47 protein-coding genes (1 of these 47 running past the window's edge) are annotated in these 57671 nt (G+C 74.2%); 17 read left to right on the forward strand and 30 right to left on the reverse strand.

Annotation, left to right across the window (positions count from 1 at the left end):
- Both EUS26_RS13915 and EUS26_RS13920 read right to left on the reverse strand, forming a co-directional pair.
- Nucleotides 1-199 (reverse strand): hypothetical protein (locus EUS26_RS13915; RefSeq protein ID WP_130014432.1); only part of this gene is annotated, 199 nt, incomplete at its 3' end.
- A 188-nt stretch (nt 200-387) separates the two neighbouring features.
- Nucleotides 388-582: a hypothetical protein gene (locus EUS26_RS13920; protein WP_130014433.1), complete on the reverse strand. Its 195-nt coding sequence runs from the start codon at nt 580-582 to the stop codon at nt 388-390.
- A gap of 134 nt (nt 583-716) precedes the next feature.
- On the opposite strand from EUS26_RS13920, the gene EUS26_RS13925 reads away from it, so the two are divergent.
- Nucleotides 717-2090, forward strand: coding sequence for an amidase (locus EUS26_RS13925; protein ID WP_130014434.1), 1374 nt, complete (start codon nt 717-719; stop codon nt 2088-2090).
- A gap of 67 nt (nt 2091-2157) precedes the next feature.
- On the opposite strand, the gene EUS26_RS13930 is transcribed toward EUS26_RS13925, so the two are convergent.
- Genes EUS26_RS13930 through EUS26_RS13955 form a run of 6 tightly spaced genes read right to left on the reverse strand, consistent with a single transcriptional unit; the run spans nt 2158 to nt 9844 of the window.
- Nucleotides 2158-4533 (reverse strand): glycosyltransferase, encoded by a 2376-nt coding sequence (locus EUS26_RS13930; protein WP_130014435.1) that lies wholly within the window; start codon nt 4531-4533, stop codon nt 2158-2160.
- Entirely contained in the window at nt 4530-5441 is a 912-nt protein-coding gene (locus EUS26_RS13935) for a WcbI family polysaccharide biosynthesis putative acetyltransferase (RefSeq protein ID WP_130014436.1), read from the reverse strand. The genes EUS26_RS13930 and EUS26_RS13935 overlap by 4 nt, the downstream gene beginning before the upstream one ends.
- Nucleotides 5438-6556, reverse strand: coding sequence for a glycosyltransferase family protein (locus EUS26_RS17015; protein WP_165368632.1), 1119 nt, complete (start codon nt 6554-6556; stop codon nt 5438-5440). The genes EUS26_RS13935 and EUS26_RS17015 overlap by 4 nt, the downstream gene beginning before the upstream one ends.
- Nucleotides 6553-7458 (reverse strand): glycosyltransferase family 2 protein, encoded by a 906-nt coding sequence (locus EUS26_RS13945; protein ID WP_130014437.1) that lies wholly within the window; start codon nt 7456-7458, stop codon nt 6553-6555. Before EUS26_RS13945 ends, EUS26_RS17015 begins: the two co-directional genes overlap by 4 nt.
- Entirely contained in the window at nt 7455-8600 is a 1146-nt protein-coding gene (locus EUS26_RS13950) for a glycosyltransferase (RefSeq protein WP_130014438.1), read from the reverse strand. The genes EUS26_RS13945 and EUS26_RS13950 overlap by 4 nt, the downstream gene beginning before the upstream one ends.
- Entirely contained in the window at nt 8597-9844 is a 1248-nt protein-coding gene (locus EUS26_RS13955) for a glycosyltransferase (protein WP_130014439.1), read from the reverse strand. The genes EUS26_RS13950 and EUS26_RS13955 overlap by 4 nt, the downstream gene beginning before the upstream one ends.
- A 284-nt stretch (nt 9845-10128) precedes the next feature.
- On the opposite strand from EUS26_RS13955, the gene EUS26_RS13960 reads away from it, so the two are divergent.
- A complete protein-coding gene (locus EUS26_RS13960; protein ID WP_130014440.1) occupies nt 10129-11391 on the forward strand; it encodes an FAD-dependent oxidoreductase in 1263 nt (420 codons plus the stop codon).
- A 494-nt stretch (nt 11392-11885) separates the two neighbouring features.
- On the opposite strand, the gene EUS26_RS13965 is transcribed toward EUS26_RS13960, so the two are convergent.
- The 8 genes from EUS26_RS13965 to EUS26_RS14000 form a co-directional block, all read right to left on the reverse strand.
- Nucleotides 11886-13724 (reverse strand): glycoside hydrolase family 3 protein, encoded by a 1839-nt coding sequence (locus EUS26_RS13965; protein WP_130014441.1) that lies wholly within the window; start codon nt 13722-13724, stop codon nt 11886-11888.
- On the reverse strand, nt 13721-15277 hold the full coding sequence (locus EUS26_RS13970) for a glucoamylase family protein (protein ID WP_130014442.1): 1557 nt from the start codon (nt 15275-15277) through the stop codon (nt 13721-13723). The genes EUS26_RS13965 and EUS26_RS13970 overlap by 4 nt, the downstream gene beginning before the upstream one ends.
- Before the next feature lie 47 nt (nt 15278-15324).
- On the reverse strand, nt 15325-16146 hold the full coding sequence (locus EUS26_RS13975) for a carbohydrate ABC transporter permease (protein WP_130014443.1): 822 nt from the start codon (nt 16144-16146) through the stop codon (nt 15325-15327).
- Between the two features lie 3 nt (nt 16147-16149).
- On the reverse strand, nt 16150-17109 hold the full coding sequence (locus EUS26_RS13980) for a carbohydrate ABC transporter permease (protein WP_130014444.1): 960 nt from the start codon (nt 17107-17109) through the stop codon (nt 16150-16152).
- Between the two features lie 3 nt (nt 17110-17112).
- The gene (locus EUS26_RS13985) at nt 17113-18405 is read right to left on the reverse strand and encodes an extracellular solute-binding protein (protein WP_130014445.1); all 1293 of its coding nucleotides are present in this window, start codon (nt 18403-18405) and stop codon (nt 17113-17115) included.
- Between the two features lie 80 nt (nt 18406-18485).
- Nucleotides 18486-19493 (reverse strand): LacI family DNA-binding transcriptional regulator, encoded by a 1008-nt coding sequence (locus EUS26_RS13990; protein WP_130014446.1) that lies wholly within the window; start codon nt 19491-19493, stop codon nt 18486-18488.
- Between the two features lie 55 nt (nt 19494-19548).
- The gene (locus EUS26_RS13995; RefSeq protein ID WP_130014447.1) at nt 19549-21000 is read right to left on the reverse strand and encodes a sulfatase family protein; all 1452 of its coding nucleotides are present in this window, start codon (nt 20998-21000) and stop codon (nt 19549-19551) included.
- Nucleotides 21001-21058: 58 nt separating this feature from the next.
- A complete protein-coding gene (locus EUS26_RS14000) occupies nt 21059-22591 on the reverse strand; it encodes a long-chain-fatty-acid--CoA ligase (RefSeq protein ID WP_130014448.1) in 1533 nt (510 codons plus the stop codon).
- A gap of 329 nt (nt 22592-22920) precedes the next feature.
- On the opposite strand from EUS26_RS14000, the gene EUS26_RS14005 reads away from it, so the two are divergent.
- Entirely contained in the window at nt 22921-23352 is a 432-nt protein-coding gene (locus EUS26_RS14005) for a hypothetical protein (protein WP_130014449.1), read from the forward strand.
- A 68-nt stretch (nt 23353-23420) separates the two neighbouring features.
- The gene (locus EUS26_RS14010; protein WP_130014450.1) at nt 23421-23927 is read left to right on the forward strand and encodes a hypothetical protein; all 507 of its coding nucleotides are present in this window, start codon (nt 23421-23423) and stop codon (nt 23925-23927) included.
- A gap of 23 nt (nt 23928-23950) precedes the next feature.
- Here the strand turns inward: EUS26_RS14010 and EUS26_RS14015 are convergent, their stop codons facing one another.
- From EUS26_RS14015 to EUS26_RS14030, 4 genes are all read right to left on the reverse strand, one after another.
- Complete coding sequence (locus tag EUS26_RS14015; protein ID WP_130014451.1) at nt 23951-25471, reverse strand: ATP-dependent DNA ligase; 1521 nt, start codon at nt 25469-25471, stop codon at nt 23951-23953.
- 415 nt (nt 25472-25886) lie between these two features.
- Nucleotides 25887-26783 (reverse strand): 5-oxoprolinase subunit C family protein, encoded by an 897-nt coding sequence (locus EUS26_RS14020; protein WP_130014452.1) that lies wholly within the window; start codon nt 26781-26783, stop codon nt 25887-25889.
- Nucleotides 26783-27511 (reverse strand): 5-oxoprolinase subunit B family protein, encoded by a 729-nt coding sequence (locus tag EUS26_RS14025; RefSeq protein ID WP_130014453.1) that lies wholly within the window; start codon nt 27509-27511, stop codon nt 26783-26785. The genes EUS26_RS14020 and EUS26_RS14025 overlap by 1 nt, the downstream gene beginning before the upstream one ends.
- A gap of 7 nt (nt 27512-27518) precedes the next feature.
- Nucleotides 27519-28277 carry a LamB/YcsF family protein gene (locus EUS26_RS14030; protein WP_202865157.1) on the reverse strand — a complete coding sequence of 253 codons (759 nt, stop codon included), beginning with the start codon at nt 28275-28277 and terminating at the stop codon, nt 27519-27521.
- A 131-nt stretch (nt 28278-28408) separates the two neighbouring features.
- Between EUS26_RS14030 and EUS26_RS14035 the strand changes: the two genes are divergently transcribed.
- From EUS26_RS14035 to EUS26_RS14060, 6 genes are all read left to right on the forward strand, one after another.
- Nucleotides 28409-29836 carry a sensor histidine kinase gene (locus EUS26_RS14035; RefSeq protein ID WP_130014455.1) on the forward strand — a complete coding sequence of 476 codons (1428 nt, stop codon included), beginning with the start codon at nt 28409-28411 and terminating at the stop codon, nt 29834-29836.
- Entirely contained in the window at nt 29833-30537 is a 705-nt protein-coding gene (locus EUS26_RS14040; RefSeq protein ID WP_130014456.1) for a response regulator transcription factor, read from the forward strand. Before EUS26_RS14035 ends, EUS26_RS14040 begins: the two co-directional genes overlap by 4 nt.
- On the forward strand, nt 30534-31304 hold the full coding sequence (locus tag EUS26_RS14045; protein WP_130014457.1) for a DUF4097 family beta strand repeat-containing protein: 771 nt from the start codon (nt 30534-30536) through the stop codon (nt 31302-31304). Before EUS26_RS14040 ends, EUS26_RS14045 begins: the two co-directional genes overlap by 4 nt.
- Nucleotides 31305-31462: 158 nt before the next feature.
- On the forward strand, nt 31463-33202 hold the full coding sequence (locus EUS26_RS14050; protein ID WP_130014458.1) for a carbon starvation CstA family protein: 1740 nt from the start codon (nt 31463-31465) through the stop codon (nt 33200-33202).
- 19 nt (nt 33203-33221) lie between these two features.
- Nucleotides 33222-33506, forward strand: coding sequence for a cory-CC-star protein (locus EUS26_RS14055; protein ID WP_130014459.1), 285 nt, complete (start codon nt 33222-33224; stop codon nt 33504-33506).
- A 13-nt stretch (nt 33507-33519) separates the two neighbouring features.
- Nucleotides 33520-34539, forward strand: a complete 1020-nt coding sequence (locus EUS26_RS14060) for an ArsA family ATPase (protein WP_130014460.1) — start codon at nt 33520-33522, stop codon at nt 34537-34539.
- 93 nt (nt 34540-34632) lie between these two features.
- On the opposite strand, the gene EUS26_RS14065 is transcribed toward EUS26_RS14060, so the two are convergent.
- Complete coding sequence (locus tag EUS26_RS14065) at nt 34633-38328, reverse strand: cell wall-binding repeat-containing protein (protein ID WP_130014461.1); 3696 nt, start codon at nt 38326-38328, stop codon at nt 34633-34635.
- 236 nt (nt 38329-38564) lie between these two features.
- On the opposite strand from EUS26_RS14065, the gene EUS26_RS14070 reads away from it, so the two are divergent.
- Nucleotides 38565-40301 (forward strand): ABC transporter ATP-binding protein, encoded by a 1737-nt coding sequence (locus EUS26_RS14070; protein ID WP_130014479.1) that lies wholly within the window; start codon nt 38565-38567, stop codon nt 40299-40301.
- Entirely contained in the window at nt 40298-42271 is a 1974-nt protein-coding gene (locus EUS26_RS14075; RefSeq protein ID WP_130014462.1) for an ABC transporter ATP-binding protein, read from the forward strand. Before EUS26_RS14070 ends, EUS26_RS14075 begins: the two co-directional genes overlap by 4 nt.
- A 212-nt stretch (nt 42272-42483) precedes the next feature.
- Here EUS26_RS14075 and EUS26_RS14080 read toward each other — a convergent pair whose 3' ends face one another.
- From EUS26_RS14080 to EUS26_RS14090, 3 genes are read right to left on the reverse strand one after another with little or no spacing between them, the layout of a single operon-like run.
- Nucleotides 42484-43650, reverse strand: a complete 1167-nt coding sequence (locus EUS26_RS14080) for an ABC transporter permease (RefSeq protein ID WP_130014463.1) — start codon at nt 43648-43650, stop codon at nt 42484-42486.
- On the reverse strand, nt 43647-44816 hold the full coding sequence (locus EUS26_RS14085; protein ID WP_130014464.1) for an ABC transporter permease: 1170 nt from the start codon (nt 44814-44816) through the stop codon (nt 43647-43649). The genes EUS26_RS14080 and EUS26_RS14085 overlap by 4 nt, the downstream gene beginning before the upstream one ends.
- A 2-nt stretch (nt 44817-44818) precedes the next feature.
- Nucleotides 44819-45766: an ABC transporter ATP-binding protein gene (locus EUS26_RS14090; RefSeq protein ID WP_130014465.1), complete on the reverse strand. Its 948-nt coding sequence runs from the start codon at nt 45764-45766 to the stop codon at nt 44819-44821.
- Nucleotides 45767-45871: 105 nt separating this feature from the next.
- Between EUS26_RS14090 and EUS26_RS14095 the strand changes: the two genes are divergently transcribed.
- From EUS26_RS14095 to EUS26_RS14105, 3 genes are read left to right on the forward strand one after another with little or no spacing between them, the layout of a single operon-like run.
- Nucleotides 45872-46636: a methyltransferase domain-containing protein gene (locus EUS26_RS14095; RefSeq protein WP_202865158.1), complete on the forward strand. Its 765-nt coding sequence runs from the start codon at nt 45872-45874 to the stop codon at nt 46634-46636.
- Complete coding sequence (locus EUS26_RS14100; RefSeq protein WP_130014466.1) at nt 46633-48210, forward strand: FAD-dependent oxidoreductase; 1578 nt, start codon at nt 46633-46635, stop codon at nt 48208-48210. The genes EUS26_RS14095 and EUS26_RS14100 overlap by 4 nt, the downstream gene beginning before the upstream one ends.
- Nucleotides 48207-49484: a cytochrome P450 gene (locus EUS26_RS14105; RefSeq protein ID WP_130014467.1), complete on the forward strand. Its 1278-nt coding sequence runs from the start codon at nt 48207-48209 to the stop codon at nt 49482-49484. The genes EUS26_RS14100 and EUS26_RS14105 overlap by 4 nt, the downstream gene beginning before the upstream one ends.
- Here the strand turns inward: EUS26_RS14105 and EUS26_RS14110 are convergent.
- Nucleotides 49433-49849 (reverse strand): hypothetical protein, encoded by a 417-nt coding sequence (locus EUS26_RS14110; protein WP_130014468.1) that lies wholly within the window; start codon nt 49847-49849, stop codon nt 49433-49435. The two genes, EUS26_RS14105 and EUS26_RS14110, sit on opposite strands and share 52 nt — an antisense overlap.
- 5 nt (nt 49850-49854) lie before the next feature.
- Nucleotides 49855-50778 carry a phytoene/squalene synthase family protein gene (locus EUS26_RS14115; protein WP_130014469.1) on the reverse strand — a complete coding sequence of 308 codons (924 nt, stop codon included), beginning with the start codon at nt 50776-50778 and terminating at the stop codon, nt 49855-49857.
- A gap of 47 nt (nt 50779-50825) precedes the next feature.
- On the opposite strand from EUS26_RS14115, the gene EUS26_RS14120 reads away from it, so the two are divergent.
- Complete coding sequence (locus tag EUS26_RS14120) at nt 50826-51968, forward strand: lycopene cyclase family protein (RefSeq protein WP_130014470.1); 1143 nt, start codon at nt 50826-50828, stop codon at nt 51966-51968.
- Nucleotides 51969-52150: 182 nt separating this feature from the next.
- On the opposite strand, the gene EUS26_RS14125 is transcribed toward EUS26_RS14120, so the two are convergent.
- The 4 genes from EUS26_RS14125 to idi all read right to left on the reverse strand — a co-directional run bounded on the left by EUS26_RS14125 (nt 52151) and on the right by idi (nt 56744).
- On the reverse strand, nt 52151-52555 hold the full coding sequence (locus EUS26_RS14125) for a hypothetical protein (protein ID WP_130014471.1): 405 nt from the start codon (nt 52553-52555) through the stop codon (nt 52151-52153).
- Between the two features lie 93 nt (nt 52556-52648).
- Entirely contained in the window at nt 52649-53482 is an 834-nt protein-coding gene (locus EUS26_RS14130) for an MBL fold metallo-hydrolase (protein WP_130014472.1), read from the reverse strand.
- 125 nt (nt 53483-53607) lie between these two features.
- Complete coding sequence (crtI, locus tag EUS26_RS14135) at nt 53608-55101, reverse strand: phytoene desaturase family protein (RefSeq protein ID WP_130014473.1); 1494 nt, start codon at nt 55099-55101, stop codon at nt 53608-53610.
- Entirely contained in the window at nt 55098-56744 is a 1647-nt protein-coding gene (gene idi, locus EUS26_RS14140; protein WP_130014474.1) for an isopentenyl-diphosphate Delta-isomerase, read from the reverse strand. Before idi ends, crtI begins: the two co-directional genes overlap by 4 nt.
- Before the next feature lie 194 nt (nt 56745-56938).
- On the opposite strand from idi, the gene EUS26_RS14145 reads away from it, so the two are divergent.
- Nucleotides 56939-57671, forward strand: partial view of a Na+/H+ antiporter gene (locus EUS26_RS14145; RefSeq protein ID WP_130014475.1) — the beginning only. The gene runs 1118 nt beyond the window's last position; 733 of the gene's 1851 nt are visible here — the first part of the coding sequence; its start codon is at nt 56939-56941; its stop codon lies beyond the right edge, outside the window.

Consider the following 57671-nt stretch of genomic DNA (forward strand, 5'->3'; position numbering starts at 1 on the left):
AGGCCAGGGTGAAGTCCAGCGTGGTGCCGTCGAGGGTGATCATCGCCGAGCCCGAGCCCGGGGCGTCGTTGACCGGGACCGGCTGCAGCTCACCCATGCCCTCCCAGGCGCTCGAGGAGGCCAGGGCCGGGGCAGCGGTCATCATGAGCACGGCCGCACCGGCGGCCGGGACGGCGAGAAGCTTGCGAGAGAGGTTCATCGAGACATTCCTTCTGTTCAGCCCGCAGCACGACGTCGTGCGCACCTACAGGCGGTGGGCTTCCCTGCGGAAGCAGGGCGTGCAGGAGGCATTCGGTGCCGACCGCCAGGGCGGATTGGACCGGATCGACTTTTTTTCTCAGCCTCTCGCCGAAGTCTCCCCGTGCGGTCCCGTCGTCGGGTCGGACCTCAGGCGGGCGGGTCGTGCGGCCCCGGCCCCTTCGGTGCCTCGGGCACCTGGTTCGGGTCGGGGTCGTCGCCGTGCCTCGCCGGGTCCGACGCGGGCGGCGGGCCCGGGCTCTTGGGGCTCGTCGGGTCCTCCTGGGGCGCGGGGTCGGAGGGGCGGTCGGGCCGGTCCGGCTCGGTGCTGTCAGCGGTGCTCATGGCGGATCCTCCTCGGAAGGTGGTGTGGTGACCAGCACCTCCGACCGTACTCCCGCGCCCGCCGCGGCGCGGGTCCAACGGATCGCCGGGGCGGTGCGCCACGCCGTCCGTGGCGGACGGGCTACGGTCACCCCATGTCCCGCGACGCCGCCACCCTCGCCGCCGGGTATGCCGACGGCTCGCTCTCCCCGACCGACGTCGTGACGACGGTGCAGCGGGTCGTCGACGAGCGGGAGCCGCAGCTCAACGCGCTGGCGGTCCGCGACGACGTCGACGGCACGCTCGAGCAGGCGTCGGCGTCGGCGCGCCGCTGGGAGCAGGGGCGGCCGCTCGGCCCGCTGGACGGGGTGCCGCTCACCCTCAAGGAGAACCTCGCCCGGGCCGGGGTGCCGATGACGATGGGCTGCGCCGGCGTCACGCCGGTCGTGCCCGAGGTCGACTCCCCGGTCGCCCGCCGCTGCCGCGAGGCCGGCCTCGTCGTCCTCGGGTCCACCGTCATGCCGGACTGGGGCATGCTCTCCTCAGGCGTGTCGAGCCGCCACGGCATCACCCGCTCGCCCCTGGACCCGGCCTGGACGACGGGCGGCTCGAGCTCGGGCGCGGGTGCGGCCGCGGCCGGTGGCTACGGCCCCCTGCACGTCGGCACCGACATCGGTGGCTCCATCCGCCTGCCCGGCACCTGGCTCGGGTTGGCCACGCTCAAGCCCAGCGCCGGGCGCATCCCGCTGCACGCGCCCTATCTGGGCCGGGTCGCCGGGCCCATGGCCCGCAGCGCCCGCGACTGCGCCCTGCTCATGTCGGTGCTCGCCGGCCCCGACGCGGTGGACTGGACCTCGCTGCCGGACCAGCCGGTCGGGTGGGACGACCTGGACCTCGACGTCACCGGCCTGCGGGTCGCCGTCTGGACGCGGGCGGGGTATGGCGTGGAGCCCGACCCCGAGGTCGTCGCCGCGGTGGACCGCGCGGCCGGGTGGCTGGAGGACGCGGGCGCCAGGGTCGTCCGGGTCGGGCCGTGGCTGACCCAGGACCTGCTGGACGGGGTCAACCGGTTCTGGCAGGCGCGGTCGTGGGCGGACTTCGCCCGACTCGACCCCTCGGCACAGGGTCGGGTGCTGCCGTTCATCGCGGACTGGGTGGCCCGGGCACGTGACCTCACGGGCACCGAGGTGATGGACGCCTACCACTGCTTCGCCGAGGTGCAGGCCCGGACGGTCGCCGCATGGGCGGCCGCCGGCGACCCGGACGTCCTGCTCTCGCCGGTCGCGCCCGGCGTGGCCTTCCCTGCAGAGCAGCCGATGCCCTACCCGGACGGGGATCGCGGCATGTGGCACATCAACTTCACCGTGCCCTGGAACATGACCGGTCAGCCCGCCGGGACCGTCGACGTCGACCGCACCCGCGAGGGCAAGCCGGTCGGCGTGCAGGTGGTGGGCCGCGCCTTCGACGACCTCGGGGTGCTCCGGGCGATGCACCGGCTGGAGGAGGCCCGGGACCGCGCGGCCGGGTGACCGATGCGGCCGGGCGACCTCGGGCGGGCAGATGCCCCGGGTGACCGGGTGACCTCGGGCGGCCCCGTCAGGGGTGGGAGGCCCGCCAGTGCTCGACCACCACGTCCGGCGGGACGGTCTCGACCTCGGAGGCCGGCAGCCAGCGCGGCGCCGGGTGCCCACCCTGCAGCCGGGCCAGGCCCCGCCGCCGGGTCACCGACACCTGCACGCCGCTGGCCGGGTCGTCGGTGCACCGCCGGCCGGGCGGTCCGGTGACGTCCACGTGCTGCGGCCATGGGTCCCACGGGAGGCGACGCACCCACACCGGGCGCCCGACCCGCAGCTCGGCGCGGGCCCGGGCCAGCACCTCGGTCGGCGCCCGGCCGAGGTGGATCCGGGGGTCCGGTGGCAGGTCGCGGAGGGCGTCCTCGTGCAGGGAGGCCTCACCACGGGTGCTGCCGTCCCCGTCCGGCACGTCCAGGTCGCCGCCGACCCGGTCGAGCAGCCATACCCCGACGTCGCCCTGCCGCAGGACCGACTCCACGGCGAGCACGACCTGGCCGCGGGTCCAGCCCCCGACGTCCAGGGTGACGACGACGTCCGGCTGGGGGTGCGCCCACCCGCGGCCGCGCACCAGCGGGTGGGGCAGCAGCCCGGCCAGGCGGGCCGTCTCGGCGTTCTTGACCCCGGCCAGCCCGGCCCCGGTGGCGTCGGTCCGGCCGGCGACGTCGGGTCCGTCGTGCCAGGCGACGGCCCCCGGCACGTGCCGGAGCCGCGCCCCCGCCAGCCAGCACCGCCACGCGAACTCCCAGTCCTCCCCGCCGTAGCCGGTGATCCGCCCGTCGAACCCGCCGACGGCGTCGAGCACCGCGCGGGACACCCCGAGGACGGCGCCGATGACGAAGCGGAAGGACGCGTCATCGGCGGCCCGCAGGTCCTGGGTCCGGGCATAGCCGTCGGCCAGCCAGCCGGGGGACGGGAGCTCGTCGACCGGTGGCCACGGGGCCCCACCCCTCAGGTCGGCGTGCCGGCGGCGGCCGACCGCGAGGGTGGGCCCGTCCAGGCAGACCTGCTGCAGCGCCGCGACGTAGCCGTCCTCGGGCACCGTGTCGCCGTCGAGCAGGACGACCACCCTCCCGGTGGTGGCCCCGATCCCGAGGTTGCGGGCGGCGGCGAGCCGGAAACCCTCGTCGGGCTGCCGCCGCAGCCGGACCCGGCCCAGCGACCCCTGCGCGGTGGGCAGGACCGGCGGGTGCGGGGAGCCGTCGTCCGCCACGACGAGCTCCAGACCGCCGTGGACACCGGTCTGGGCGGCCAGTCGCCGGACGAGGAGGTCGAGCAGCTCCTGGTCGCGGTAGTAGGGCACGACCACCGAGACGGCCGGTTCCCGGGCCTGCTCGGCCAGCTCCCGGCCGGCCTCCTGCCAGGACGGCCCCAGCCGGACGTCCCCGCCCAGCCAGGTGCTCTCCGGCCGGTCCGGGGCGGCCGCGACGGCGAGGGCGTCGGCCAGCGTGACGGAGAGCTCGTCCGGCGCCACGACGTGCAGCGTCCCCGGCAGCCGGCCGGCGAGCTCGCGGACGTAGCGCGAGCCCACGACCACCGGCCGGCGCCCCGCCGCCAGCCAGGTCGCGATGGACCCGGACGCGGACACGTGACGGTGCGCCGCCACCGGCACCGTCGCCGCGGCGAGCAGGCCGGGCAGCTGGTCGTCGGGGACGTAGCCGGTCGCCCGCCAGCTCACCCCCGCACCGCGGGCCCGCGCGGACAGCTGCTCCAGCAGGTCCTCGTGGCCCTGCGAGGCGCCGCCGAGGTTGACCACCTCGACGGCCCGGCCCGCCAGCCGTGGGTCGAGGGCGGCCCGCCCGGCGGCGTCGACGACCTCCTCCAGCCCCTTGCCGGGGTAGACGAAGCCGAGGGTGACGACGGAGAGGGTCGGCGACGCGGCGCCCTCCCCCGCGGGTGGGGCGGCCCCCTCCCCCGGGGGCGGCAGGGCGCCCGGGTCCGGCTCGACGGGCAGCGGCACCACCCGGGTCCGCCCCAGCACCGCGCCGGCGACGTCCGGTCGGGCCCAGCGCAGCGCGGCCTCCAGGAGGAGGCGCTCGTGCCGGCTGGCCACGACGACCGCGTCCGCCGAGGCGGCGAGCCCGGCGTAGAGCTCGCTGCGCGCCGTGCGGTGCCGTCCGTCGGAGCGCTGCGGCAGGTCGTGCAGCACGACCGTCACCCGGGCGGCCCCGCGCATCACGCGGCGCCACGCGTCGAGCGCGCGGTCCGGGGAGGCGGCCAGGACCCGGTCGGTGACCTGGACGACCACGACCCGTCCGGCGACGGCACCCTCCGCGAGCGCGTCGAGGCGGTCGCACCGCAGGAGCTCGACCTCCCCGAGGTGGGGGTGCACGCCGAGGGCGTGCCGCACGACGCCGTGCCCCTCCGGTCCCGGCACGAGATGGACCAGCGGCAGGGTCACCCGCGCCATCCCCACCGCCGCAGCAGGTCCCCCTTCTTGTCCAGGCCGACCTCGACCACGCGGGGGTTCCGGGCGTAGAACTCGAGGTGGGCCTCGCCCACCTCCTCGTCGCCGAGCCGGCGGCCGTCGACCAGCCAGCCCTCGCGGGGCTCCCCGGGCAGGTCGAGCGCCTCCAGCACGCCGGGGCGCAGAGGGGTCGCCACCGAGGCCAGCAGCGTCCGCCCGGGGTCGTGCACGGCGTCCCCCGACCCCGGTCGGACCTCGTCGAGGACGCGCTGCGCCAGCGTGAGGAGCACGGTGTTGCCGGGGTGGTCCACGGTCCAGCCCGCGTCCGCACCGGCGGCCCGGACGACGTCGCTGATCCGCAGGCTGCCCTGGTCCCGCTCGCGACGTTCCAGCTCGGCCAGCGAGGCGTCCGCCACCTCCCGCACCAGCGGGGCCGGTGGCTCCCACGGCCCGCTCCAGCCGGCGGCCAGACCCAGGCGGCGCACGTCGTGGTAGGGCACCACGGGGGGGTCCTCCACGTCGGGGTGACGCACCAGCACCTGCTCGGGGTAGAGCCCGGTGAAGAAGTAGTTCGGCGCACGCACCAGCCGTGCCTGCGACCCCGTCCGGGCCGCGACCTGGGAGGTGCCGAGCGGCATACCCCGGTAGTCGTCACCGACCGCCTGGGCGACGAGCACGTCGACCCACGCCAGGACGCGGTCCAGGTGCGGCAGGTCCGGCTCCTCGAGCTCGTGCACCGGCGGCATCCGGACGCTGTCGACCACGCCCGCCGTGTCGAGGGCCACCCGCAGCGCCTCGGCCTGGCAGTTGCCGAAGACGGCCAGGCGCGGGCGCCCGGTGCCGGGCAGGTCGTCCAGGCCGTAGAAGCCGCCGTAGTGGCGGCGCCGTCCGTCGTCGCTCATGCGGGGTTCCTCCCGTCGATCCGCCGGCCAGCGAGCACTCCGGTATACACCTGCGCGTGCCGGCGCGCCAGCTCGGCCCGCTGCGCCGACCGGGCCGCGCGGCCGGGCCGGGCGGGTGGCCCGGCCGCGGTCCGCCCGAGCAGGTCGAGGAGGTGCTCCGGCGAGGGCGCCCGGTCGGGGGCCCCCCAGACCTGCAGCACGCCCTCCCCCTGCTCTGCCAGGTGGCCGACCCGGGGGGCGAGCACCCAGGTGCCCAGGTCCCGGCAGGCCTCGACCCAGCCGGAGTGGGTGGCCCAGGCGTAGGGCAGCACCGACACGTCCAGGCCCTGCAGGTAGGCCCAGAGCTGGTCGTCGTCCAGGCGTGGGCCCACGAGCGCCTCCACCCCCGCGGGCGGGTCGTCGAGCAGGCCCCGCAGCAGGGTGGCCAGGGGTTCGTCGTAGCGCGGGAAGTCCGGGTCCAGCACGTCGGCGTGCGCCCGGACCTCGAGCACGGCCGGGCGGCCGGTGCGGGCGGGCAGCTGCGGCAGGGCGTCGAGGAGGGCCGGCAGGACGCGCATCGGCTCGAGGTTGGTGCGCAGGCTCTTGAGGTGCAGGCCGATCCGCAGCTCGGGGTGGGGAGGGCGGGGCGCGTCGAGCAGCTCCAGCGGCGCGACGTGCGGGTGCGGGAGCACCATCGGCCGTCGGCCGTGCTCCTCCTCCACGCGGCGTGCCGCCCCGTCGCTGAGGGTGAGGAGCGCGTCGGCCCGCTCGACCAGCAGGGCCAGCTGGCCCCGGTGGTGGGCCTGGTCGCGCAGGTGGGGGTGGTCGACGTCGTGGACCGTGTGCACGAGCGGGAGGCCCACGTCGGCCAGGGCGTCCAGCCAGTCGTGCAGCTCGGGCAGGCTGCGCCCCTCGGCACCGAAGTGCAGGTGCAGCACGTCCTGCTCCCGGGCGTGCTCGCGCACCCACCCCTCCTCCAGGGCGGGGTGCGGCCACCACTGGCCGGGCGGCGCCCCGGGGACCGGTGGGTCGTCCAGCACGACGACCTCGGCCGACGACCCGCTCCCGGGCACCGGTCGCAGGTGCTCGACGTAGGTGTGCGCGGCCGGGACGTGCCGCACCCGCAGGCGGGTCACGTGGTCACCACCCAGCGTCCGTCCGGGTCCTGGTGGGCCAGGCCCAGCTGACGGAAGGCCTCGAGCCACCCCTGCATCGGCCACCAGCCCCACCGCTCGGCGAAGACCCCGGCGTTGCGCACCACGGAGTCCAGGTGGGCCACCGGCGGGGATGACGAGGCGTGGTGCTGGTGGTAGGCCGTGGCCCCGCCGACCCACACGAGGGAGCCGCCCCGGTGGCCCAGCAGCTGGGCGAAGTCGGTGTCCTCCCCGCCGTAGCCGACGTAGTCCGTGCAGAAGCCCCCGACGGACTGCAGGTCGCGCGCGGTCATGGCGAAGCTCAGCGACCAGAACCTCGTCAGGTCCGGTTCCGGACGCTGCTCGCCCTCGGCCAGCCGCACCCGGTCCGGCCGGTGCTCGCCGAGGCGGGCCAGGTCCTGCAGGTCCGCCCACCCCTGCGGTCGGGGCGGCAGGTAGGCCACGTCGCCACCCAGGACCAGGGGCTCGGGGTACGGGTGCGGGGCGGCCAGCGCCGCGGCATACGTCTGCACCGTGCCCGGGCCGGGTATGCAGTCCACGTCGAGGAAGACGAGGGTCCGCGCACCGTGCTCGACGGCGGCCCGCGCCGCGGTGTTGCGGGCGTGGGCCAGCGGCAGGCCCCGCGGGTCGCGGTCCACCTCGACGACGACCAGCCGTGGGGTGGTGGCCGGCGCCTGCGCGTCGTCGTCGTGGTCGGTCGCCCGGGCGCCGGGGCGGGTGAGCGACGCCGCCCAGGCCTCGCGGGCCACGGTGGCCAGGTCGGGGTCGTCCATCGCGGCCACGACGTGCAGGTCGGGCCGGCGGGACCCGGCGGCGAGCCCGGCGATCTGGCCGCGCAGGTGGTCGTGGCGTCCGTGGGCCAGGGTGAGGACGGCGACGCTCACGCCCAGCGCTCCTGCGCCCGGTGCCCGGCGGACCGAGTCTCCCCGGTCGTCCGCGCAGGCGTGGCCGGGGCGAAGGAGTCGGCCAGGTCGTCGAGGTGCCCGGCAGCGACCCCGGCGGCGTCCTCCCCCCAGCGCGACCATCCCTGCCCACCCAGGCCGCGGGCATGGGACAGCAGCTCAGGCCACCGTCCGGCCGCCGGCCACCCGTGCCCGGTGGCGGCGAGCCCGAGGCGGGCCAGGGCCTCGGCGGTCGCCGTCTGCTCGTCGAAGGGGCGGGGCTGCGCCAGCACCACCGCCGGGCGGCGGGCCAGGGCGACGTCGGCCACCGCCCCCTGGCCGGCGTGACAGACGACGACGTCGGCCTCGGCCAGGTCCGCCAGCAGGTCCGGGGAGGACGGGTGCCCGCCGCCGCGGACCTCCCACGTCCACCCCGGGGTCGCCGCACGGGCCTCCTCGAGCTGCTCGGGCCGCAGCGGGTCGCCACCGGCCCCCCACAGCACGAGCACCCGACCTCCACCGGTCGCGCCCGGCTCTCGGGCCGGGGCGTCGTCCCGCGAGGACTCGAGGCCCGGGTCGGTGTCGACCCACGGCCCGGGGGCCGGGACGTCGCCCCCCGCCGGCGCGTCGGCGAGCGCGCTGATGCCCCCGACCTCCCAGGTCTTGTCCCGCCACCGGTCCGGCCAGTCAGGTCGCGGGTGGGCGCCCGGGGGCCAGGGGGCCAGGATGGCCTCGGCCACGTCGTAGGCGAGCGCGTGCACCGCGTCGGTGCGCCGGCCGGGCATACCCCCCACCACCACGGGTACCCCGCACAACCGGGCGAGCAGGCTGACCTCGACCGACACGTCGACGACGAGCAGCTCGGGGCGCGCCAGCTCGAGCCAGGCGAGGAGCTGACGGTGCCGCCGCAGCAGACCCTCGTGGTGCAGCGGCGCCCAGTGCAGCACGTCCCGGGCCGTGACGTCGGCGCCCTCGGGGTCCACCGCGGGGTGGTCGTCCCGAGCGAGCTCGACCCAGGCGCCCGGCCAGCCCTCGGGGGCGGGGCCGCTCCCCAGGCCGGTGACCGGGTGCCGGGTGCGCCGGGCCACGGCCGTGGCCCGGCGCCGGTGGCCCGACCCCTGGTGGTGCAGGTAGTACCCGATCACCGGCTGGGCTCGGCCTCGGTCTCGGACAGGGCCAACGACCCCACCGTCCGTGGGTGCGCCGCCAGCTCGCCGGCGGCGGCGCGCGCCGTCCGGCCCGCCCGGGCGGCCACCCGCGCCGGGCCTCGGGCATGACGCAGGGAAGAGCGCCGGCCGAGCCGCACCGTGGAGCCGTAGACCCGCTCGAAGTGGTCGACCATGGTGTCCACCGAGAGGTGCCGCACGGCGTGGGCGCGGGCGAGCGGGCGGGACAGCTGCAGGACCTCGGGCAGCAGCTCGCTCCCGCGGCGCACGACCTCGGAGTCCGTCAGCTGCCGGCCGGCCCGGTCGTGGACCGGCACGAGGCGTCCGCCCTGCTCGCCGACCACCTCGCCGAGCCCGCCGCGGTCCAGGGCCAGGACGGGGGTCCCGCAGGCCAGCGCCTCGGCGGCCACGAGACCGAAGGGTTCGTCCCAGTCGGGGGTGACGAGGGCGGCGGCGCTGCGGCCGACCAGCGCGGCGAGCTCGCTCGTCCGCAGGTGCCCGGCATACGTGATGCCCTCGCGGAGCAGCGGCCACAGCACGTCCCGCGCGTAGGCCTCGTCGGACACCGGGCCCGCCAGCACGAGCGGCATACCGGCGCGACGGGCGATCGCGACCGCCAGGTGCGGTGCCTTCTCCGGGGTGATCCGCCCGGACCAGACGAGCGCCGGGCCTCCCGGGCCGGGGCGCCACTCGCGGGTGTCGATGCCGTTGGGCACGACCTGCGCCCGGACGAGGTCGGCCCAGGCGCGCGCCGTGTGGCGGCTGACGGCCGTGACCACCGGCTGCCGGCCGGGGATGCCCTGAGCGGCGCGCAGCGACGACTCCAGCCACGGCGTCGGCGGGGTGTGCAGAGACAGCACGGTGGGGGCGGGCAGCAGCGGCGCCATCGCGACCGGCAGGTAGTGCAGGGCGTGCGTGTGCACGATGTCGACGTCCGTGCGCTGGGCGAGCTGCATCATGAGGTCGAGGTGGGCGTGGTGCTGCTGCATCCACCCGGCCTCGGGCATGGACACGTCCGCCTGGGCCGCCGCGCTCAGCTCGAGCGTCTGCGGCCAGAGGTACTCGACCCCCGGGACCTCCTCGGTGCCGCGGGCGGCGAACACGCTGACCCGGTGGCCCCGCGCGGCCAGGCCGCGGATGAGGTGGGCGGTGAGCGACTCCAGGCCTCCGGCGAACGGCTCCGCCAGTGGATGACGGGCGTGAGCGACGATCACGACGTGCATAGCGGAACCCTCCAGTTCTTCGTGTGGGCGACGTGACGTGGGCATGCGCCTGCGCCGGCATGCTCGACCATCGAACGTCTGTTGGGGACTCTAGGGGGTGCCGGACCGGACCGCCCCCTGGAGCGGCAGCACCCGTCACCGCCGGTCGGCCGACGGGGAGCGGCACCCGTGCGGCCCTCGCGGCCGCGCCGCAGGTGGGGACGACGCAGCGGCGTCCCCACCCGGTCCGTCCTCTCGTCGCGCCACGACATGACGAGCCGGGTCCACGGTCCTACCCTGGGCCCATGTCCTCATCTGCCGAAGTCGTCGTCGTCGGAGCCGGACTCGCCGGGCTGACGTGTGCCCGTGCCCTCCAGTCCGAGGGGGTGGGGGTGCGGGTGCTCGAGGCGGGTGACGCCGTCGGGGGGCGTATCCGCACCGACGAGGTCGACGGGTTCCTGCTCGACCGCGGTTTCCAGCTGCTCAACCCGGCCTACCCGGCGCTGCGGCCCCACGTCGACCTGGACGCCCTGGGGCTGCAGTCCTTCCGCGCCGGGCTCGCGATCCGCAGCGAACGCTCCGAGCCGCTGCTCGTCATGGCCGACCCGCGCCGCGAGCCCCAGTGGATCGGGCAGACCATGCGCTCGGGCAAGCTGCACCCCGCCGCGCTGGGTGCCCTGGCCCGCTGGGCCGCGCCCGCCCTCGGCGTCGACTGGGTCCTCCGCAACGACCGGGAGGACGTCTCCCGCGGCGAGTCCATGGACCGCGCGGGTCTGCACGGGCCGCTGCGCAAGGTGGTCGACACCTTCCTCTCCGGCGTCGTCCTGGAGGACGACGGCAGCACCTCGACCGCCTTCGTCCACATGCTCACGCGCATGTTCGCCCGGGGTAAGCCGGGGTTGCCCGAGCGGGGGATGCAGGCGCTGCCCGAGCAGCTGGCGGCCGGGCTGGACACGCCGGTCGAGCTGGGCACCGAGGTGGTCTCGGTCGGCCCGGGCCGGGTGGAGACGGCCGGGGGCGAGCAGATCACCGCCGACCTCGTCGTCGTGGCCACCGGGGCGGAGGCCGCGGCGGCCCTGACGAACCGCCCGACGTCGCCGGGCAAGGGGATCACCACGCACTGGTATGCCGTGGACGAGGCACCCACCGACCTGGCGCTGCTGGTCATCGACCAGCGGACCGCGCCGGGCCCGGTCATCAACACGGCGGTGCTGAGCAACGCCGCCCCGTCCTACGCCCCGCCCGGGCGGCACCTGGTGGAGGCCAGCAGCCTGCTCCGCCCCGGCCAGGAACCGGTCACCGACGCGGAGGTCGCCGCCCAGCTCGCCGGCATCTACGGCGTGCCGACCGACGGCTGGCAGCTGCTGCGCCGCGACGACATCCCCTACGCCCTGCCCGCCCAGCCGGCCCCCCTGCTCGTGCGCGAGGCGCTCGAGGTCGAGCCCGGGCTCATCATGGCCGGCGACCACCTGGACACCGGCTCGATCCAGGGCGCCATGGTGTCGGGTCAGCGGGCTGCCGAGGGCTACCTCCACCGGCGCACCGGGGGCATGGCCCGCCAGGGCTGAGGCCGCCGGACCGGGAGCCCCGAAGGCGCCTGCCACAGGCGCCTCCTGCGTCACCGTGGCCCCGCCGTACGGGGACATGCACACATGCACGGGATATCTCCCTGGCGTACGACAACATCGCCGCACCGTGGTGTCGGCGAGGCCGATGTGACTGGTGGTGTTCTCCGGGGAACGGCTGCGGACGGCGGCACCCTCGGCGGCGGACCGCACGGTGACGCCCGCGTCCCCGGGGACGGACCTCCTCGGGGAGGTGAGCTCGTCGCGACAGCGGAACCGTGACGTCACGGCGCGCCTTCCTGGCCGCCTCGAGCTGTCACCGGTCGCTGATGGTTCTCGCGTGCCGTCCACCGGAGTGGCCTCGCGGCCCGGCACCCGTGGTGGCTGCGGGTCGTCAGAGAGACCCGCAGCCACCACGCCCCTCCGTCCGGGTGGTGCGGCAGGCCGACGGGACAGGTGGTGCAGCCTGACCGTCGGTCCTCAGGTGTCCAGGGGCCTCAGACCCGCGCGCCGAGAGGTATGCCGTGACCGCAGGGCAGCAGCGGGTCGCCCAGCCCGGGCTGGTCGGGGTGGTGGGTGCGCACCTGCTCCATCGAGCGCGGCAGGTCGAACGGGAGCCGCCCGCGGGCCTCGCCCTGCAGGGCGCGGACCAGCGCGGGGCCGCCGGTGCCGTAGCTGCCGACCACCGCGTCGACCGCCTCCAGGACCGGGCCGAGGACGGCCGGGCGGTCCAGGGTGACGTCGACGACCACCGGGCAGTGCTCCCGGAGGCGGGCCAGCCGCACCGGCAGACCCGGCGGGAAGTCCAGCGACCCCTGGTGGAACCACGCCTCGAGGAAGAGGTCGGAGCGGGGCTCGTGCGGGGCGGCCAGCCTGATCACCGCCAGGTCGGCGTCCTCGGGCCGTTCCACCACCCGCCCGAGCGCGGCGGCGTCCTGCGCCGAGATGCCCTCGACGTAGACGGCCCGGTCGGACCCGCTCAGCGGCAGCAGCCCGCCCTCGTCGGCGAGCACGGTCACCGAGGCGGCCTGGGCGGCCAGCCCGGCCTCGACCACGGCCGGGGTGCCCACCCGCTCGTCGGCGAGATCCTCGTCGACGAACGGGTCGTCGAACAGGCCGAGCTGCATCTTGACCAGCAGCAGCCGGCGGGCGGAGACGTCGATGCGCGCCTCGCTCACCCGGCCGTCAGCCACGAGCCCCGCCAGCACCTCGACGCACTCCTCGCCGCCGAACTGGTCGCAGCCGGCCTCGAGCAGCAGCTCCATCCGCCCGGCGGCGTCGAGGTGCTCGACGCCCCAGGCCCGGGCGGGCAGCACCTGGTCGCCGACGTGGTTGTCGTTGACCAGCTCCCAGTCGGTCAGCACGACGCCGTCGTAGCCGAGCTCGTCGCGCAGCAGGCCGGTGACGATGCGCTTGTTGAAGCCGAAGCCCACCTCCGGCACGGCCTCGCCGTCCAGCTCGAGCCCGATGGGCATGCCGTAGTACGGCATCATCGCGGCCACGCCGGCCTCGACGGCCGGGAGGAACGGCGCCAGGTGGTCGGCGAAGTGCCCACCGCCGTAGACCTGCTCGCGGCCGTAGGGGAAGTGCGCGTCCTCGCCGTCCGCCTGCGGTCCGCCGCCCGGGAAGTGCTTGGCCGTGCAGGCGACGCTGCCCGGTCCGAGCTCGCCGCGCTGCAGGCCCTGGAGGAAGGCCAGGCCCAGCTCGGTCACCACCTGCGGGTCCTGCCCGAAGGTGTGCAGCTGCCGCGCCCACCGGGGCTCGGTCGCGAGGTCAAGGGTCGGGTGCAGGGCGGCCCGGATGCCGACGGCGACGTACTCGGAGCGGACCGCCTCGGCATACTCCCGGCACACCTGCTCGTCGCGCAGCGCGGCGATGCCGAGCGGCTCGGGCCACTGCGAGAACGAACCGGCCGAGAAGCTGGCGCCGGCGTTCTCGCTGAACCCGTGCCGGGGGTCGGTCGAGATGGTGACGGGTATGCCGTGCGGCGTCTCCTGCGCCAGCCGCTGGACCGCGTTGTGCCACCGGGCCGCCTCGCCGGCCCGGCCGAGCTGGTGGACGTTGAAGTGGTTGACGCCCTTGTCGACGACGACGTGGCGGGTGCCGGTCTTGCTGATCGCACCCGGTCCGTCCAGCACGCTGCCGCCCGGCCCGGTCTCGATGACCGTGTGGAACAGCAGCCCGATCTTCTCGTCGAGGCTCAGCCGGCCCAGCAGGTCGTCGACCCGCTCGCCGTCCGGCAGCCGGGGGTCCTCGAAGGGGTCCATGACGCCGTTGTGGTTGAGGTCGCGCCAGCGCACGCCGTCCGGCCCGGTGCGGAAGCCTGGGTCGCTCATGCGCTCGCCCCGAACTCCTCCATGGCGAGCACCGGGCGCAGCGTGCTCTCCGCGCCGCCGGTCGTGAAGTACCGCTGCAGCAGCCCGCCGCCGAGGACGTTCCCGAGCGCCCCGAGGATCATCGCCTGGTCCAGCGAGAGGTAGCGGGTGGCGACCTGGCCCGAGCTGGTGTTGACGGCGTCGTAGAAGCCGCCCGGCCCGTAGGAGGCGAAGTCGGCCTCGATCGCGACGAGGTTGTCGTAGGACGCGGCGGGGGCGTGCATCATCGCCAGGAAGGCCGCGTGCGGGGTGACCACGCCCTGGCCGTAGTCCGGCTCGGGCTGCCCGTGCACCCGGTCGGTGCGCTCCACGTCGGAGAAGTAGCCCTCCGGGTTGAGCCCGAGGGCGTCCACGCCCCACTCCGCGTAGCCACCGGCCGGGTGGCTCGCGGGCGAGAAGCCCCAGTAGCCGTACTCGGCCAGCCCGTGCGCGGCCTGCACGGCGACGTGGTTGGGGTGGTTGCGGCCCCAGGAGTCCGGCGCCCAGGTCTCCTCGGGCACGAAGACGTTGGGCATGAGCTCCTCGAACATCGAGCCGCCCCAGCCGGGCACGGTGCGGTGGCCGAGGTAGTCGTGCGCGCCCTCGAAGACGTCGACGCCCAGGTAGGTCCGCCACTGCCCGACCGGCGGCATCTCCGGCCAGGTCCACTCCGGCGGGAAGGTCCGCCACGCCTGGAAGTAGGCCTCCGGCGGCACCTGCCCCTTCATGATGCCCAGGTAGGTCGTGATCCGGGTCTCGGAGACGATGGTGTCGTAGTGGTGGTCGGCGGTGTACCAGACCGGCGTGCCCGCGTCGATGAGGTCGCGGGCCTCGGTGCGCGGCGGGGCGGTGAGCCGGGTCGGCTCCTCGAGGTAGAACCCGCCGTAGTTGAGGTAGGGCTTGCTGAAGGTCGGGTCGGCGAAGACGTCGAAGCGCATCCGGTCGAAGAGCTGGCCGGCGAGCCGGGCGTTGGCCCGGTCCGCGTTGCGCACGACGAGCAGGGCGGCGCCCAGCCAGGAGGCGTCGATGCTGGAGACGAACGGGACCACGGGGTCGCCGCTCTCGGGCCAGGAGTAGATGACCGAGCCGTCCCGCGGGTCGTACCAGTTGAAGTACATCCCGCTGGGCTCGTGGTGCTCCATCCCCTGCAGCGTGCGCAGGGTGCGCCGGATCCGCCGGGTGGCCTCGCCCGGGGTGATGAGGCCCAGGTCGCGGGCGACGACCGCCGACCAGAGGTAGCCGCCGATGTTGGTCGGCGAGGTGTAGACGCCCGGGGTGGCCAGGTCGCCGGTGATGTTGTCGGAGACCAGCCCGGTGTCCTCCGGGGTCATCGCCACCATCGAGGCCCAGGTGTCCTGCGTCCACCGCATCAGGGTGGCGGCGTCGGTGCCCTCCGGCGCGGGCCCGGGGCGGCGCGGGCCGCGCGGCGCGGCCAGGGCGGCCGACGGCAGACCGAGGGCGACACCCCCGGCCAGTCCGCCGGCGAGCATCGTGCGCCGGGAGAGGGGGGTATGACGTGCGTCGAGCGGGTGCATCGGTGCTCCTTCGTCGGTGATGGAGGGGATGGAGAGGTGCGCGGGACTCACTTGATCCCGGTCGTGGCGATCCCTTGGATGAACCGCCGCTGGAAGATGAGGAACACGACCAGCACCGGCAGGACGACGATCGTCGCGCCGGCCATGAGCAGGCCGTACTGCTGCTCGTTCTGGCCGGTGGAGTAGAGCGCGAGCGCCACCGGCAGCGTGTAGGTGTCGTTGCTCTGGGCCACCACGAGGGGCCACAGGAAGTTGTTCCAGCTGCCCAGGAACGTGAGGATCCCGAGCGTCGCCAGGGCCGGGGTGAGCAGCGGCAGGATCACCTGGAAGAAGATCCGGAACTCCCCGGCACCGTCGATCCGGGCCGCCTCGACGAGGTCGCGCGGCAGCCCGAGGACGAACTGGCGCATGAGGAAGACCCCGAACGGCGCCACGAGGAAGGGCAGGAACAGCCCGGGCAGGGTGTCGACCAGGCCCAGGTTGGCGACGAGGACGAACAGCGGCACGAAGGTCACGACCCCGGGGATCATCAGGGTGCCCAGGATGAGCGCGAAGATGAGCCGGCGTCCGCGGAAGCGCAGCATGGCCAGGGCGTAGCCCACCATGGAGCAGAAGAGCAGGTTGCCCGCGGTGACCACGACCGCGACGATCGTGGAGTTGCTGAAGTAGGTCCCGAAGGACAGCCGGCTGAAGAGCTGGCCGAAGTTGTCCAGCGTCGGGTTCTGCGGCCACCACGTCGGGGGGATCTGCCGCAGCTCGGCGTTGGTCTTGAACGACCCGAGCACCATCCAGGCGAAGGGGGTGATGACCAGGACGAGGGCCACCGTCAGCAGCACGTAGAGCCACCAGCGCGAACGCGTGCCGATCATGGCTCAGTCCTCCTTCTCGGACAGGAAGCGGAACTGCAGCGCGGTGACGATCGCGATGACGAGGAAGATGAGGTAGCTGAGCGCCGCGGCATACCCGTAGTTGCCGAAGCTGAACTGCTGGTAGGTGTACATCGACGCCGAGATCGTGCTGTTGAGCGGCCCGCCCTGCGTCATGACGAACGGCTCCTCGAAGAACTGCAGGTAGCCGATCGCCGTGGTGACCGAGACGAAGAGGATCGTCGGCCGCAGCACCGGCACGGTGACGTTGCGGAACCGCTGCCAGGCGTTGGCGCCGTCGATCGCGGCCGCCTCGTGCAGCTGCTGCGGGACCGACTGCAGGCCGGCCAGGAAGATGATCATCGCGGTGCCGAAGTTGCGCCAGGTCGCCATCGCGATGAGCGAGGGCATGGCCCAGGTGGTGGACCCCAGCCAGTTCGGCCCGTCGATGCCGACCCACCCCAGGACGGTGTTGACCAGGCCGCTGTCGGGGTGGAGCAGGAAGCGCCACACGACCGCCACCGCCACGATGGAGGTGATGACCGGGGTGTAGAAGCCGAGGCGGTAGACCGCCCGGAAGCGGGTGATCCCCGTGTTGAGCGCGATGGCGGCGGCCAGCGCGATGGTCATCGTCAGCGGCACCCCGACGAGCACGAAGTAGGCCGTGTTGAGGGCGGCCTGGCGGAAGACGGGGTCGCCGAACGCCTTGGCGTACTGCTCGAAGGCGACGAAGTTGACCTGGAAGGGGGAGCGCAGGTCCCGGTTGGTGATGTCGGTCACCGAGAAGAAGACCGACTGGATCACCGGCCAGGCGGTGAACACGCCGAAGAGCAGCAGGAAGGGCAGCGTGAGCAGCCAGCCGGCCCGCTCCTCGCGCGCCGCGCCGGGCGGCCGCGAGGAGCCGGCCTTCCTGGCCCCACGGGTGGTCTCGGGGGCGCTCCGTCGCGTCCCGGTGGTGGCGCTCACGGCTTACTGCCCGGTGCCGATCGACTCCGCCTGCTGCTGCGCGGTCTGGACGGCCTCCTCGCCGGACAGGTCCTGCTTGGCGACCTTCTCCATCTCGGCGTCGAAGGCGGCGGCGACCTGCTCCCAGGTGGGGAACGACGGCGGCGCCTGGGCGGTAGTGAGCTGCTCGCCGAACTTCGCGAGCTTCTCGTCCTCGGTGAGGGCCTGGTCGTCCCAGGCGGCCTGCACCGACGGCAGGGCGCTGGTCATGTCATACCACTCCACCTGGGTCTCCGGCTGGGTGAGCCAGTCGACGAGCGCCCAGGCGGCGTCGCGGTTCTCGGTGTCGGCGAAGACGCCGAGGTTGGATCCGCCGATGAACGAGCTGGACTCGGCGCCGTCCGCGGTGGGGATGGGGGCGACGTCGTACATCTGCGCGAAGTCCTCCTCGCCACCCTCGGCGGCGAAGTCCTCGACGAGGCTCATCATCCACGGCCCGGAGACGAACATCGGGACGCTGCCGTCGGTGAAGGTGGCCTCGGTCTGACCCTCCGGCGGGTTCGCGTCGGAGATCTCGTCGTCGAAGAAGCTGCCGAAGTAGTCGACCGCCGCGACGGTCTCCGGCGTGTCGAGGGTGTAGGCGTCCTCGGACGCGATCTCCCCGCCGCGCGACCAGGCGAACGGCACGACGGTCTGCCAGGAACCGGTCTGGCCCGGCTGCAGGCTGATGCCCCAGTCGACCCCGTCCTGCTCCTGCATGGCGGCGGCCATCTCCTTGAAGCCCTCCTGGTCGGTGGGCACCTCCTCGTAGCCGGCCTGCTCCGCGACGTCGGTGCGGTAGTAGACCATCCGGGTCTCGACGTACCACGGGACGCCGTAGGAGGTGCCCTCCACCTCGGTGGTGCCCTGTGCGCCCTCGAAGAACTTGGAGGTGTCGATGGAGCCGGGGGTCGGGTCCAGGGCGTCCATGCCCGCGAACTCGCCCATCCAGGTGGTGCCGATCATCGCCACGTCGGGGGTGGTCCCGGCGGTGATGGAGTTGACGAACTTGTCGTGCGCCGAGTCCCACGGGACCGGGGTGACGTTGACGCTGACGTCGGGGTACTGCTCCTCGAAGCCGGCCACCAGGTCCGGCAGCGCCTCGCCCTCGGCGCCCATCGCCCAGACCTCCAGCTCACCGGACAGGTCGTCGGTCGAGACCGCCTCGCCGGTCTGCGGGGCACCCGCCTCACCTGCACCGCCGTCGTCACGGCCGCACCCGGTCAGGGCCAGCGCGGTCGTGGTCGTCAGGGCGACCAGCAGGGTCGAACGTCGCATGAGGACTCCTTCGTCGTCGTAAGCGCTTACATAGCGTTCTCCGCAACATACACCGACGTCCCTCGTCCGCACAAGGGGGGTCAGGGGCAGCCGCAGGACTGCCGGAGCACGAGCCGGGTCGGCAGCACGTGCCGCTCCGGGGCGGAGTGCCGGTCCTCGAGCAGGCCCCGCATGCGCACGGCCACCTCCCGACCGAGCTCGCGCACCGGCTGGGCCACGGTGGTCAGCCCGGGGGTGACGTAGCGCGCGGCCATGACGTCGTCCCACCCGGTGACGCTGATCCGCTCGGGCACGTCGACACCCGCCGCCAGGAGCCGCTGCATCACCGACAGCGCCAGCTCGTCGTTGGCGCAGACCACGCCGTCGGCCTCCAGCTCGCCGTCGAGCAGCAGCGCGGCCACCCGTGGCCCGTCGTCCTCCCGGAAGGTGGCCGGGACCGGGTCGGCCGGCGCCAGACCCGCGGCCTCGTGGGCGGCGACGAAACCGGCATACCGCTCCTGGACGTCGTCGGCGATGTCCGGTGTGCCGACGAAGCGCAGCGCCCGTCGCCCGTGCTCCTCGATGAGGTGCCGGGTCAGCTGCTCGGCGCTGCCGACGTTCTCCGTGCTGAAGCTCTCGACGGCGTCCTGGTGCCGGTCGGCCAGGACCAGGACCGGCAGCTTGGCCCGGACGGCGTCGACGGTCCTGGACGACACCGGCACCGCCCCCATGAGCACCATCCCGTCGACCCGGCCGGCCAGCCGGCGCACGAGCAGGTCCACGTCGTCCTTCCCGTGGGTGAGCAGCACGACCACGCTGGCGCCGCCCTCGGCGGCCCCCTGCTCGTAGCCGGTGAGCAGGTCGGCGTAGTAGGGGCCGCGCAGCTCGGGGAGCACCAGGCCGTGGGCCTCGTGCGACTTCACCGCGAGCGAGCGGGCCGCGCCGTCGGGGACGTAGCCCATCTCCTCGACCACCGCGAGCACCCGGTCGCGGGTCGAGGCGCGCACCTCACCGGGCCGGCGCAGCACCCGGGAGACGGTCGCGATCGAGACCCCCGCGCGCTCGGCCACCGAGTAGATCGTGGGGCGCCGCCCCGTGCGGTCCACCATCGGTGTCTCCTCCTCGTGCCGGCGCTCGACCTCCCCGGAAGGCTACCGGTCGGTCTCAGCGCAGCAGCCGCGGCACCGGCTGGCTCGGGTGCGGCTCGTCCCCCAGCTCGGACTGCGCCCGCCACATCCGCGCCTCCAGCTCGGCCCGCACGTCCGCGTAGCCCGGCTCGTCGGCCACGTTGCGCAGCTCGAGCGGGTCGGCGACGAGGTCGTAGAGCTCCCACTCCGGCTCACCGGGGTCGCCGGTCGTGCCGGGCAGCCCGAGCGGGTCGTTGTAGTAGTAGACGAGCTTGTGCCGCTCGGTGCGGTAGCCGTAGTGCGCGGGGGCGTGGTGGTTGCCGTCGGCGTGCTCCCAGTAGCGGTAGTAGAGGCCGTCGGCCGGGGGCGGGGCGTCACCGCCGACGAGGTCGCGCCAGAAGCTGCGGCCCTGCATCCGGGGGTGGGCCGGGACCCCGCAGGCCTCGAGGATCGTGGGCGCGAGGTCGACGTTGGACACGATGCCGTCGTGCACCCCGCCGGGGGCGAGGCCGCGCGGCCAGGAGAGCACCAGGGGCATCCGGATCGACTCCTCGAACATCAGCCGCTTGTCGAACCACCCGTGGTCGCCCAGGAAGAACCCCTGGTCGGAGCTGTAGGCGAGCACGGTGTCGTCCAGGTCGCCGCGGGCGGTGAGCGCGTCGACGACCCGGCCCACGCTCTCGTCGACCGCCTGGACGCAGCGCAGGTAGTCCTCCATCCACCGCTGGTACTTCCACCGGGTGAGGGCTGCACCGGTCAGGTCCGCCGGCGGGTCGACCTTGAGGTCCTCGGCGTTCAGGTGCTCGGCCACGCTCATCCACACCTGCTGCACCGCCGCGGACCGGCCGTGGTGGTCGTCCTCGAAGGTCTCCGGGACCGGGATCGGGTCGGTGAAGAGGTCGGTATGCCGTGGCGCCGGCACCCAGGGCCGGTGCGGGGCCTTGTGCCACAGCAGCAGGCACCAGGGCTCGTCGCCGTCGAGAGAGTCCAGCCACCCCAGCGCGAGGTCGGTGAGGACGTCGGTGGCGTAGCCCGGCTCGGTGCGGGTGCCCTGCGGGCTGACGATGGTGGGGTCGACGTACTCCCCCTGGTCGACGAGGATCTCCCAGTGGTCGAAGCCCTGCGGCTGGTGGGCCGGCCCCTCGCCCAGGTGCCACTTGCCGACCAGCCCGGTGCGGTAGCCCGCCTCCCTGAGCAGCGACACGAAGGTCGGCTGGCTGGGGTCGATCGGCGTGGACAGCGTTCGCACCCCGTTCACGTGGCTGTAGGTGCCGGTGAGGATGCTGGCCCGGCTGGGCGTGCACAGCGAGTTGGTGACGAAGCAGCGGTCGAGCCGCACGCCCCGCTCGGCGATCCCGTCGATGTGCGGGGTGGTGTTGATCCGCGAGCCGTAGGCCCCCACCGCGTGCGCCGCGTGGTCGTCGGTGAGGATGAGCAGGATGTGGGGGCGCCGCGCGGGCTCGCCCGGGGTATGCCGGTCGGTCGTCACCCCGACGATCCTGCCCCATCGCCGCCAGGTCGACGCGGACCCCGGCCGCGGTATGCCGTCAGGACCCCTCGCGGCGCAGCTCGCGCTTGAGGATCTTGCCGGTGGCGCCCTTGGGCAGCTCGTCGATGACGGTGACCGTGCGGGGGTACTTGTACGGCGCGACCTGCTCCTTGACGTGCCGGACCAGCTCCTCCTCGTCGGCCCGGGCGTCCGGCGCCAGCACGACGTAGGCCGCGACCTCCTCACCGAGCTCGGGGTGAGGCACCCCGACGACGGCGGCCTCGGCGACGGCCGGGTGCTCGTAGAGCAGCTCCTCGATCTCGCGCGGGTAGACGTTGAGCCCGCCGCGGATGATCATGTCCTTCTTGCGGTCGACGATGACGTAGTAGCCGTCCTCGTCGCGGCGGGCCAGGTCGCCGGAGTGGAACCACCCCTCGCCGTCGATCGCCTCGGCGGTGGCGTCGGGCCGGTTCCAGTAGCCCTTCATGATGTTCTCGCCACGGATGCAGATCTCGCCCACCTGCGGGTCGTCCTCGCTGCTGGGCCCGACCTCGGCGCCGTCCGGACCGACGAGCCGCATCTGCACCCCGCGGATCGGTGTGCCGATGGAGCCGGCCTTGCGCTCGGCGTCCGGGTGGTTGAACGAGGCCACCGGTGAGGTCTCGGACAGCCCGTAGCCCTCGAGGATGGTGGCCCCGAAGGTCTCCTCGAACCTCTTCATGACCTCGAGCGGCAGGCTGGCACCGCCGGAGATCGCGGTGCGCAGCGTGGACAGGTCGGGGGAGGTCTCGGCGGCGCCCGCGGCGGCGAGCATCGCGCCATACATCGTCGGGACCCCCTCGAAGACGGTGACCCGGTCGCGCTCGATGACCTCCAGCGCCTTCGCCGGGTCGAATCGCGGGATCATCGTCAGGGCCGCCCCGGTCGCGAAGGCGGTGTTCATGCCGCAGGTCATCCCGAAGACGTGGAAGAGCGGCAGGCAGCCCATGACGACGTCCGAGGAGTCGAGGTGCAGCAGGGTCTCGGTCGTCGCGCGCTGGTTGGACTGCAGGTTGTCGCAGGTCAGCTCGGCCCCCTTGGGACGGCCGGTGGTGCCGGAGGTGTAGAGGATGACGGCGGTGTCGTCGCCGTCGCGGGGCACGATCTCCTCGACCGGGTCCACCGCGTCGTCGCCGTGGACGTAGGAGCTCAGGCCCTCCGGGCCGAAGGTGAGCAGCCGGGTGCCGGTCGCCCCGGCCGCGGCAGCGGCGTCCTCCCCCGGCATGGCCGCGAGCAGGGTGGCGCCGGAGTCCTCGAGGTAGAACTGGATCTCCCGCCTCTTGAACAGCGGGTTCATCGGCACCACGACCGCGCCGAGCCGCAGCGCGGCGTAGTAGAGGACGGGGAAGGCCGGCACGTTGGGCAGCATGAGCGCCACCCGGTCGCCCTCGCCGACCCCCTGGGCACGCATCCACCCGGCGAGCTGCCGCGCCGAGTGCTCGACCTCGGCATACGTCAGGACGAGGTCGTCGAGGATCACCGCCCGGGCATCCGGGTGGGCCTGCGCGGTGGCGGCGAGGTTGTGGGCGAGGTTCGCGCTGGCGCTGGTCATCGTCGACCTCCTGCGGTGGGATGGGGTCCTGATCGTCCCAAACCGTCGACCGCGTGTCCTGTCGGCGACGACCAGTCGTCGGGTTCAGACCGGCCTACGAGCCGCTCCGGTATGGTCTCGGCCGAGGGAGGGGTCGTGCCACGGGTCGACATCGACGCCACGAGGGGGGCCGCGCCCGGTCCGCTGGGCGGCAGCTTCGGTCAGGGAGGGGAACCCGCGTGAGATTCCGGGGCTCGGTGCTGGCGCTCGCCGCGGTGACGCTGGCCGGGTGTCAGAACCCGGGCGGTCAGACCACCCCGGGAGGGTCTTTGACGACGGAGGGAACCAGCGTGAACGGACGCGCCGACGAGGCAGCGGCGCGGGAGCAGCAGCCCCGCGTGCGGGAGATCCTGCAGGACCTGTGGGACCAGTTCGACGTCGAGGAGAAGCCACCGTTGGAAGACAAGCCCGGAGAGGCGACCATCCGCGCATGCACGCTGGGCGGCCCGGCCAGGGTCTCGGCCTGGGCCGAGGGAACACAGCTACGCGTCGCGGAAGAGACGGACCCCGAGCTGGAGGCCGAGCAGGCGCAGCTCGTCCGCGCCTGGCTGGACGAGCACGGCTGGGAACGCATCGACAACCCGGCCCCCGAGGGTGACCCGGTCACCTACCACCGGAACACCGATGGTTTCGTCGTGACCATCACCCCGTGGGGCGATGCGCGTGTCGACCTCGACGTCCAGTCACCGTGCTTCGACGAGGAGGGACAGCGCGTCGGGTGATCCCTTCAGACCGGGCGCCAGGCGCTCGCCGCAGACGCTGCTCCACCATCTCCATAACCATGGGGCTGATGGTGGGCAGCGTTGCCGGTTGCGCACTGCTCAGTGCCGACGACGCACGGGTCACCACCCCCGGTGGCGCCGTCGTGACCGCGCGCGCCGACGAGGCAGCGGCGCGGGAGCAGCAGCCCCGCGTGCGGGAGATCCTGCAGGACCTGTGGGACCAGTTCGACCTGGCGGACAAGCCTGAGGTCGAGCAGCAGATGGCTCCGGGTGGTCTACGTGCCTGCACCCTGGACGTCACGTCCGACATCTCGGCCTGGGCCGAGTCAGCCCGGTTGCGCGTGTCGGAGGAGGAGAACCCGGAGCTGGAGGCCGAGCAGGCGCAGCTGGTCCGTGACTGGCTCGACGCGAACGGCTGGGAACGTCTCGACAACCCCGCACCCGACTCGAGCCCGGTGACGTACCACCGCGACGCGGACGGGTTCAAGGTCACCGTCGCACCGCAGCTGGACGCCCGGGTCAGTCTCGACGTCGAGTCGCCGTGCTTCGACGACCAGGGGCGTCAGGTGGGCTGAGCACCCGCCGGTCGCGGTGCGCCTCAGCGCAGCGCCTCGACCGTGTCGATCTCCTCGACGCCCTTGTCGTCGCGGTAGCGCAGGACCCGGGCGAAGCGCAGGGCGACGCCGCCGGCATACCTCCTCGACGTCTGCACCGCGTCGTAGGCGACCTCGACGACCTGCTCGGGCCGCACGTGCACGACGTGCCCCTCGCGCGACGTCTCCAGACCCAGGAAGCGCTCCGTCTGCCACGCGAGCAGCTCGTCGGTCATGCCCTTGAACGTCTTGCCGACCATGACCGGCTCGCCGTCGGCGCCGCGGGCCGCGAGGTGGATGTTGGACAACCACCCCTGGCGGCGCCCGCTGCCCCACTCGACCGCGACGACGACGAGGTCGGCGGTGCGGCGCGGTTTGACCTTGACCCACCCGGCGCCGCGCCGGCCGGCGGCGTAGGGCGCCTGCGGGTCCTTGACGACGACGCCCTCGTGCCCCTGCCCGACCACCCGGTCGAAGAACTCCTGAGCCGCCCCCGGGTCGTCGGTGCTCACCCGCTCCACGACCAGCCCGGGCGCGAGGTCGCCGAGCGCCGCCCACCGTTCTGTCGCGGGCTCGTCCACGAGGTCGCGGCCGTCGAGGTGCAGCAGGTCGAAGAGGTATGTCGTCACCGGGGTCGTGCGGGCGAGCTCGGCCGGGTCGGTCCGCGAGGCGGTCCGGGCGCCGGTGACCTGGAACGGCTCCGGGCGGCCGTCTGGGCCGAGCACGATGACCTCGCCGTCGAGGACGGCTGACTGCGCGGCGAGCGCCGCGACCTCGTCGACCACCTCGGGGAGCCGGTCGGTGATCTCCTCCAGGCTGCGGGTGAACAGCCGCACCGGCTGCTCGGCGTCCCGGTCGAGGTGGGCCTGGATGCGGATGCCGTCGAGCTTGAGGTCGAGGGCCAGCTCACGCTCCCCGGTGACCGCAGCGGCGACGTCGGGCTCGGAGCCGGCCAGCATCGGCCGCAGCGGGCGCCCGACCTCCAGCCGGACCTCCTCCAGGGCTGCCGACCCGCCGGTCAGCGCGGCCCGGGCGACCGGCCCGGGGAAGCCGGCGAGCATCACGGCCCGGCGCACCAGGGCCTCCGGCACGTCCGCGGCGCGGGCGATGGCCGGCAGCAGCACGCCGTCGCCGGCCCCCTGGCGCAGCTCCCCGGTGAGCAGGCCCACGAGCCACTCCTGCTCCTGGGCGGTAGCCCGGCCGAGCAGGTCGCGCACGGCCGCCGCGCGGGTGGCTGTCGAGCCGGCGCCCGCGAGCTGCTTGAGGTCGCTCAGTGCCATGTCCACCTCCAGCACCGACAGCGACGGGGCCGCCGCGGGGTCCGGGAGGTCCCGTAGCGAGCGCCAGCCGACCCCGACCGTGCGCTGGGGCAGGGTGCCGGCGAGGTAGTCGGCGACCACCTCGACCTCGCGGGGCTCGCCACCGGACACGTCCGTGAGGGCCTGGGCGAGCAGGGTGGTCTTGTCGGTGCGCGAGCGGGTCGCGGCCACCGTGGCGGACGTCGAGGTCACCTCGGCCAGATGCATACCGAGCAGTCTGGCGCACCCCGGCGTCCCCGTCGCGGTCACACCGTCGGTCCCACCCGTCACAGACTTGACCAAGTCTTGACCCGCAACATACCCGCGCTTTGCCGGTCTCCGGTTAGCGTTGAGGCATCGACCAGGCGTTGCGTCTCGGCACCTCCTGGTCGATCAGGCACAAAGGCAATGTGACGTGGTGGTGGGCACACCCCCCTGCGCGCCCGCCACGACCTCATCGGAGGGGTTGCGTGCCTGGCGAGAAGGGCGCGTCGGCTGTCACGGGACCGACGCGCCCTTCCTTGTGCCCGGCCGTGCGGCCGCGAGCCCCCGGGCGGATCAGGCCGAGGTGCGGGCGCGGCGGACTGTGCGCGATGGTGGCCCTCAGAGGGCCACGACCGCACACGCCAAGAGCCACCAGGGGTCAGGGACGAGCAGAGCCAGGCGTGGTCGGCTGGGCCCAGGTCAGCCGCAGCTCGGTCCCCGGGGCCAGCTGGCTGAGCCGGTCCATGTCCGCGGGGTCCACGACGGCGACGACGGGGTAGCCGCCGGTCACCGGGTGGTCGGGCCCGAAGACCACCGGCTGTCCGTCAGCGGGGACCTGCACGCACCCCCGCACCATGGGCTCGCTGGCGAGCTCGCGGTCGCGGTATGCCGGTGCCCGGGTCAGCGCCGGACCGGTCAGCCGGGTGCCCACCCGGTCGGTGCGGTCGCTGACCGTCCAGTCCTGGGTCGTCAACGCCTGGAGGTCCTCCAGCCAGTCGGTCCGCGGGCCGGGGGTGAGGCGCAGGGTCGTCACGTCGGGCCGGTCGACCGTGGGCGCCACCTGGTCGACCGTGGGGGCCGTCGACGGCGCCGGGCCCACCTGCAGGACGTCACCGGGACCCACGGGCTCAGGGCCGAGCCCGGACAGGGTGTCCCGGCTGCGCGAGCCCAGGACCGACGGCACGTCCAGCCCACCCCGCACCGCGAGGTAGGTGCGCAGGCCGACCGTCGGCGACGGCGGGGCGAGCTGCAGGGTCTGGCCGTCCTCGAGCCGCACCGGAGCACCCCACGCGACGTCCCGCCCGTCGACCGTGACCGCGCCCGGGGCGCCGGTGACCGCGACGGTCACCGCTCCGCGGGCCCGCAGCGTGCACCCGCCCATCAGCACCTCCAGGCCGGCGAGCGCCTCGTCCTGCGCCAGCAGCCGGGCCCCGAGGCGGTGCGCGCCGCGGTCGGCCGCACCGGACCGGCCCACCCCGAGGGCCGCCAGACCGGGGCGGCCGAGGTCCTGCACCAGGACCTGCGGGCCGACCTCGAGGATCTCCAGCGCCGCCATCAGACCGCCTCGAAGCGCACGACCGCGCCCGGTCGCAGGAGTGCCGGAGGGTCGCGGTCGACGTCCCACAGGGTCAGGTCGGTGCGCCCGATGAGCTGCCAGCCGCCCGGTGAGGACCGGGGGTAGATGCCGCCGAACTCGCCCGCCAGCCCGACCGACCCGGCCGGGACCCTGCTGCGCGGGGTGTCGCGGCGCGGCACGTGCAGCCGAGGGTCGCCGCCGACGAGGTAGGCGAAACCGGGCGCGAAGCCGATGAACCCCACCCGCCAGGTGGAGCCGGTGTGCGCCCGCACCACCTCGGCCTCGTCCAGTCCGGTCAGCCGCGCCACCTCGGCCAGGTCGGCGCCGTCGTAGGTGACGGGCACGACGACCACGTCGTCGCTGCCGGCCTCGGCTGCGTCGGCACCCGGGGCATCCGCGCCGGTGGCGTCGGCGTCCGCGCCGGTGGCGTCGGTGGCGTCGGGGCTCGGGGCGTCTGCGGTGCGGGGTAGCCCGGCCGCCAGGCCTTCCGCGAGCGCGGCCACCCCCTCGCGCACCCGGGGCAGGTCCGCCTCGCCGGCGACCCGCAGGAGCAGGGTGTAGGCGGCGGGGACGACCTCGACGACCGCCTCGGTCCACCGGGGCGCCCGCTCGGGCCGCAGGGCGTCCGCGAGCGCCAGCACCTCCTCGGTGCCGGCCACCTCGACGAGGACGGCCTCCCGGCCCATCGGGAGCAGCGTGACCTCCATCAGGACCTCATCGGGTGAAGGCCACCAGCTCGACCCCGTCGGACTCCAGCGCGGACCGCACCGCGCGGGCCATGGCGACCGCCCCCGGGGAGTCGCCGTGGGTGCAGATGGAGGCGGCCCGCACCGGCACGTCGGTGCCGTCCACCGCCTCGACCACGCCCTCCCTGACCAGCCGGAGCATCCGGGCGGCCACGGCGTCCGGGTCGTGCAGGACCGCGCCGTCGGCGGAGCGGGGCACCAAGGTGGCGTCGGGGAGGTAGCCGCGGTCGGCGAACGCCTCGGCGACCACCTGCACCCCGGCCTCCTCCGCCAGCCGGGACACGAGCGAGCCCTCCTGATGCAGGAGCGGGAGCGTGGCGTCATACCGGGAGAGGGCGCTCACCAGCGCGTGCGCCTGCCCCTCGTGCCGTCCGACCGCGTGGTAGAGCGCACCGTGCGGCTTGAGATAGGACACCCGCGTCCCGGCGACACGGCACAGGGCCTCCAGCGCACCGAGCTGGTAGAGCACGTCGGCCTCGAGGTCGGCCGGGTCGGCGTCGACGAAGCGGCGCCCGAAGCCCGCGAGGTCGCGGTAGGACACCTGAGCACCCACGGCCACCCCGCGGTCGGCCGCCGCGGCGACCGTCCGCTCCAGCGTGCGGGCGTCCCCGGCGTGGAAGCCGCAGGCGACGTTGGCGCTGGTGACGACCTCGAGCATGGCGTCGTCGTCCCCCAGGGTCCACGTCCCGAAGGACTCCCCGAGGTCGGCGTTGAGGTCGATCCGCATACCCACCACCCTAGGGCGAGGCCGGCCCGCGCACCGTCCCACCGCACTCCCGCCGCCCGGGGGGTATCCCCCCGGCAGGCCGGGGGAGCGCCACCTGCCGGCGCACCGCGGTCCTGGCTACCGTTGGCCCCATGACCAGCCTGTCCATGGCCCCCGGCTCCACCGTCGGTGGCGCGGAGGGGATGCCCCGCCTCGTGGGCGGCCCGCACGAGTCCGCCCAGGACGACGTCCCGTCCCTCCCGGGGCGAGGCGACCCACGACCCGTCGCACGCGGACTCGGCCACGTGCCCGCCCGGCTCGCCGACCACTGGTGGACCGTCTGCTACCTGCTGACCAGCCTGGTCACGGCGGTCGCCGCCCTGGCGCTGGCCGCACTGGCCGTCGGTGGCTTCTTCGCGGTGCTGGGGGCCGGGGTCGGGGTGCTGCTGCTCGTGCCCGCGATCTGGGGGTCCTACGGGCTGTCCGTCCTGGAGCGGCACCGCATCGCCGCCTTCCTCGGCCTCGACATCGGCGAGCGCGCCCCGTCCACCGCCCCGACCTGGCGACGGGCCCTGGGGCTGGACGAGCGGCGGCTGCGCGCCCTCGGCTGGGTGGGCCTGCACGGGCTGTGGGGGCTCATCGCCGGCGCCCTCACCCTCACCCTCCTCGTCCAGGGCCTGCTGCTGGCGAGCCTGCCGCTGTGGGGACCGGTCGCCGGCGGGGTCACCGTCCTCGGGACCTTCCGCGTCGAGTCCTTCGGCGGTATGACGCTCGCCTGGCTGGTCGGTCTCGTCCTCGTCGCCGGGGTGCCGTGGGTCGCGCGCGGCCTGGCGAGCGTCGACGTCGTGCTGGCGCGGTGGCTCGTCGGGGAGGACCCGCAGGCCCAGCTGCGCCGGATGAGCGAGCGGGTCGACACCCTCACCACCACCCGCGAGGACACCCTGGACTCGGTCGAGGCCGAGCGCCGGCGGATCGAGCGGGACCTGCACGACGGCCCCCAGCAGCGCCTCGTCTCGGTGGCCATGACCCTGGGTCTGGCCCGGGACGCCCTCGACCGCAACCCGGACGACCCGGAGGCCGCCCGGCGGGTCCGTGCGCTGCTCGACGAGGCGCATTCGTCGAGCAAGGAGGCGATCACCGAGATGCGCCAGGTGGCGCGGGGCATCGTGCCGCCCATCCTCACCGACCGCGGGCTGGACGCGGCGGTGTCCGCGCTCGCGGCCCGCAGCCCGGTGCCCGTCACCGTCACCAGCCGGCTGCCGGCGGGCCGGCTGGACCCGACGGTCGAGGCCATCGCCTACTTCTCCGTCTCCGAGGCGCTCACCAACGTCGCCAAGCACGCCCGGGCCACCCGGGCCGGGGTCGAGCTCGGCACCGCCCGCGGTCTGGACGGCGACCTGCTCGCGATCACGGTCACGGACGACGGGGCGGGCGGCGCGGTCGTCGGCGGCGGCAGCGGTCTGACCGGGCTGCGCCAGCGCGTGGGCGCCGTCGACGGCGAGCTGCACGTGCACTCCCCCGTCGGCACCGGCACCACCGTCGCGATCACCCTCCCGCTGCGCACCCGGGGCATGCGATGAGCACGAGCACCCCCGCGACGAGCGCACCCGGCACCGAGGCGCCGCTGCGGGTGATCCTGGCCGAGGACTCGGTGCTGCTGCGGGACGGGATCGTCCGGCTCCTCGGGGCGACGGGCTTCGACGTCGTCGACGCGTGCCCGGACGCCGAGACCTTCGCCCGCTCGGTGCGCGAGCACCGACCCGACCTGGTCGTGGTCGACGTGCGGATGCCGCCGACCTTCACCGCGGAGGGCCTGATGGCCGCGCTCGCCGTCCGCGCCGAGCTGCCCGACGTCGCCGTGGTGGTGCTGAGCCAGTACGTCGAGGAGCGCTACGCCACCGAGCTGCTGGCCGGGCGGCCGCGCGGCGTGGGCTACCTGCTCAAGGACCGGGTCGCCGACACCAGCGACTTCGTCGAGGCGCTGCGCACGGTCGCCGCGGGCGGCACCGCGCTGGATCCCGAGGTGGTCTCCCAGCTCATGTCGCGGGCGCGCAACGTCGACCCGCTCGAGCGGCTCACCCCCCGGGAGCGCGACGTCATGCGGCTCATGGCGCAGGGCCGCACCAACAGCGCCATCAGCCGTGAGCTGTTCATCGGCGAGGGCGCGGTGGAGAAGAACGTCTCCTCGATCTTCGCCAAGCTCGACCTGCCGCCGACCGACGACGACCACCGGCGGGTGCTCGCCGTCCTGCAGTGGCTCGAGCACGGGGAGGGCGGGTGAGCGCCCCCGACCCGCGCGCCGCCCGGGTGCAGGCGCGCGCGGTCCGCGAGCGGGCGCCATACCCGGTGCTCCGGGGCGTCGGCGCCGTGGTGAGCGTCCTGCTCCTCGGTGCCGGGGTGCTCGGCACGGCTCCGTCGCTCATGACCCAGGAGCGCTCGGACAGCACCCCGCTCCCCGAGGACCTCACCCGGCTGGTCCTCGAGGCGCCCCGCGGCGACGTGGAGGTGCGCGAGCTGCGCGCCGGCGAGGCGCCCCGGGTCGACACGACGACGACGTGGACGCTCAACCGTCCCAAGCTGGTCGTCCGCGAGGACGACGGCACCGTCCGCCTCGACGCGCCGTGCACCGGCGGCAACCTCGGCGTCTGCTCCCAGGACGTGGCCGTCTGGGTGCCGCCGGGGACGACGCTGGACATCGACGGCACCTTCGGCGACATCGACGTCTCGACCACCGGGGACGTCCAGGTCGAGCTCACCGGCGGTGACGTCAGCCTGTCGGGCTCGCCGCAGCGGGCCGAGGTGCGCAGCACCCTCGGAGACGTGACCATCGACCACACGGGCACCGAGCCGCCGGAGCTGCTCCGGGTGCGCACCACCCTGGGCGACGTGGAGGTCCTGGTGCCGGACGCGCCGGGGTATGCCGTGACCGCGTCGAGCAGGCAGGGCGACCGTCAGGTACGGGTCGACCGCGACGCCGACTCCCCCTTCGTCGTCGACGTCGAGACCACGCTCGGGGACATCGACGTCGCCCCGTCACCGGCGCCCTGAAGGGGCCTCGGCGGCCCGGTGGCGAGACCCTCGGGCGTGGAGGTGTCGCCCGGCGGGAAGCGGCAGACCTGTGTTTCACGTGGCACGTGTGACGGACGTGACGCGAGATCTCCGATACATTGACGGGGCCAGGAGCCGCGCCGTCAACGGAGACCGCCATGAACTCGCTCGTCCTCGCCCTCATCGGGGGCATCATGATCCTGGCCGGGTACGCGCTCTACTCGCGCTTCCTGGCCACCAGGATCTACGCCCTCGACGACGCCCGGACCACCCCGGCGCACCAGCTCGAGGACGGGGTCGACTACGTCCCCACCAACAAGTACGTCCTGTGGGGGCACCACTTCACCTCGGTCGCCGGGGCCGCCCCGATCGTCGGGCCGGCCATCGCGGTGATCTGGGGCTGGCTGCCCGCCTTCCTCTGGGTGACCATCGGCACCGTCTTCTTCGCCGGCATGCACGACCTGGGCGCCCTGTGGGCCTCGGTCCGCAACAAGGGCCAGTCGATGGGGGCGCTGTCCGGCCGCTACATCGGCAGCCGCGGCCGCAACCTCTTCCTCGTCGTCATCTTCCTGCTCCTGCTCATGGTCAACGCGGCCTTCGCGGTCGTCATCGCCGGCCTGCTGGTCAGCACCCCCACCGCGGTCATCCCGACCTGGGGCGCGCTGCTCGTGGCGCTCCTCGTCGGGCAGGCGATCTACCGGCTGCGCTGGAGCCTGCCGCTGGTCTCGGTCGTCGGCGTCGTGGCGCTGTACGCCCTCATCTGGATCGGCGACCAGGTGCCGCTCGCGCTCCCGGAGACGGTCGCCGGGCTGCCCGCCAACGCAGTCTGGATCATCCTGCTCTTCGTCTACGCCGGCATCGCCTCGATGCTGCCCGTCTGGGTCCTGCTGCAGCCGCGTGACTACATCAACGGACTGCAGCTGTTCATCGCCCTGGGCATCCTCTACGGCTCGGTGCTGATCGCCCGCCCGGAGATCGTCGCGCCGGCCGTCAACGGCAACGTCCCCGAGGGCACCCCCTCGATCGTGCCGCTGCTCTTCGTCACCATCGCCTGCGGCGCCATCTCCGGCTTCCACGGCATGGTCAGCTCCGGCACGAGCTCCAAGCAGCTGGACAAGGAGAGCGACGCCCGGTTCGTCGGCTACTTCGGGGCCGTCGGCGAGGGCCTGCTGGCGCTCGGCGCCATCATCGCGGCCACCGCGGGCTTCCAGACGCTCGCCGCCTGGGAGGAGGTCTACTCGGCCTTCGGCCAGGGCAGCGTCGGGGCCTTCGTCTCCGGCGGCGGGGCCATCGTCGAGAGCGGGCTCGGCCTGCCGCAGTCGCTGTCGGCGACCATCCTCGCGACGACGGCGATCCTCTTCGCGGCGACCACGATGGACACCGGCGTCCGGCTGCAGCGCTTCGTCGTGCAGGAGATCGGCGAGATCACCGGTGTCCGGCTGGGCAAGGGCGTCGCGACCCTGGTCGCCGTCGGCGTCGCGCTGGCGCTCACCTTCGGCGCCGGTGTGGACGGCTCGGGCGGCATGCTCATCTGGCCGCTCTTCGGCACCACCAACCAGCTGCTCGCCGGGCTGACCCTGTCGATCGTGGCGATCATGCTGCTGCGCCGCGGCCGGACCGCCCTGCCGGCGCTCATCCCGCTGGCCTTCGTCGGCGTCATGACGCTCTACGCCCTCTTCATCCAGCTCGGCACCTTCTGGTCGGAGGGCAACTGGCTGCTGCTCGTCCTCGACATCGTCATCCTCGTCGCCTCGCTCTGGGTGATGGTCGAGGCGCTCGGCGCGATGCGCAAGGCCCGCGACTACCAGGGTGACGACGACGCCGAGCTCGAGCAGCTCTCCGCCGCCGAGGTGGCCGCCTCCGGCGACACCCGCCCGACCCGGTCCGACGAGAGCTGACCCGGCCTAGGGTGGGGCGATGAGCGACGGCGCGCAGCACCCCTCGCCCACCGGGCGTCTCCGGGCGGCGGCCGGGGTGCTGCGGGACGTCTTCTCCGGGCCCTACGCCCGCACCTTCGCCCGGGCGCAGCAGGACGAGGACGACCTCTTCATGGTCGTCGTCATGGCCGAGGCGCTCGGTGTGCCCAACCCGGCGAGCTACTACACCGTCGAGCTGCTGCCGGTGGTCTACGACCAGGTGCACGACTGGCACCGGCGGATGGGCCTGGACCGCAGCCCCCTGGACCACTTCTCGTGCTGCTGACCCGGGGCCGGGCGTGCTGAGCGGGCTCGCCGACGGGCGGGAGGTGCTCTTCGTCGGCGGCAAGGGCGGGGTCGGGAAGACCGCGGTGGCCTCGGCGCTGGGCCTCGCGCTCGCCCGGGGCGGCCGGCGGGTGCTCGTCGTCTCCACCGACCCGGCGCACAACCTGGGCCACCTGTGGGGACGGCCGGTCGGCGACGAGACCGTGGAGCTCGCGCCGCTGCTGCGCGGCCTGGAGATCGACCCGGCCCGCACCACCGACGAGCACCTGAGCGCCGTGCGCGCCACGATGCACCGGCTCATGCCCGAGCACCTGCAGGGGGAGGTGACGCGTCACCTCGAGCTGGCCCGCGACGCCCCCGGCACCCACGAGGCGGCGGTGCTGGAGCGGATCGCGGAGGTGCTCGAGGGACGCCACCCCGACGAGCTGGTCGTCTTCGACACGGCGCCGTCCGGGCACACCTCGCGCCTCGTCGCGCTGCCCGAGCTCATGCAGGCGTGGACCGAGGGGCTGCTGCGCCGGCAGGACCGCTCGGCCCGCTTCGGCGCGGCGCTGCGCGGGCTGCAGGGCCGGCCCCGGCAGGACGCCGGGGAGCGGGCCGCCGCCGACATCCTCGGCAGCCCACCCGGCGGCGGGCAGGCGGCGGCACCCGACCGGCGCTCGCGCCGGGACGCCGAGATCCGCCGCATCCTGGACCGGCGGCAGGCGCGCTTCGCCGAGCTGCGGGCGGTGCTGCAGGACCCGGCGCGCAGCGCCTTCGTCATCGTGCTCGCGGCCGAGCGCCTGCCGGTGCTGGAGACCGTGGAGCTGCACGAGCAGCTCACCCGGGCCGGCATGAGCGTCGGTGCGCTCGTGGTCAACAAGCGGTCGCCCGCCGACGCCGGTGACCTGCTCGCCGCCCGCCGCGAGCTCGAGGAGGGGTATCTCGGGCAGCTCGCCGACGCCCTGCCCCACCTCCCGGTGACCCAGGTGCCGCTGCTGCCCGAGGAGGTCCTCGGCGCGGACGGGCTCGGGCGGCTCGCGGCATTCCTCTGAGCCGAGGCGGGCAGGGAGCCGAAGACGGGGAAGGCCCCCGCCGCGCCGAGGCGCGACGGGGGCCTTCCGGTGTCGTCCGTCAGGTCGGTGACCTCACGGGTAGACGACGTCCTCCAGGGTCTCCTGGACCCCGAGCTCGACCGCGCCGTAGCCACCGACGATGTGGACCATCTGCGCCCGCAGGGAGGTCATCACGTCGACGGTCGGGCTGGGCAGCATGTCCGGCCGCGTCAGCAGCACGGGCATGGTGTTCATCGCCGCCACCGGGGCCGCCGCGAGGGCGTCCGGGAACTCCGTGCCGGTCGCCAGGAAGACGCCGGGCGCGGGGGTCGGGAAGAACTCCGCAGCCACCGCGGCAGCGGTGCCGTAGCGGTTCGTGCCACCCAGACGGACGACCTCACCGGCGTCGGCACCGGCAGCCGTGGCGACCGTCGAGGAGACGGCACCCTCACCACCGATGACGTAGACCGTCTCCGGCGAGAGCCGCTCGAGCTCCGCAGCCGTGGCGTTCGGCAGCAGGTCCGGACGGGTCAGCAGGACGGAGGCGTCCTCCATGCCGGCCGCTGCGGCGGCCGCGAGGGCGTCCGGGTAGTCCTTGCCGCTGGCGAGGAACACGACGTCGGCGTCGTCGGTCTGGGTCTGGCTGACCTCGACCGCCGTCTCGTACCGGTTGTCACCGGCGAGCCGCTCGACGTCGGCGAACTCGGCGAGCGCCGTCATGACGTCGCCGCTCACCGCACCCTCGCCACCGAGGACGACGATGCTGTCCGGGCCGAGCTGCTGCAGGGCCATCCGCGTCGCCGCCGGCAGGCTGTCCGGCTGGGTCAGCAGGACGGGCGCCTCGTCGGAGCCCGCGAGGGCACCGCCGGCCAGGGCGTCCGGGAAGGCCAGACCGCTGGCGACGTAGACCGTGTCCGCACCCTGCGGGAAGGCCTCGACGGCCAGCTCGGAGGCGGTGGACCAGCGGTCCTGGCCGATCGTGCGCTGGACCTCGGGACGGTCCACGTTGCCGTAGTCCGAGCCGTCGAAGGCGATCCCGAAGACCGGGCTGTCCCAGGTCTCGGTCTGCGCCTCACGGTCGTCGTTCCACGCCTTGGCCTTGGTGACGACGATCTCCATGACGTAGTCGCCGTCCGGGACCCGGACCTTGGCGCCGTTCTCGTCGATCATCATGCCGTCCCACGGGTATGCCGTGAAGCCGTTGCGGCTGGCGGACCGGGCGAGGTAGTCGAGCTCGGCGACGGTGCCCAGGGACTCACCCTTGGTGCCGTCCTCGTTCGCCGCGAAGACCTCCCACTCCATCCGCCGCGCCTGGTGCTCGAAGTGCACGAGGAACTGCGGGGCGTCGTCCTGCTCCATGGAGAAGGTCGTGCCCTCCCCGACCAGGTCGTAGCCGCCCTCCGGGTCGACGCACTCGTAGCCCTGCCAGAGGGTGCAGGTGTCGACCACCCCGAGAGCCGGGAGCTCGACGGTCACGTTGCCGGCACCGTCGACCATGTCGGCGAGCACCTCGGTCTCCTGCAGGTCGGCCGCGTGACCGCCGTAGGCGACCGAGTAGCTGTCGGCCCCCTCGCCCTCACCGGTGCTGAAGGTGACGTACCCACCGAAGATCGGGCCCATCTCGCCGTCGATCGCCGGCGAGGTGATGGTCATGGGGACCTCCACGCTGGCGCCCGCAGGCACCACCACGGTCGGCGCGACGGTGACGTCGGCCGGGGCCAGGTAGTAGGCGAAGGCGTTCGCCGTGCCGGAGGTCGCCACGGCCGGGGTGTGCTCCACCGCGTAGACCTGCTCGGCGTCGCTGGTGTTGGTCAGCGTCACCGTCTGGGTGCTGGTCTCGCCCGCGAGCTGCTGGCCCAGCTGGACCAGACCGGGCTCGATCGTCGCCTGGGCGAGGATCGAGTCGTCGACCTGGATCATGCCGGCGCCCTGCCGGTGCACGAGCTCCAGGCCGGCGCCCGGCGAGCCGCGCAGCGGCAGCTGGGTCGAGCTGTTCTGCAGCTTGAGCTTGACCTCCTGGACGCCCAGGTCCGGGTCGGCCTCGAGCATGAGGGCCGCCGCCCCCGCGACGTGCGGGGACGCCATCGAGGTGCCGGACAGGGTGGCGTAGGGCTGGGTCTCCAGCGGGTAGGTGGAGTAGATCTGGCCACCCGGCGCGGACAGGTCCGGCTTGAAGGTGGTGTCGGCCATCGTGCCGATGGAGCTGAACGAGCTCATCAGACCACCGGTCGGGTTGGGCACGGAGGCCTCTTCATCGGTCCAGGTGATGGTGGTGGTGTCGGTGTCGGAGGACAGGGCCTCGGTCACCAGCCGCTGGCCGTCGGCCTGCGAGATCATGACCACCGGGATGGTGATGTCCTCGTCACCGGCGACGCTCGGGTTGATGCTGCCCGGCTCGTTGTTGTAGAGCACGGTTCCCAGGCCGCCGGCGTCCTGGACGGCGAGCGCCTTCTCGTAGAAGCTGCAGCCGCCGCGCTGGACGAAGGCCCAGTGGCCCTCGATCATCGCCTGCTGCTCGGCGCTCAACGGGTCACCGGCCGAGGCGCAGGCCAGCGCTCCGTCGCCACCGGGCTCCGCCACCGCGACGACCTCGTCCTCACCCGAGGTGGGCGGCGCGGGGGCGGGGGTCCCGACGGAGAAGGGGACGTCATTGCCCTCCTCGTCGACGAACACGATGGCGTCGTAGAAGGTGTTGTCCACCGAGCCGACGCCGATGGTGTCCTCGCCGACGCCGGGGGCGCCGATCGAGTGCAGGCCGCTGGCACCGGAGTTGCCGATGGAGGCCACGACGACGACACCCTCGCGGGCGAGCGCGTCGGTCGCCTGGGCGGTCGGGTACTCCTTCCACGCGGAGAAGGCCGAGCCGATGGACAGGTTGACGACGTCCATCTCGTCGGTCAGCGTCTGCTCCATCGCGTGCAGCATGATGTCGGCGTCGGTCGAGCCCTCGCAGCCGAAGACCCGGTAGGCGCCCAGCGTCACGCCGGGGGCGACACCGGTCACCTCGCCGTCGGCGCCGGTGATGCCGGCGACGTGGGTGCCGTGGCCCTGGCAGTCGTCCGGGTCCGCGTCCGGGAAGGGCTTGGGCTGGTAGGCGTCGCCCGCACCGGGGTCGGCGTTGTAGTCGTCGCCGACGAAGTCGTAGCCGAAGGCGACCCGCTCGGTCGGGAAGGTCGTGCTCCCCGGGCTGCCGTTGCCGCCGAAGTCAGGATGGTCGTAGTCGATGCCGGTGTCGATGATGCCGACCCTGACGCCGGTGCCGTCGTAGCCGAGCTCGCTCTGCACGATGTCCGCGCCGGTCATCGAGATCGCGGTGAACAGCTCGGGGTCGATCTGGGTGTCCTCCGGCCGCTCGGGGGCGTCGATGACCCCGACCGGGAAGATCGCCTCGACCGCGTCGGAGGCGGCCAGCTCGAGCAGCGACTCCTCGTCGGCCTTGACCGACAGGCCGTTCCACAGGGTGCCGAACTCCGAGCGCACCTCCAGCTCCACGCCGGTGGCGTCCACGTCCGCCAGGAAGCGGTCGCGCTGGGACTCGATCGAGGCCAGCGAACCGCCGGCGCTCGTGCTGGGTCCAGCGAGCTGGACGAAGTAGGAGTTGGGCACCAGCTCTGCGCCGGTGACCCCGTCGTCCTGGATCTTGCTCTCCGGCGCCGGGGAACCCGGTGCGACGAACGCGTCGTCGTCGGCTGCGGCCGACAGCGGTGCCAGCACGGCACCGGTCAGCGACAGGACGGCGATCGCGGAGAGAGCGCGGCGGGGAGATCCCCCAGGCCTGACACTGCTCACGAATGGTCTCCTTCGATGGTCCGGCCCCCGACAGGTCGCACGAGGACCGTCTTCGACCCTAGGTCGCCAGCCGCCGTTGGCCAGGGGTGCAGAGTCACGATCAGGTCACGTTGTGGTCACGGCGACGGCATACCCGACGTCGCGGAAACCAGTGCTGACCTGCAGGTCTGTTCTTTACCTCACCTCCGCAGGTGAGGTCACGGCACGCGCCCAGCAGCAGGGTGCACAATCAGATGGTGCTCATCCGTCTCCTGCGCCGGCACCTGAGGCCCTTCGCCGGACTGGTGGTGGCGGTGCTGGTGCTCCAGCTGGTCGCGACCCTGGCCAGCCTCTACCTGCCCAGCCTCAACGCGGACATCATCGACCGGGGCATCGTGCAGACCGACCTGCCCTACATCTGGCGGGTCGGCGGGATCATGCTCGCGGTCAGCGCCGTGCAGGCGACCGCCCAGGTCGCGGCCACCTGGGCGGCGGCGAGGACGGCGATGGGGGTCGGCCGCGACGTGCGTGCCGCCGTGGTGGAGCGCGTCCTGACCTTCTCCTCCCGCGAGCTCGGGGAGTTCGGCGCACCCTCGCTCATCACCCGCAGCACCAACGACGTCCAGCAGGTCCAGCAGGTGACCTTCATGACCCTCGTCATGCTGGTCGCCGCCCCCATCACCGCGGTCGGCGGGGTCGTCATGGCGGTCCGCCAGGACGTCGGCCTCTCCCCGCTCATCGCGGTGGCCGTGACGGTGCTGCTCGCCGGGATGGGCGTCATCATCACCCGGATGGTGCCGCTCTTCCGGGCCAACCAGCGTCAGCTCGACGCGGTCAACCGGGTCATGCGCGAGCAGATCACCGGCATCCGGGTCATCCGCGCCTTCACCCGCGAGCCGCAGGAGCGCGCGCGCTTCGCCCGCACCAACGCCGAGCTCACCGGGATCGGGCTGCGCCTCGGCGACCTCATGGCCCTGATGTTCCCGTTCGTCATGCTCGTCATGAACCTGTCCAGCGTGGGCGTCATCTGGTTCGGGGCCCAGCGGGTGTCCTCGGGCGCGATGGAGGTCGGGGCGCTCACGGCCTACATCAGCTACCTCATCCAGATCCTCATGTCGATCATGATGGCGACGATGGTCGCCACGATGATCCCGCGCGCCACCGTGTCCGCCGAGCGCATCGGCGCGGTGCTGGACACCACCACGACCGTCGTCGCCCCCGCCCGGCCCCAGGCTCCCCGGGACGACGCCCGCGGGGTGGTCGAGCTGCGCGGGGTCACCTTCACCTACCCCGGCGCCGAGCACCCGGTCCTGCGCGACGTCGACCTCGTCGCGCGCCCCGGCACCACCACCGCGGTCGTCGGCGCGACGGGGTCGGGCAAGACCACCCTGGTCCGGCTCGTGCCGCGGCTGGCCGACGTCAGCGGCGGCGCCGTGCTGGTGGACGGGGTGGACGTCCGCGACCTCGCACCGGATCAGCTGTGGTCCCGCGTGGGCCTGGTGCCGCAGCGTCCCTACCTCTTCTCCGGCACGGTCGCCAGCAACCTGCGCTTCGGCGACCCCGACGCCACCGACGACGAGCTCTGGGAGGCGTTGCGCATCGCCCAGGCCGAGGACTTCGTCCGTGCCTTCCCCGAGGGGCTGGAGCACCCGGTCGCGCAGGGCGGCGGCAACGTCTCGGGCGGCCAGCGCCAACGGCTGTGCATCGCGCGGGCACTCGTGGCCAGGCCCTCCGTCTACCTCTTCGACGACTCCTTCTCGGCGCTCGACCTCGCGACCGACGCCCGGCTGCGCTCCGCCCTGCGCCCGCACACCCGGGACGCCACGGTCGTCGTCGTCGCGCAGCGCGTGTCCACCATCGCCGACGCCGACCAGATCGTCGTCCTCGAGGAGGGCCGGGTGGTCGGCCTCGGGACGCATACCGAGCTGCTCGACACCTGCCCGACGTATGCCGAGATCGTCCGGTCGCAGGAGCGTGGGGAGGTGCGCGCGTGAGCGAGGAGACCGAGGAGCGGGAGCCGACACCACCGCCGCGCCGCGGACCGGGTGGCGCGCACGGCGCGGCCGTGCCCGTGGAGAAGGCGAGCGACTTCGCCGGGTCGGCCCGGCGGCTCGCCGGCCGCCTGGCTCCCTACCGGGCCTACGTCGCCCTGTCCGTCCTCCTCACCCTGGTCGCGGTCGTGCTCAGCACGCTGGGGCCGCGCGTGCTCGGCCGGGCCACGAACTACATCTTCGCCGGGTTCCTCGGTGCCCGGCTGCCGGAGGGCGCCAGCGTGGACTCGGTGGTCCGCGGGCTGCGCGCCGACGGGCAGGACACCATGGCCGACCTGGTGGCGGGCACGCCGTACCTCGTGCCGGGCCAGGGCATCGACTTCGGTGCGGTCGGGCGGACGGTCGCCCTGGTCGTCGCGCTCTACGTCGGCTCCGCCCTGCTCATGTGGGTCTCGACCCGGCTGGTGAACCGCATCTCGATGCGGACGGTCCGCGACCTGCGCTCCGACGCCGAGGACCAGCTGCACGAGCTGCCGCTGGCCTACTTCGACGGTCGCCCCCGTGGGGAGATCCTCTCCCGGGTCACCAACGACCTGGACAACCTCCAGCAGACCCTGCAGCAGACCTTCGGCCAGCTGCTCAACGCGCTGGTCACCGTCGTGGCGATCCTGGCGATGATGCTGTGGATCTCGCCCGCGCTGACCCTCATCGCGGTCCTGTCCGTCCCGGTGTCGGTGCTGGTCACGGTGCTCATCGCGCGTCGCAGCCAGAAGCTCTTCAAGGCCCAGTGGGCCCACACCGGGACGCTCAACGGGCAGATCGAGGAGACCTTCACCGGCCACGAGCTGGTCACCGTGTTCGGCCGCCGCGAGCAGGTCGGGCAGCGGGTGCGGGAGATCAACGAGCAGCTCTACGACGTCACCTGGCGGGCGCAGTTCCTCAGCGGCGTCATCATGCCGGCGATGTTCCTCATCGGGAACCTCGGCTACGTCCTCGTCGCCGTCGTCGGGGCCCTCCGGGTCACCTCGGGGACGCTCTCGCTGGGGGGCGTGCAGGCGTTCATCCAGTACTCGCGCCAGTTCACCCAGCCGGTGACCCAGGTCGCCTCGATGGCCAACCTGCTGCAGTCGGGGGTGGCGTCGGCCGAGCGCACCTTCGAGCTGCTCGACGCGCCACGCCAGACGCCCGACCCGGTCGACGCCCCGCCCGCCGGACGGGGCCGCGGCGGGCGGATCGCCTTCGAGGACGTCCGCTTCTCCTACGGCGACGAGCCGCTCATCGAGGACCTGTCGCTGGTGGCCGAGCCCGGCCAGACGGTGGCGATCGTCGGGCCCACCGGGGCGGGCAAGACCACGTTGGTCAACCTCATCCTCCGGTTCTACGAGCTGGACGGCGGGCGGATCACCCTCGACGGCCGGGACGTCACGACGATGACCCGCGAGGACCTGCGGTCCCGGGTCGGGATGGTCCTGCAGGACACCTGGCTGTTCGAGGGCAGCATCGCGGAGAACATCGCCTACGGGCGTCCCGGGGCGAGCCCCGAGGAGGTGCGGGAGGCGGCGGAGGCGGCCTACGTCGACCGGTTCGTGCAGCACCTGCCCGACGGCTACGACACCGTGCTCGACGACGACGCCGGCGCCGTGTCCGTCGGGGAGAAGCAGCTCATCACCATCGCCCGGGCCTTCGTCGCCCAGCCCTCGCTGCTCATCCTCGACGAGGCGACCAGCTCGGTCGACACCCGCACCGAGCTGCTGGTGCAGGAGGCGATGGCCCGGCTGCGGGCGGACCGCACCAGCTTCGTCATCGCCCACCGGCTCTCGACGATCCGGGACGCCGACCTCATCCTCGTCATGGAGGCAGGGCGGATCGTCGAGCAGGGCACCCACACCGAGCTGCTCCAGCGCGAGGGTGCCTACGCCCGCCTGCACGCGGCCCAGCTCAGCGGAGCCGCCGTGCAGGTGGCCGAGGAGTAGCCCTCCCCTGCACCGGACGTGCGGGCGGACCACACCAGACGCGTGTCGGGGCTCCACCGGACGCGCGGTCGGACTCCACCGGACGCGCGGTCGGTGCACTCCGAACGCGCGGGGAGACCACGGAGGGCTCGGCGATCGGGGTATGACGTGGCGGCGCAGTCCGGGCGACCGTGGAACCGCTGCCGGGGCGCGCATACCCCGGTCGGTGCGCCCTACATCGCCCGGGCGAGGCTGCGGCGGAGCAGCAGCGAGCCGAGGACGAGCACGCCCACGGCCATCGCGGCGAGCACGCCGAGCTGGGGCAGCACGTCGGCGATGCCGGCCCCCTGGCGCTGGATCTGCGCCATGGCGTCGTTGGCCCAGGCGTGCGGGGTGAGCTGGGCGACCTGCCGCAGGGTGTCGGAGTAGAACTCGAGGGGCACCATCGAGCCGCCGACCGCCCCGAGCACCAGCCCGCCGCCCACGGCCAGCCCGCTGGCGGCACCCTCGCTGTCGACCAGGACCCCGATGACCATCGCGGCCCCGGCCGCGATCAGCCCGAAGACGAGCAGCACGGCGACCGCCACCCCGAGCGAGCCCCAGCGCACGCCGAAGAGCAGGCTGGAGGCCAGCATGATGTAGGCGCCCTGGACCAGGGCGATGACGACCCGCCCCGTCGTCAGCCCCGCCATCGCCTGGGCGGTCGTCACCGGGGCGGCCATGGTGCGCCGGACCACCCCGTCGCGCCGGGCCTTGATGAGGGCCGGCGCGGCGTTGAGGGTGCTGAGGAAGACGAAGAGCAGCAGCTGGGCGACCGCGCCGTTGTCGAACTGCTCAGCCCCCTCGAAGGCCACGGCCACCGGGTCCTCGGGCTGCTGCACGAGCAGCTGCGCCGGGGGGACGAGGGCCGAGGCGTCCTCGAGCGCGGCCCGCGCCTCGGTCGCGTCGCCGAAGGTCTCCAGCAGCCCGACCTGCGTCGCCTCCGTGGCCACCGCCTCCGCCTGGGCCCGCACCACCTGCGTCACCGCGGGGGCCTGCGACGAGGAGCCGGTGATGATCTCCAGCTCCATCGGTATGCCGTCCCGCCAGGCCGTCTCCGCCTCGGCGTCCAGGAGCACGCCGACCTCGGCGCTGCCCCGGGAGACGTCCTCCTGCACGAGCTCCGGCGTGGTGCGGACGGTGACCGCCAGCTCGGCGTCCTCCCACCCGGCCACGAGGGCCTCCGTCGCGGCGCCGCCCGGCCCGTGCACCGAGACCGGTGACCCGGAGCGGTCGCTGCCGAACTGCCAGCCGATGACGGCCACCATGGCCAGCGGCAGGATGAGCACGAAGAACAGGTTGGACCGGTCGGCGAGGAAGCGCCGCAGCTCGACCCAGGCGATCGCCAGCACGACCCTCACAGCACGTCCCTCCGCCCGGGCACCAGCACGGCGAGCGTGGTCATGACCACGCACATCACCCCCATGGCCAGGAGCACGGGCGCGAGGTCGACCACCCCGCCGCCCCCGGCCGTGATGCCGAGGCCGCGGCCCAGCGCGGTGACCGGGTTGAGCTGCAGCACGTCGCCCAGGACCCCCTGGGAGCTCACCCGGAAGAAGGCCCCGCCGCTCATGCCGAGCGTGATCGCCACGATGGTCTGCGCCACCCCCGCCTGCTCGGCGGTGCGCGCGACCTTGGCGATGACGAACATGATCGAGGTCGCGGCGGCCACCACGGCCAGGAGCAGCACGGCGATGACGGCGGGCGAGCCGAGGTGCACGTCGTCGAACAGCAACGAACCCGCGACGAGCAGCACGCCCGTGGCCAGCACCCCGAGGACCCAGCTGGACACCCCCTTGGACAGCGGCACCCACCACGACGGGATCGGCATCGACAGCAGCCGCGCGAGGGTGCCCCACTCCCGCTCGACGACCAGCCCCAGGACGCCGAACCCCACGGTGAAGAGCAGGAAGAACCCGGCCTGGCCGGCGACGATCGACTCCCGGGCGGACAGCTGCTCGTCGGCCGTCTCGCCCTGGGCCCAGCGCACCGGAGGCCCGCTGGCGGCGTCCTCGGCCAGGAGGGCGTCGACCTGCTGGGGCTGCCCGCCCAGCTCCTCCGCCGCGGCGGCGGTCCGCGCCGTGGTGGTGAACTGGTGCAGCACCCCGTCGACGACGGCGGTGACGACCTCCCCCTCCAGGCCGGGCGACTCGGGCAGCCGCATCTGCACCTGTGGGGCGTCCCCGGCGGCGAGGGCGGCGGAGAAGCCGTCCGGGACGACCACGCCGGCCCCGACCTCACCGTCCTCGAGGAGCCCGGGCACGTCGGCGGCGTCCGCCTCGACGACGGTCACGTCGACGGTGTCGTCGAGACCGGCCAGCGTGTCCTCGAGGGTTGCCGTCAGCGGGTCGTCCGCGGGGCCGCTGACGGCGACGGTGATCGGCTCCAGATCCTCGGACAGGGGCGCGAAGATGAGCGAGAAGACCCACATGAGCGCCAGCGGCACCGCCAGGCCGAAGATGAAGATCGACCGGTCCAGCACCTGCTGCCGCAGGTCGGACCCCACCATGACGAGGACGCGTCGCATGCTCAGTCCCGCAGCGCCTTGCCGGTGAGGTGCAGGAAGACGGACTCGAGGTCCGGGCGGCTCGTCTCGACGTCGCGCAGCGTCATCCCCGCCCCGGTCGCCGTCGCCACGATCGCGCTGATGGCCTGCGGGGCCCCCTGCACCACCATGACCAGGCGCCCCTCGCCGGCGACCCGGCGCACCTCCCGGACGGCCGGTATACCGGCGACCGCCGCCTCGACCTCGTCCAGCGGGCCCTCACCCACCAGGGTCACCGTGTCGGCACCCCCGGTGAGCTCGACCAGCTCGTCCCGGGTCCCCTCGGCGATGATCTGCCCGCCGTCGATGATGCCGATCCGGTCGCACAGCCGCTCGGCCTCCTCCATGTAGTGGGTCGTGTAGAGCACCGCCATGCCCTCCCCGGAGAGCGCCTCGACGGACTCGAGGATGGCGTTGCGCGACTGCGGGTCGACCCCGACGGTCGGCTCGTCGAGGATGAGCAGCCGCGGCTCGTGCAGGAGCCCGATCGCGATGTTGAGGCGTCTTTTCATGCCGCCGGAGAAGGTCTTGCTGGCGCCGGTGGCGCGGTCGGTGAGCCCGACGACCTCGAGGACCTCGGCGACCCGCCGGCGCAGGTCCGCCCCCCGCATCCCCTGCAGCCGGCCGAAGAAGGACAGGTTGCTGCGCGCGGACAGCTCGGGGTAGATCGCGAGGTCCTGGGGCACCAGCCCCAGGTGCCGCTTGGCCGCGAGCGGCTCGGCCCCCATGTCGACCCCCTGGATGACGACCGACCCGTCGTCGGGCCGCAGCAGCCCGGCGATCATCGAGATCGTCGTCGTCTTGCCGGCGCCGTTCGGGCCGAGCAGGCCCACCGTCTCGCCCGGGTCGATGCGCAGGCTCACCCCGTCGACCACGGTGGCGGGGCCGAAGGAGCGACGCAGCCCCTCGACCTGGAGCACGGGAGTCGTCATGGCGACCAACCTAGGGCCCCCGGGCGGGCCGGCGCCGATGACATCTGTCGTGGTTGCGGGGTGACGTGCGGTCCCCGGTCGGGGCGGCAGCATAGGCTGAGCCGCGTGGCTGACGTATCGAGGACCCGGCGCAGGCAGGCCGTGCGGCTGGACGAGGAGTTCGACCGGGCGGCGGGGCGCTACGACCTGCTGACCCGGCTCAACCCCGGCTACCACGCCTCCCTCAAGGCGGCCGCCACCGACCTGGTGCGCTCCCTGCCGACCGGCCACCTCACCCTGTGGGACCTCGGCTGCGGGTCCGGCCTGTCCACCGGTGCCCTGGTCGAGGCCGCCGGTCCGCAGGCCCGCATCGTGGGGCTGGACGCCTCCGCCGGGATGCTGGCCCAGGCGCTCGCCAAGGACTGGCCGCCCGGGGTGAGCTTCGTCCACGCGCCCGCCCAGGAGCTGCCGGCGGTCGCCGCCGCGGAGGTGGACGGACCCGCCGACGGCGTGCTCGCGGCATACCTGCTGCGCAACGTGCACGCGGAGCAGCGCGACGAGGTGGTGGCCGCGATCGTCGACCAGGTGCGCCCCGGCGGCTGGGTGGCGCTGCAGGACTACCACGTCAAGGGCGACCGGCGCGCGGCGTTCACCTGGTCGGCGGTGTGCCGTCTCGTCGTCACCCCGCTCGCGGCGATCACCCGCGGCAACCCAGCCATCTACGCCTACCTGCGGCGCAGCGTGCTGGACAACGACTCGACCGCCGAGCTGGAGGGGCGGCTGCGGCGGGCCGGCCTGACCGACCTGCGCCGGAGCACGCCCCGGGGGTGGCAGCGCGGCATCCTGCACACCGTCCTGGCCCGGCGTCCGCTCGAGGGGGAGGTCGTATGACGTCGCGTCGCGTCCCGCCCGGCCGCGACCGCCGCGCGGTGCTCCACCCGGCGGCGGCCGGGTCTGCGAGGGTGGCCGGGGAGCGCCACGTCGTCGTCGTCGGGGGCGGCATCGCGGGGATCGCCGCCGCGACCGTGCTCGCCGAGCGGGGCGTCCGGGTGACGCTGGTCGAGGCCCAGGACCAGCTCGGGGGCCGCGTCCGGGCCTGGCCGCTGGAGGACGACCGCACCATGTCGCGGGGCTTCCACGCCTTCTTCCGGCAGTACTACACGCTGCGCTCCCTGCTGCGCCGCGTCGACCCGGCGCTGGACCACCTCGTGCCGGTGCCCGACTACCCGCTGCGCCGCGGCGACGGGCTCACCGACTCCTTCGCGGTGCTGCCGCCGAGCCCGCCGGCCAACCTGGCGACGTTCGTGGTCCGCAGCCCCACCTTCCCGGTCAGCGGCCTGGCGTCGGTCCACCTGCCGAGCGCGATCGAGCTCATCAACGTGTCCTACCCCGAGAGCCACGAGCGCTACGACGGGGAGTCGGCGGAGGCGTTCCTGGACCGGCTGCGCTTCCCCGACGGCGCCCGACACCTCGCCCTGGAGGTCTTCGCGCGGTCCTTCTTCGCGCACCCGGACGACTTCGGCGCCGGCGAGCTGGTCGGCATGTTCCACGCCTACTTCACCGGTTCCTCCGAGGGGCTGCTCTTCGACGTGCCGGACGACGACTACGACACCGTGCTGTGGGAGCCGCTGCACCGCTACCTCCTGGCCCGGGGCGCGGACGTCCGCACCGGCACCCGGGTGCAGCAGGTCGACGCGCCTGCCGGCGACGAGGGGGCCTGGCAGGTGCGGCTGGAGGACGGCGAGACCCTCGACGCGGACGCCGTGGTCCTGGCGACCGACCCGCGGACGACCCGCGCCCTGGCCGCCGAGCTGCCCGCGACCGGGCCCGACCAGCAGGACTGGCACCGGCGGCTCGCCGCCGGCCGCAACGCGCCGCCCTTCGTCGTGCTGCGGCTGTGGCTGGACGGGCACGTCGACGCCGGCCGGGAGGCCTTCCTCGGCACCAGCGGCTACGACCTGCTCGACAACGTCACCGTGCTGGAGCGCTTCGAGGCGGGCGCGGCGCGCTGGTCGGCCGAGCACGGGGGGTCGGTCGTCGAGCTGCACGCGTATGCGGTCGACCCCGCCCGGGACGCCACCCTCGCCGCGGACGGCGGCGAGGGCGAGCGCGGGGTCGACACCGCTGCGGTCCGGGAGCGCCTGCTGCGCTCCCTGCACGAGGTGTACCCGGAGACGGCCACGCTCGCGGTGCGCCACGAGGAGCTGCTCGTCGAGGACGACTGCGGTCTGGTGGGCACCGGCCCCTGGCGCGACCGGCCGACGGTCGACACGCCGTACCCGGGCCTCACGCTGGCCGGGGACGGCGTGCGGGTCGACTGGCCGGTGGCCCTCATGGAGCGGGCCGCGGTCACCGGGGTGCTCGCCGCCAACGACCTGCTCGCGGGGTGGGGCGCCCAGGGCGAGGACGTCTGGACCGTGCCGCTGCAGGGGATCCTGCGCCCCGGGCGCTACCGCTCCCGATGAGCTGCCCCGCGCGCCCCGGTGGCGGTGACGTCGGCCCCGACCCGGGCGCCGAGGGCGCCCGGCGGGCCCGCCGCCCCGAGGAGCCGGCGACCCCGCGGGTCGAGCGGGTGGACGCCGGCGGCCGGGCCGGCGTGAGCACCGTGTGGCGGCTGCGCGGGCTGCAGCCGGCGCGCCAGCTGCTGCGGGCGCGGCACGCGACGACCCAGGCCGGCTTCACCGCCGAGGCCATCCCCCAGGGGCGCCTCGAGCACCACCCGATCCTCGTCTCGGACGGGCCGGTGCACGACGACCAGCGACGCAAGGTGGCGCGGTTCCTCGCCCCGGCCGTCGTGACCGAGCGCTACGGCGAGCTCATGGCGCAGGTCGCCGACCGGACCGTCGCCCAGGCCCGGGAGAGCGGCCGATGCCTGCTCGACGAGGCGGCGCTGCACTACACCGTCGAGGTGACCGCCGAGCTGGTCGGGCTGACCGAGTCCGACGTGCCGGGGCTGTCCCGGCGGCTCGTGTCGTTCTTCAACCAGCCGCCGTTCGACATCGCCCGCGACGACCTCGGCCGCAGCCGCAAGGACTGGGCGCGGGCGGCCCGCAACGGGCTGTGGCCGGTCGCCCGGCTGTGGTGGCACGACGTGCGCCCCGCCATCCGGGCCCGGCGCCGGCGGCGCCGCACCGACATCATCAGCCACCTGCTCGACGAGGGCTACAGCCGGACGAGCATCCTGGTCGAGTGCGTCACCTACGGCACGGCCGGGATGGTGACGACGCGGGAGTTCATCGTCATGGCCGCCTGGCACCTCCTCGAGGACGACGCCCTGCGCGAGCGCTACCTCACGGCCGAGCAGCCCGAGCGGCTGGCGATCCTCGAGGAGATCATCCGGCTGGAGCCCGTCGTGGGCCACCTCTACCGCCGCGTCCGTCAGCCGGTCGAGATCACCGACGGCGACCAGACGTGGACCATCCCGCCCGGCGACCTCGTCGACGTGTGCGTGCGGGCCACCAACACCGACCCGGAGGCGGTCGGCGCCGACCCCCAGCAGCTGTGCCCGGGCCGGGGTATGCCGCGGGGCACCGCCGGCTACGGGCTCGCCTTCGGCGACGGCGAGCACAAGTGCCCGGGGCAGCCCCTGGCGCTGCTGGAGTCGGACGCGCTGCTGGTGCGGCTGCTCGCGCACGAGCCCCGGCTGGTCTCCGAGCCCCAGCTGGGCTGGGACCACCTCATCGAGGGTTACTGGCTGCGCGGATTCGAGCTCGCGCTCGACCCCTCCGGGAGGGAGTGACGGTAGGTCCACGACGTCAGCGCCGTGGCCACCATCGCGATGAGCACGCCGAGGAAGACGTGGGGGGCGGTGACCCCGGCGGAGCCCAGCCCGGTCTGGACCACGACCAGCGCGGCCAGCAGGACCGCCAACGTCACGTTGACCGGCCCGGCGGAGGCCCGCAGGACCAGGTAGGTCACCGCGCAGGCCACCACCAGGACGACCGTCACCCAGGCCCCCACCTCGTGGAAGGCCCGGTAGCCGGGGTCGCCGCCGATGAAGGCCGCCGCCCACCCGGCCTGGGCGACGACCGCGCTCAGCACGAGCGTCGCCGCGGACCGCAGGACGACGAGGTGCGGGTGCGGCATCGGGGGGAGTGACGGCATACCTCTCAGCTCCTGTCCACGGGGCCGGGCAGCCGGCGCAGCGGGCCGCGCGTCAGCACGTCGGAGACGATCGCGACCTTGACCCGACGCGGCACCCGGCGGCGCTCGGTGAAGACGTCGTAGTCGGCGGCCTCGATGCGGTCGAGGATGAGGGCGTACATCCGCAGGGCGGTGGCCACGCAGCGGGCGCTGCGCGGCGGCAGCATCGGCACGCCCTGCGAGGCGTGGGCGTAGAGGCCGCGGTTGCGCTCGATCTGCTCGGCCATCATCGCCCGCCACTGCGGGGTCACCCGGCGCTCGTGCGGGTCGACGCCGTGCCGGGCGAGGTCGTCCTGCGGGAGGTAGACGCGGCCCCGGTCGAGGTCCTCGCCGACGTCGCGCAGGAAGTTGGTCAGCTGGAAGGCCAGGCCGAGGGAGCGGGCGGGGCCCTTGGCCGCCGGGTCGCGCGGCTCGAGCACCGGGAGCATCATCTCGCCGATGACGGCGGCCGAGCCCTCCATGTAGCCGTCACGCAGCTCCTCCCAGCTGGCCCAGGTCTCCCGCGTGAGGTCGAGCTCCATGGCCCGGAAGAAGCGGTCGAAGCACTCGGGGTCGGTGCCGCGGCGCCGGAGGCTGTCGGCCACCGCCGCCATGACCGGGTCGGAGGAGCCGCCCTCGGCGAGCGCCTCGGTGAAGAGCTGCTCGAAGCCGCGGAGCCGGACGCCCGGGTCGGGGTCGGCAGGCACCGGCACGTCGACCGTCTCGGGCTCGTCGACGATGTCGTCGGCCAGGCGGCACAGGGCGTAGACCGCGTAGACGTCGCGGCGCTGCTCCGGCGCCAGCAGGCGGGCGCCCCAGTAGTAGGTCGTCCCGTGCTCTTTGGTCAGCTCCCGGCACCGTTCATACCCGAGCTCCAGGTGGGGGTCGGCCGCCGTCGCTCCGGAATGCATGGCGTCAGCCTAGTGCGGCTAGGGTCGTCGCCGGAGGTGAGGCACGCGTGCGGGACGTGGCGATCGTCGGGCTCGGCCCGGCCGGGCGGGCGCTCGCGTCGGCGTGCACGGTGCGGGGACTGTCGGTGCTCGCGGTCGACCCGCGACCGGGTGCCGCCTGGACGCCGACCTACGGCGCGTGGACCGAGGAGCTGGCCGGCCTGCCCCCCGGGGTCGTGAGGCACCGGATCGAGGTGCCCGAGCTGTGGGCGCGCGAGCGGCACCGGCTGCCCCGGGCGTATGCCGTGCTCGACAACCAGGCGTTGCAGGCCGCCCTGCCGTTGGACGGGGTCGAGGTGCGGGAGGGCCGGCTGGACGACGCCGGGGTCGCGGCGCTGACCGCAGAGGCGCGGGTCGTCGTCGACGCGCGCGGGGCACGCCCGGACGGGCGACGGTCACAGGATCCGGCACCCGCACAGACCGCCTACGGCGTGGTGGTGAGCCGCGAGGACGCGGCCCCGGCGCTCGCCGGGGCCGAGGGCATCCTCATGGACTGGAGCACCGACTGGCCGGAGACTCCCGACTCCCCGCGGGGGGTGCCGAGCTTTCTCTACGCGCTCCCGCTGGACGAGGACCGGGTGCTGCTCGAGGAGACCTGCCTCGCGGCCGCGCCGGCCATGCCGGTGCCGGAGCTGCGCGAGCGGCTGCGGCGTCGGCTGCAGCGTCGTGGCGTGCGGGCGGCGGCGGTCGAGGAGCCGCTCGAGCGGGAGACGGTGTGGATCCCCATGCGAGGGCGGGACGAGGCACCCCCGGCCGGCGTCCTGGCCGTCGGCACCGCGGGCCGCGGCGGCCACCTGGTCACCGGCTACTCGGTGGCGCACTCGCTGCGCTCGGCGCGGTCGCTCGCCGACCGGCTCGCGGCGGCGGACGTGCCACCGGCCGCCGACCCGTGGCGCCCCGGGGACCTGCTGCGGCAGGCCGGGCTGCGGGCGCTGCTGCGGCTCGACACCCCCGGCACGGTGGCGCTCTTCGAGGCCTTCGGCACGCTGCCGGTCCGCCGCCAGCGGGCGGTCATGGCCCGGGACGCCGGGGCCGGGGCGCTGAGCACCGCCATGTGGGGGATGTTCGCCGCCATGCCGACCACCGGCCGCACGGCGTTGATCCGGGCCACCCTCGGCCCGGCGCGCCGCCTGCCCTCGACGCGAGCCTGAGCAGCCGGCGCGGCAGACGGCCCCACAGCACGCTTGTGCAGCTGGTCGTGCGTCTCCTCGTGTCACGGACGTGCCTCTGAGAACGCCTGGGTCACCAGGAACCGCACGAGGAGACGCACGAGCATGCGCCCCCGCTGCAGGCCTGTGCCGTCGACAGCCTGGCGAGCGCCCGGGCGACCGGTCTAGGCGTCCGAGGCTCCGAGCGCGGGTGGCGCGGCGACCCGGCGCGCCTCCACCTCGAGCAGGTGCACGAGCGTGCCGACGACGAGCAGCACGACGGCTACCCAGAGGGGGAAGACGACGGTGAAGTGCCCCCAGGAGCTCTCCGGTGCTGGCCACCGGCCGGCCGCATCGAGCCAGGCAGTCAGGAAGTAGAGAGGCCACGCAGCGCCCCACGTCAGCAGGGCGACGACCGGCCCCCGGAGCGCGACGACCACACGCCAGAGCCCGACCACCACCAGCCCGAGTCCGGTCAGCAGGGCCTTGTGCCCCACGTCCGAGGAGGGGGCGGTCAGCATGGTGAAGGGTGCCAGCATGAGCAGCAGCATGCCGGCGGCCGCGAGGTCGCGACGGGTGCTCGGGTGCATCAAGGACCGCCCTCCGAAGGCCGCAGCGGGCACGTGAGGGGAAGACTACCCACGGGAGGTCGTCGGCCTCCGCCTGAGAGCGAGGACCACGGCCTACAACGCGACGGTGTCGCCGCGCTGCCAGGGCTGGATGCGGTGCGACAGGCCGCGGGCGCGCGCGTGCTCGACGAAGTCCTCCAGCCCGGAGGTGAAGACGTCGTAGTCGTCGTAGTGGACCGGCAGCGCCGTCGTGGGAGCCACGAGCTCCACGGCGGCGGCCCCCTGCTCCCCGTCCATCGTGACCATGATGCCGAGGACCTTCGTGCCGCCCAGGTGGAACAGACCCACGTCGATGTCCGGGAACCGGCGCGGGATCTCCTCGAGGTCGTCGTAGAGCAGCGTGTCCCCGCTGACGTACAACCGCCGCGTCTCCGGGTCCCCCTCCCGCGCGAACTCGAGGATGCTGCCCATGACGTCCGGCAGAACCAGGTCGGCCACTCCTGGACCGTGCCGACCCGGGCACGCGGTGATGCGCAGCCTCGTGGCCCCCTTGCGCACCTCGAGGTCCTCCCACGTCTCGAGGGCCTGGGTGTGGTGGAACCCGATGTCGTGCAGCTGGTCCGCGGACTGCGGCGTCGTGACGACGGGGAGCGACGGGTCGAGCTCGCGGCGCGCGACCTGGTCGAAGTGGTCGCCGTGGAAGTGCGAGAGCAGCACCAGGTCGAGCGGCGGCAGGTCGGCGATCTCCAGGGCGGGGTCGGTGAGCCGTGTGGTGGACAGCCCGTAGCCGAGCGGGACCCTCTCGTGCCGGTGGACGAAGGTCGGGTCGGTGAGGATCGTCAGCCCCTTGCACCGGATGAGCACGGTGGCGTTGCCGACGAACGTCAGCGAGTCAGCCTCCGCCGGGGACTCCTGCGGGGTGTCGGGCAGCGTGAGCACCTGGGCCATGCCTCGACGGTAGGTCGGCGGCCCTGACTCGGCAGCGTGGCTGGCCACACCGGCCGGGTGGTCGACCCGCGTCGGACGGGTATGCCGACCCCACGCCCGGACCGGGGTGCCGGGTCGGCCCGCGGTCAGGCGGGGCGCCCCAGCATCTGGCCCACCCGCTGGGCGGCCAGCCGTCCGGAGGGCAGCACCATCGGGACGCCGACGCCGGGGACCGTCCCGGAGCCGGCGAAGACCAGCCCGGGCACCCGCCGGTCGATGTTGTTGGGGCGGAACGGCCCGGTCTGCGGGAAGGTGTGCGCCAGCGCGAAGGGGGTGCCGGCCGCCATCCCCTGGTCGAGCCAGTCGGCCGGGGTGACGAGCTCCTCGGTGACGATGTCGGTGGGGTAGCCGTTCTCCTGCAGGAAGCCGAGCAGCCGCTCGCGCATCATGTCGCGGGTCGACGGCGCCTCCCAGTCGATGCTGCCGACCTCGAGGTGGGGCACCGGCTCCAGGACGTAGAGGGTGCTGTGGCCCTCCGGCGCCGCCTCCTCGTCGTCGAGGGAGTGCATGGTCACGAGCCGCGAGGGGTCGCTCATGAGGGTCCCGCGCTTGAGCAGGTCGTCGAACGCCTCGGACCACTGGTGGCCGAAGTGGATGTTGTGGTGCGCCTTGCCGTCCGCCACCCCGCGGACGCCGACGTGCCAGACCACGCAGGAGGGCGAGTAGTTGCCGCCCAGCAGACCGCTCACCGCCCGCGGGGGGCGCACGTCGGGCAGCCACCACCGGTATGCCGTGGGCAGATCGACGGTGCACACCACCGCGTCGGCCGCGATCCGCTCGCCGTCGTCCGTGGCCACGCCCCGCACCCGGCCGGAGGAGTCGCGCACGAGCTCGGTGACCGAGGTGCCGTAGCGGAACTCGGCGCCGGCGTCGGCGGCCGCACCCGCGAGCGCCTCGGGGACGGCACGCATGCCGCCCTTCGGGAAGTAGACACCCTCGATCGAGTCCATGTAGGTGATGACCGCGTAGATGGACAGCGCCTCGTCCGGCGCCAGACCGGCATACATCGCCTGGAAGGAGAAGAGCCGGTGCAGCCGCTCGTCGCGGAACCGTCGCCGGATCATCGGGCCGAGGCGGCCGAAGCCGCCCATGGCGAACAGCTTCGCGGCGGCGCGGGGGTCGGCGAGCAGGTCGGTCGGCCGGTCGAAGTTGCGGTCGATGAACGACCCCATCTCGGTGAGGTAGAGCCGGCGCAACCAGATGACGAACTCGTCGAAGGCGGCGGCGTCGAGGCTGCCGCACTCGCGGTGGATCTCGGCGCGCATCGCCTCGTGCCCGTGGCGCACCTCCAGGGTGCTGCCGTCGGCGAAGAAGCCCCGGTATGCCGGGTCCAGCAGCTGCAGGTCGAGGCGCTCGGCGAGGCTGGAGCCGGCGGCCCGCAGCGGCCGGTCGATGAGGTCGGGCATGGTCAGCACCGTCGGACCGGTGTCGAAGGTGAACCCGTCGCGGGTGAGCCGGCCGGCGCGGCCGCCCGGCACGTCCTCGCGCTCCACGACGGTCACCCGGTGGCCGTCCCCGACGAGGTGGCAGGCGGCGGCGAGCCCGCTGAGGCCCGCCCCGACGACGACGACGTGGCTCATGCGTCCCTCCAGGCGATCGCGGCGGCCTCGTCGCGCAGCCCGGCCAGACCGGCCTCGCTGAGCCGGTCGGTGTCCAGGACGGCTTGGGCCGCCTCGACCTCCTCGGTGATCCGCCGCTCCATGTCCTCGCGCACTCCTGCCTCCTCCAGCGCCTGCCGCAGCACGCGCACGTCGTCGGGCCGCGCCTGCGGCGTGGTGATCCTGGCCATCGTCTCGGCCGCGGCACCCGTGAGGCGCTGCGCCCCCAGCACCCAGATCATCGTGGCCTTGCCCTCGCGCAGGTCGTCGTCGCAGGGCTTGCCGGTGACGGCGCCGTCGCCCCACACGCCGAGCACGTCGTCGCGCCACGCGAAGGCCCGGCCGAGGTGCCAGCCGTAGGTGCTGAGGATCTCCTGCTGGCGGGGGTCGGCCACGGCCGCCATCGCCCCCAGCTGGAGGGGCCGCTCGATCGTGTAGGCGCCGGACTTCAGCGCGGCGACGTCGTGGGCGTGGCCGGCGTCCCGGCGGCCCGCGGCCGCCCCGGTGAGGTCGGCCCGCTGCCCCGCGATGAGCTCGAGGTTGAGCTCGTACCAGCAGTCCCGCAGCAGCGCGGGCAGCGGCACCACCAGCCGGTCGGCCACCGAGTGCGCGAGGTCGCCCAGGAGGATCGCCAGGTTGTCGCCGAAGCGGGCCGCGTCACCCCGGCCGTCACCCCGGCGGTGCCGCTCGGCCGCCACCACGTGGGCCGAGGGAGCACCCCGCCGCATCGGCGACTCGTCCATGACGTCGTCGTGGATGAGGGCGAAGGCGTGCAGCATCTCCAGCGCCGCCCCCACCCGGACGACGTGCTCGTGGGCGCGGGTCCCGGCCCGGCCGCCGGCGGCGACGAAGCCCCAGTGGCACATGCGGGGACGCAGCCGCTTGCCCCCGGAGCGCACCAGCTGGCGCAGCCACGTGGGCAGGTCGCCGGGGTCCGGCGAGAGCAGGTCGACGGGTCCGGCCGCGCAGAGGCCGGACCACATCTGCTCGGTCCAGGCGCACTCGCGGTCGATGAGGTCGCCGACCCGGGCCAGCGTGTCCTCGACCCCCGCTGCCGGCTCCGCGGCAGGGGCGGCCGGCCCCAGGGGCAGCCGGCTGCGCTCGGCCTCCAGCAGCAGGATCTGCTCGGCCGCCCACGGGCTGATGAGCGACGGCGTGGAGCGGGCGGTGGCCACTAGGTCGTCCCAGGCCACCCACGCGTGCTCGGCGACCTCCTCCGGGGAGGGCTCGAGCTCGCCGGCCACGGTGCCGACGAAGACCGGGCAGATCTCGTGCTCCACGATCCCGCTGGCGTCGACCGCGCGGTAGCGGAAGTCGGGGACGGCCAGGGCCAGCCGCTCCACCTCGACGCCGAGCTCCTCGCCGAGCCGGCGGCGGACCGCGTCGGCGTCCTCCTCACCGGGGCGGGGGTGGCCGCAGCAGGCGTTGGTCCAGACACCGGGCCAGGTCTTCTTGGTCAGCGCCCGGCGGGTCATGAGGACGCGCCCGTGCTCGTCGAAGAGGTAGAGGGAGAACGCCAGGTGCAGCGGGGTGTTCTCGTCGTGCACGCTCAGGCGCTGCGCCGTGCCCACGGGGCGGGCGTGCTCGTCGAGGAGCACCACCTCGTCCTTGGGCTTGTGCTGCACCTGTCCTCGTCCGTCCTGGGGCAAGGGCCCTCCTGCAGGGTCACGGTCTCCGGCGGCCAGGATCGGCCCGGGAGGCTTCGGCCCAGTCTACGGGCGCCCCGCCCGGGTGCCCACCTGACCTCCGGGTCGACGCCCTGGCCACCGTCGCCGGCGCAGCCGCAGCAGCCGGCGGGCGCGTGGAGGACAATCGCGTCGTGGAGATCGCCGTCCTGCTCGTGCTGCTCGCGGTCGTCGTCATCGCGGGTGAGGCGTTGTCCGAGCGCCTCGGTGCACCGGCGCCGCTGCTGCTGACCGTCGTCGGCACCGGACTGTCTTTCGTGCCCGGGGTGCCGGAGGTGCACCTGTCCCCGGAGGTGGTGCTCATCGGCCTGCTGCCCCCGCTGCTCTACACCGCGGCCCTGTCGACCTCGCTGGTCGACCTCAAGGCCAACCTGCGACCCATCCTGCTGCTGTCGGTCGCCGCCGTGCTGGTGACGATGGTGGCGGTGGCCGCCCTCATGACGGCCCTGCTCCCGGACATCGGCTGGCCGGTCGCGCTGGCCATCGGGGCGATCGTCGCTCCGCCCGACGCGGTGGCGGCCACCGCTGTCGGCCGCCGCATCGGCCTGCCGCGGCGGGTCGTCTCCGTCCTCGAGGGGGAGTCGCTGCTCAACGACGCCACCGCCCTGGTGGCCCTGCGCACCGCCATCGCCGCGACGGCCGGCGGTGTCACCGTCGCCGGGGTGGCCGGCGACTTCCTGCTGGCCGCCGGCGGCGGGGTGCTGGTCGGCCTCGTCGTCTACCGGGTGGTGGCCGTGATCCGGCGGCGTCTGCACGACCCGCTGGTGGACACCGCGGTCTCCTTCGTCACCCCGTTCGCGGCCTACCTGCTGGCCGAGTCGGTCGGCGCCTCGGGCGTCTTCGGGGTCGTGGTCGCCGGGCTGCTGC

This window comes from Serinicoccus sediminis (assembly GCF_004153545.1).
Lineage (GTDB): Bacteria > Actinomycetota > Actinomycetes > Actinomycetales > Dermatophilaceae > Ornithinicoccus > Ornithinicoccus sediminis_A.

What these genes read in the sequence shown, in the direction of transcription:
- EUS26_RS14050 (WP_130014458.1), top strand. Translation starts at nt 31,463, where the DNA reads ATGAACTCGCTCGTCCTCGCCCTCATCGGGGGCATCATGATCCTGGCC.
- EUS26_RS14055 (WP_130014459.1), top strand. Translation starts at nt 33,222, where the DNA reads ATGAGCGACGGCGCGCAGCACCCCTCGCCCACCGGGCGTCTCCGGGCG.
- EUS26_RS14015 (WP_130014451.1), bottom strand. Translation starts at nt 25,471, where the DNA reads ATGCATCTGGCCGAGGTGACCTCGACGTCCGCCACGGTGGCCGCGACC.
- EUS26_RS14090 (WP_130014465.1), bottom strand. Translation starts at nt 45,766, where the DNA reads ATGACGACTCCCGTGCTCCAGGTCGAGGGGCTGCGTCGCTCCTTCGGC.
- EUS26_RS13925 (WP_130014434.1), top strand. Translation starts at nt 717, where the DNA reads ATGTCCCGCGACGCCGCCACCCTCGCCGCCGGGTATGCCGACGGCTCG.
- EUS26_RS14125 (WP_130014471.1), bottom strand. Translation starts at nt 52,555, where the DNA reads ATGCACCCGAGCACCCGTCGCGACCTCGCGGCCGCCGGCATGCTGCTG.
- EUS26_RS14000 (WP_130014448.1), bottom strand. Translation starts at nt 22,591, where the DNA reads ATGACCAGCGCCAGCGCGAACCTCGCCCACAACCTCGCCGCCACCGCG.
- EUS26_RS14110 (WP_130014468.1), bottom strand. Translation starts at nt 49,849, where the DNA reads ATGCCGTCACTCCCCCCGATGCCGCACCCGCACCTCGTCGTCCTGCGG.
- EUS26_RS14105 (WP_130014467.1), top strand. Translation starts at nt 48,207, where the DNA reads ATGAGCTGCCCCGCGCGCCCCGGTGGCGGTGACGTCGGCCCCGACCCG.
- EUS26_RS14100 (WP_130014466.1), top strand. Translation starts at nt 46,633, where the DNA reads ATGACGTCGCGTCGCGTCCCGCCCGGCCGCGACCGCCGCGCGGTGCTC.
- EUS26_RS13955 (WP_130014439.1), bottom strand. Translation starts at nt 9,844, where the DNA reads ATGCACGTCGTGATCGTCGCTCACGCCCGTCATCCACTGGCGGAGCCG.
- EUS26_RS14020 (WP_130014452.1), bottom strand. Translation starts at nt 26,783, where the DNA reads ATGGCGGCGCTGGAGATCCTCGAGGTCGGCCCGCAGGTCCTGGTGCAG.
- EUS26_RS14035 (WP_130014455.1), top strand. Translation starts at nt 28,409, where the DNA reads ATGACCAGCCTGTCCATGGCCCCCGGCTCCACCGTCGGTGGCGCGGAG.
- EUS26_RS14115 (WP_130014469.1), bottom strand. Translation starts at nt 50,778, where the DNA reads ATGCATTCCGGAGCGACGGCGGCCGACCCCCACCTGGAGCTCGGGTAT.
- EUS26_RS13990 (WP_130014446.1), bottom strand. Translation starts at nt 19,493, where the DNA reads ATGGTGGACCGCACGGGGCGGCGCCCCACGATCTACTCGGTGGCCGAG.
- EUS26_RS14030 (WP_202865157.1), bottom strand. Translation starts at nt 28,277, where the DNA reads ATGCGGATCGACCTCAACGCCGACCTCGGGGAGTCCTTCGGGACGTGG.
- EUS26_RS13935 (WP_130014436.1), bottom strand. Translation starts at nt 5,441, where the DNA reads ATGAGCGACGACGGACGGCGCCGCCACTACGGCGGCTTCTACGGCCTG.
- EUS26_RS13960 (WP_130014440.1), top strand. Translation starts at nt 10,129, where the DNA reads ATGTCCTCATCTGCCGAAGTCGTCGTCGTCGGAGCCGGACTCGCCGGG.
- EUS26_RS14085 (WP_130014464.1), bottom strand. Translation starts at nt 44,816, where the DNA reads ATGCGACGCGTCCTCGTCATGGTGGGGTCCGACCTGCGGCAGCAGGTG.
- EUS26_RS13920 (WP_130014433.1), bottom strand. Translation starts at nt 582, where the DNA reads ATGAGCACCGCTGACAGCACCGAGCCGGACCGGCCCGACCGCCCCTCC.
- EUS26_RS14130 (WP_130014472.1), bottom strand. Translation starts at nt 53,482, where the DNA reads ATGGCCCAGGTGCTCACGCTGCCCGACACCCCGCAGGAGTCCCCGGCG.
- EUS26_RS14025 (WP_130014453.1), bottom strand. Translation starts at nt 27,511, where the DNA reads ATGGAGGTCACGCTGCTCCCGATGGGCCGGGAGGCCGTCCTCGTCGAG.
- EUS26_RS13985 (WP_130014445.1), bottom strand. Translation starts at nt 18,405, where the DNA reads ATGCGACGTTCGACCCTGCTGGTCGCCCTGACGACCACGACCGCGCTG.
- EUS26_RS13970 (WP_130014442.1), bottom strand. Translation starts at nt 15,277, where the DNA reads ATGCACCCGCTCGACGCACGTCATACCCCCCTCTCCCGGCGCACGATG.
- EUS26_RS13965 (WP_130014441.1), bottom strand. Translation starts at nt 13,724, where the DNA reads ATGAGCGACCCAGGCTTCCGCACCGGGCCGGACGGCGTGCGCTGGCGC.
- crtI (WP_130014473.1), bottom strand. Translation starts at nt 55,101, where the DNA reads ATGAGCCACGTCGTCGTCGTCGGGGCGGGCCTCAGCGGGCTCGCCGCC.
- EUS26_RS14040 (WP_130014456.1), top strand. Translation starts at nt 29,833, where the DNA reads ATGAGCACGAGCACCCCCGCGACGAGCGCACCCGGCACCGAGGCGCCG.
- EUS26_RS13975 (WP_130014443.1), bottom strand. Translation starts at nt 16,146, where the DNA reads ATGATCGGCACGCGTTCGCGCTGGTGGCTCTACGTGCTGCTGACGGTG.
- EUS26_RS14010 (WP_130014450.1), top strand. Translation starts at nt 23,421, where the DNA reads ATGGTGGGCAGCGTTGCCGGTTGCGCACTGCTCAGTGCCGACGACGCA.